We start from the raw sequence: 57671 nt of genomic DNA, 5'->3' as shown, positions 1-57671 counted from the left end.
AGATGGAAAATTAATTAATGCTGGCTTCCCTTCGGTTAAATCCTCTAGATCCATACTTAAATAACTATTTACAAACACTTTAGCTGTAGCAACATTGTCTGTAACACCCTGTGGGAAATAGTTATCCCGGCTATTTCTAAAGAGCAACTCATAAGCAACAACGTTTTTATTTCTATTCAGTATAGGCTGTCTTGCCATATAAAAGCGCATAGTTCACCTCTTCCCTTTGGGTCACTTAACTTTATAATCATTAGTGAATCAGTCCTTTAATTTTTCAGTCTAGACCTAGGTGCACCATCTTTCAACTGCACTTTTCTAGCCTAGACTATAAATTAGCAGAAGTAGTGATTAAATCCGGTTTAAATCTCAGATTTATGTTTAATTTAGGTGAATATTTAAAAAATTATCCTCAAGACATAAATACCTATTTTTAGGTATAACCATCTTGTTTATCCATAAAAATTAAGTATTAAATGAACCGCAATTCTAGTATTCCGCAACACAATAAAATGAATAAAAAGAACACTTAAAACTGAAAAAAACTATTATTAATCCTTTTAGACATAATGGACTTATTGGCTTATTGGCTTATTGCCAGTTAATGGCGTCATTACATAGCAGTGATACTAGATGAAGAACTTACCGCACTAGGGTTTGCTGGCGAGGATGTCACAACGATTTGACTGGATTTGATGCGAGGCTGAGCCCGTGTAGTGTCGTTATCCACATAAACGGGCAACATAAGCAGGTGATGAACACCATTTTGAGCTAGCTTAATAACAACACTAGTCGTGTCCCCAAGGTTTGGGTGGTAATGCTACTGGCTGGGTAAGATCAAAATCGACTTTAAAATTGCGTTGTTCTCGCGTGAGTTGGTAACTAAAAATCGTTGGCGTAATTTCCATGTGCCACACATTGGTAATCGACTGAGTGAGTCCATTCTTGACGAAGTTATCGATAGATTCCCTATCAATGGGAAATGACTGTTTCTGTACTGTCCCATCATTCATAGTGTCGCCGCCATACATGGTCACAGCATCTTCACTTCCATCCTGATGGCGATGGTCGTGCTTCAACTTAAGCCCTTGCTGCGTTTTAGTCAGCACCCAAGTACGCGAGTGGTCATCACCCACATGGAACGGGATCTTAAGCTCAGTGTCGCTACATTCACGCACGTGCATAATTAACGACTTGCCGCTAAAGGCCGAATCGGCACTGTCACCCGATACCACTTTTCCCGCAAAGGCTTGGCCACAATGGGCCGCAATTTGTGCGAAAAAAGTATTCTGCGTCTTGGTGGATAGCGACTCAACTTGAGCAGCGATGGATGGCAACGCGATAAAAGACAAACTGATGAGCCCGAGGCTCGGTATGGTAATGTTGGGATTCATTATGTTCTCCACTTTTTTAGATGAAAAACACCCTAACACTAGGAAATAAATTCAAACTGAATTTCACCTAGTGTTAGTGATGATAAGCCAAGTGATTACCAGCCGATATAAGTACGCGATCGATTACCCAGACGCTTTTTGATAAAGCGAGCCGTCATAATACTGCCTACCATCATGAAAATGAAAATCCCAGCGGAAAAGAGCACGCTAGTCACAGCAGAACCTGGTGGAAAGCGGAAACGCATTACGGTTGCAGCTGTGTTAAATAGCATATCGAAGAGTGGATGAATAAAGAAAATTGCAAAACTCATCTCAGCGACTTCGACTAACCAAGGCAAACGACTTCGTCCCGACAACCATTCACAGAAATTCAGTACTAATACACATAAACAAAGTTTCTGAATAAACTGCCAATCGATACCGTTGTAATCAAACGGTGCCTTATGATAGTTACCAATATGCTGCACTATGTAAGTTTGTTCGACTAAGCTCACCACTAAAAAAATCATCGCTAGTGCGGTGAAAATAGAGCCAAAGCGCGTCACAATATGTTCATCTTGCGAATATAAAATACCAATCAAGTAGAAAGGTACAAAATACACGACTGAGTGGATGAAATTGACGTTACCTATAGGTCTATGCAATAGAATCGCTACCACACAGCTCAGTACAAATAGTGTCCAACGCATCTGCTGCGAGCAACGGATAAACCATAAAAAAATCGGCGAGAATAAAAACACCGCCATGATGAAGGGAATGTACCAGTGCGGATACAGAATATAACCGTTACGCACAGTATAAAAAATACTCAGCAAGACATTATCGAGCGGCTGATGCTCCATAAATATCCAGCGCAAACACAAACAAAATAGACCAATCAATGACACAACTAAAAAAGGATAAAGTACGTTTTGTACTTTGTTCTTCATAAACTTGCTGTAGTCGAAATCCTTATAAAAAATGCGATGGAAAAAGTATCCCGAGATAAACACAAATAACGCCGTGCCACCACGCAATAGATTTTCCAGCAACAGCGGGAAACCTTCACCAGAGTTGTAAATACTGTGGCCAAGCACGATAAAGATAATCGCAATGCCACGCATGTAGGTAAATTCGAGCTGATTTTTTCTCATTATTAATTCATCGCACAGTAGAGGGTTCTTCCATCAACAACACTCGCAGAAACCCTAATAGTTCCATGGACTTCCGCTTCGTTGAATACCAGATACTGACCCTCACGCTGAAAGGGGAATGCTAAAGGTAACAGAGTTGCCGCCTCAATGCCCTCACAAAAATTTTGTACTGGAACATCGAGTAATGGACTGCCACTCACTGACAAGTTACTAAATTGCGCGCTCATCCCTAAATAAGCTTGAGTCATTTCCTCTTGATAGGGCACTACATAAAAGCCAGAACGTACGTCACCCACATCAATAAAACTGCTACTATCGCTCACGCTCGGCATAACCAATAACGGCACTTTTGGATCCTGCACATTCAACAACAATTGAGACAGTTTTGCTTGAGTGGCAGGGTAATACGCTAGCATCTCCTGCAGCTGTTTCTTTTGTTTAGTGTCTTTCTTGTCTAACGGGGATACTGGCTTTACGCGGTTCAGTAGTAAATCCACAGGCAACATACCCGACATGACCGACTCTTTCCATACATAAGGGTCTTGAGTGCTATCCAACAATATGCCCGCCAGAGCGCCAATATTTGCCGCCTCAGCCGTCCAACCAACCCACATCTTCTGCTGTTGATAATAGTCATACACATATTTTGTCAGTATTTGCTGATAACCAAGTAAAGTTTGATTTTGACTCAACACACGCGCACCAGCGGCCAATTCCACGTACTTAGCGCTGCCTTCAACAAGATCATTGATGTAACCGACTCGATCTTCATTCGGCGCAATTTGGCGCCATTGCTGCAACCAATAGGCTGCATAGCTAAGATGTAATGACTGTTGTTCAGGTTGTGCCAGCGCCGCCATTAAGGCATCAAATAACTGTAAACGATAATAGCGAGCATCGAAGTTGAGCGGAAAGACCTCACCCTCATAACGCTTACCGTCTTCTAATACTCGCCATTCGGATTGGGCATAAAAATGGAAGGCTTCATGCAAGCCATTGCTCGCCCAGATTAAAAAAGCTAAATCCGTTGGCTTAGTGTCGCGAGTAAATTGGATGTTCGGCACTTCGAGCTGGATCAATACGCCTGGCTGGCCATTATATTGCGGAAAGCCGAAACTCACCGATAGACCCGAGTGCAGATTGACCGACTCTAACACACTGTTATCTTGGATTATTTCGCCACCAGGCTGTCGAAGCCAGACATTACCACCATAACTAAAGAGGTGTACTTTATCTTCAAGGCGAAAACCGGGCCACAAAGCTTCGCTCTGGCGACTATTCTGTGCCATAAAATCGAGGTAAAGACGGGCGAGTTGTTCCGGAGAGGCCTCATCGGCAAACGCGGGGGTAGCGGCAGAGACACCTAAAAGCCATAGGATCACTACCATAATATTTTTCATTTATCTGCCTAAACAAACACAAGGGGTTTACAAAACAGCGCTAGCATATAGCGCAATCAAGCAATAGTGAAACATTTGCAAAAAAATATTTTTACCCCAGAAAATCTCAGTCAAAACCAAATCAACGACTCTTAATGAAATCATATTTTTAGCACAATTTTGCATCACTTAGGCAATTGCGTTCGCAATAGGTTTAAGTCTTAGGTTCGCTCGGCTTATCTCCAAACCACAGTGCGAGTTTATCCGCCGCAAGGGATTTCACTTCATCATCGATATATAAGGTCACCATAGTCAGGGCAGCGGCAAGGGCACCTAAATCATCGGTAAAGCCAACTAAAGGAGTCAGATCGGGAATCGCATCTAAAGGCAAAACAAAATACGCTAAAGCGCCGTAGATGACTGACTTAGCCCACTTAGGCGTATTGGGTTGTTGCGCTGCATAATAAAGCCATAGTGCCCGCTCGATGACCTCTCTACCTGCTTGACGGCTAAAGAGTTTGATCTTGTTCCAAAATCCGCTGTCAGTAAATTGCTCATCCGCCATCATATCTCTCCAGTACCCTAAAGTTGTTTGGGTATACACCCATGCCACTTCACAGTGTACGACGATAAGCCGCAGGGGTCAGGCCAAATTGTTGCTTAAAACGTAAGGAAAACTTTTCCGCAGATTGATAACCACAGGCCAAAGCCACTTGCAATACTGGCTCGCTCGAATTCTGCAACATGGCTAAACCATGACAAAGCCGCACTTCTGCCAGTAACTGCCTAAAACTGGTGTCTTCTAAGGCCAATTTACGCCTAAGGCTTGCCGTGCTCATGTGTAACTTGTCGGCAATATCCTCCTGCTGCCATGACGCCGAAGGACTCATACTCATCAAGGCCAAGGCCGCTTGAGTCACGCTGCGTTGGGTGTGTCCATACAACCAGTTCACACTGCGTTTATCCGGCAAACTTAACAGTAACGCGGCCAAATAATGTAGTTGAACAGGATCGGCCAGAGACAAGGTCAAACTCTGTAATAGCGCATTCCAAGCTAAGTCCACAGCGCGTGATATGTTTTGGACTGGCATAGGGTCACGCCAATCGGTAGCGCTTGATAAAATGCCTTGGGGTAAATCGTGGGGGAGTAATAACTGCACCGCCCGATAACGCCCAAGAAAAGGTCGATTAACAAAGCTAATATGCGAACCAGCAGGAATTAACAGTAACTGCCCTTGGCCTACTAAAACAGATTCATCTTGCCAGAGCAGAGACTTTTCACCATAGATAACCCGAATAATCGACGGCTGATGTACAGGGACTTGAGATAAAGATTGTGCCTGCTTCGAATCATATTCAAACATACGGATCATGACACCAGCCTAATTATCAATGGATTATCGATTATATACCGCAGTCAACTTGGCGTTGCCGAGCGCTTGTGCCCTGAGCATAAAGCCCAATAAGGCAGGGCTAGCATCCTTTGGCAATTCTAAAGCACTGGGTAATGCCCACACAGTAAATTCGTACCTGTGAACACCATGACCTTGGGGCGGGCATGCGCCACCAAAATTTGTAGTACCAAAATCGTTCTTCAAGGCAATGGCGCCTTTGGGCAGTGCATCAACATGCGAGCCCGCACCTTGTGCGAGCGAAGTTTGCGCTAAGGGTAAGTTATATACGGCCCAGTGCCACCAACCGCTGCCCGTTGGTGCATCAGGATCATAAGCTGTCACTGCAAATGCTTTAGTTCCTGTGGGCACGTCAGTCCAAGTCAGTTGCGGCGAAATATTTTCCCCTTGGCAACCAAAGCCATTAAACACTAATTGCGATGTCAGTTTATTGCCCTCGCTCATATCTTTGCTCGTTAATGTCATAGCACTTGCCTGTCCAACGAATAACCCAAGCACTAAACTCGCCCCTAACCACCCTTTATTCATGTCTATCTCCTATTCATGTTCGACCTGACTCACTTTACGTCAATCAAAAAAATAACATCTGCCCTAAAACGACAACTTTCTGCCCCAAATGCTCAAATGTGAGAAAAAAGTTATCACTTTTGCATTTTTCAAGCAGAAAGATGATTTTGTAACGAAAATATCTGCATAACAATGCAAATATGGAATGCGGTATAAATCAGAATGATGATTACAGCAGCCTTTAAATTAAGATTAGATATTTGAAATAAGATATTTTATGCAAATAATATTATTTAAATAATGCTGACAATATTTACTTTCATAATTTAGATAAAGATACTTAAGCATGATTGACTCCATTTAATATTGATAATTTAAGTTAAATTGACGTGCTAATTATTTAAAAATAAGACATAGGTCATGATTTTATTTATAACTCGCATATAAACTTCATTACGTAATAAAAACCTAACCATTTTCTCTAAGTCATAATGGAGTCGTATATGAAGAGGAAATCTAAAATTATGGCGCATATCAGGCGCACACGGCATATCATGATGCCTAGTCAACGAGACTATTTCGATCACTCCTTTATCTTCCTCCGCTAACCTTAGCGTAGGTAGTAGGCCAATTAACAGGTCTAAAGTGCTATTGCCCTAATAGGTGCAAACACTTATCGTACTGTTTTTATTTGGTTTATTATCTAACACCTTAATCAAAGCATTCTTTTATCAGTGCAGTTTTACTGCGGCTAAGCTATTCATACGCTCAATAAATATATTTCTACTTATATTTATTTCGTAACTTTGGCATAACCACATTTAATCTGCGCACGGAATAGCTATATCTAATTTTCATACCATTAATGTTTTTAATTAGGTATAGGCACACTTGTATCTATTTTTTATAAAGTAAAAGGGAAATTAACTATGAAATCATTAAAAGTAGCCGCTAGCTTATCTGTTAGATCTTGTTTCGATATCGACAGAGAAGTTGTCAATGTATTAACCACAGATTTTTGCGATGTGGGCGCGGCTGTCGTCTCTGTTGATGATGTTAGAAATGGTATTGTTGAAAAGATTAAAAACACCGGATTGAAACTGCCCATTTTCGTTTCAGTTTGCTGTGAAGAAACCTTCCCTGATGATGTTTGCTCATCGATTACAGGGGTATTTGAACTCTGCGGTGATAACACTGACTTCTACGGAAAACAGGTTGAGACTGCAATAAGTAAATATGAACAAGCGCTATTGCCACCTTTCTTCGGTACGTTAAAAAAATACGTCGAAATGGGTAACTCTACCTTTGCTTGTCCTGGTCACCAAGGCGGACAATTCTTCCGTAAACACCCTGTGGGTCGCCAATTCTTCGACTTTTTTGGCGAAACAATTTTCCGCGCGGATATGTGTAATGCCGACGTGAAACTGGGTGATTTACTGATCCATGAAGGCGCTCCACTGGAAGCACAGAAATACGCTGCCAAAGTTTTTAATGCCGATAAAACCTATTTCGTACTTAACGGCACTTCGTCATCAAATAAAGTCGCGACTAATGCACTGTTAGCGAAAGGCGACCTCGTGTTATTCGACCGCAATAACCACAAATCAAACCACCATGGCGCATTAATTCAAGCAGGTGCTACACCTGTTTATTTAGAAACGGCACGTAATCCCTTCGGATTTATTGGTGGCATTGATGCCCACTGTTTCCAAGAGTCCTATTTAAGAGAGCAAATTCGTGAAGTCGCGCCAGAAAGAGCCGATGAAAAACGCCCGTTCCGCTTGGCGATAATCCAACTCGGCACCTATGACGGCACTATCTACAATGCTCGACAAGTGATTGATAAAATTGGCCATCTTTGTGACTACGTCTTATTCGACTCGGCTTGGGTGGGTTATGAACAGTTCATCCCTATGATGAATGACTGCTCACCACTCTTGCTCGAACTGACTGCTGAAGATCCAGGCATTATCGTGACTCAGTCGGTGCATAAACAGCAGGCAGGTTTCTCACAAACCTCGCAAATCCATAAAAAAGATAAACATATCAAAGGCCAAGATAGATATTGCAACCATAAACGCTTCAACAACGCCTTTATGATGCATGCCTCTACCAGTCCCTTCTATCCTTTATTTGCGGCGCTAGATGTAAATGCGAAAATGCATGAAGGCGCAAGCGGTCGTTATCTGTGGCGCGAAGCGGTAAAGGCGGGTATCGAAGCACGTAAGCTATTGCTCAAAAAGTGTAAATATATCAAACCATTCGTGCCAACAATGATCGATGGCCGCCTATGGCAAGACTATGAAACCGAACAAATGGCCGATGACTTACGCTTCTTCGAATTCGAACCTGGTCAGAAATGGCACTCCTTCGAAGGTTATGAAAAAGGCCAATACTTTGTTGACCCTTGTAAGTTCTTATTAACAACACCGGGCATAGATGCTGAAACAGGCAAATATACCGAATTTGGTATTCCAGCGACTATTCTGGCTAACTTCTTACGGGAAAATAATATTATTCCAGAGAAGTGCGACTTGAATTCGATTTTATTCCTGATGACACCTGCGGAAGATATGGCCAAGATGCAACATCTGGTATCACAAATATCTCGTTTCGAGAAATTAGTCGATGAAGATGCGCCATTATCTGAAGTATTACCTAACGTTTATAACGCCAATAAAGCCCGTTATAAAGACTATTCTATCCGCCAACTCTGCCAAGAAATGCACAATCTTTATGTCAGCCATGACGTAAAACAACTGCAGAAAGAAATGTTCCGTAAAGCGCATTTTCCTACAAAAGTGATGGACCCGCAGGAAGCAAACCTAGAGTTTATTCGTGGCAAAGTAGAATTAGTCCCACTCTCGCAAATTGAAGGAAGAATTGCAGCAGAAGGCGCGCTCCCTTACCCACCAGGCGTGTTATGTATGGTGCCAGGTGAAATATGGGGCGGTTCTGTTCAGCGTTATTTCCTTGCCCTTGAAGAAGGTATCAACCTATTACCTGGATTCTCACCAGAACTGCAAGGTGTTTATCTCGAAAATACCGCAGACGGCAAAATTCAAGCAATGGGCTATGTACTAAATAAATAATGAAGACTGACTGCAGAGTTTATTAACCCCACTCTGCAGTCAAATTCATGCCTCCTATAATAAGTCACCTAAATTAGGTTATTAGTATGAGTAAATCAGAAAATAAAATTGGCGTCGTCCAATTAACTATTATCACCATAGTCAACATGATGGGTTCGGGCATTATTATGCTGCCAACCCAATTAGCTCAAGTCGGTACTATCTCCATTTTATCTTGGTTAGTAACAGCTGCAGGGTCAACGGCCCTCGCCTTCGCCTTTGCTAAGTGCGGTATGTTTAGTAAAAAATCCGGTGGTATGGGCGGTTATGCCGAGTATGCCTTCGGCCGTTCTGGCAACTTTATGGCCAACTACACCTATGCCGTCTCGCTGTTAATCGCCAACGTCGCGATTGCTATCTCTGCCGTGGGTTACGCTGCCGTGTTGCTCGAAGTTAACTTAAGCCCGATGGCAATTTGTCTTGCGACCATTGGCGTACTTTGGTTGGCAACCATTGCTAACTTCGGTGGTGCCCGCATCACGGGTCGCGTCAGTAGCGTGACTGTGTGGGGGATTATTCTGCCTGTGATTGGCGTATCTTTAATTGGTTGGTTCTGGTTTGACATCGACCTCTATAAAGGCGCATGGAACCCGCATGATATGCCATTCTTCAAAGCGTTAGGCGGTTCTATCGCTATGACTTTGTGGGCGTTCCTCGGTTTAGAATCGGCCTGTGCAAACTCAGAAGCCGTCGATAACCCAGAAAAAAACGTACCTATCGCCGTTATGGGCGGTACCTTAGGTGCAGCAGTGATTTATATCGTTTCCACTAACGTCATTGCCGGTATTGTGCCAAATGCCGAGCTTGCCATGTCGAATGCGCCATTCGGTTTAGCCTTTGCACAAATGTTTAATCCAGTAGTCGGTAAAATCGTGATGGCCTGCGCCATTATCTCCTGTACTGGATCACTCTTAGGTTGGCAGTTCACTATTGCCCAAGTGTTTAAAGCCTCTGCTGATGAAGGATTTTTTCCTAAAATATTCTCTAAAGTTAGTAAAGCCGATGCGCCAATTTGGGGCATGACTATTATCGTCTCGATCCAAACAGTATTATCTCTGATGACCATTAGCCCATCACTGAGTAAGCAGTTCGAAGCACTCGTTAACCTCGCCGTCGTCACCAACATTGTGCCTTATATCTTATCTATGGCCGCGCTTGGCATAATGCAAAGACAGCAAAAAGTGCCTATCAATAAAGCCCGCGTTGCCAACGTGATCGCCGTAATCGGTGCGTTGTATAGCTTCTATGCTCTGTACAGCTCTGGCGAAACCGCAGTGATGCTTGGCGCCATAGCCACCTTCTTCGGTTGGACTATTTTCGGCGTAATCTCAAACCAAGCGCCTGTTGCCGACACACGTCCAGCCTAAATACGGCTAACGCATGATCGGAAACAATTAATACCAACATCCACATCAAGACTAACGATAACTCTGGGATCATAGGCCAAGCCTATGATCCCCTGGAGAATACTTGCTCATTATCGGGGGATTTATGAATAAGACTTGTCTCGCTTTAGTGTTACCTATGCTATTAACGGCCACCAGCAGTCAGGCGGTTGAACTCTATAAAGATCAAAAAAACACATTAAATTTAACAGGTTGGTTAGGGTTTGCAGCATTAAATGACAGCCACGATACTTCAGTTATCGACGACTCGTCACGCCTAAGATTCAGCTTCGAACGGAGCGAGAAAAATGGCTGGACCGCTTTTGCTACCACAGAATGGGGGATCAACATGGTCTCCAGCGACGATGGGCTAGTGATGCAAGGGGGCAAACTCGCCGCCGAAAAAACCGATGATTTTCTCTATAACCGCTTAGGTTATGTTGGCATGTCCCATGATACATGGGGCAACCTGAGTTTCGGTAAACAATGGGGTGCCTATTACGATGTCGCAGGCACTACAGATTTACCGAACGTATTTGCAGGTTACAGCGTTGGCGCTTACACCTTCGGAGATGGCAGCCTCACAGGTACAGGTCGTGCCGATTCCGCCTTCATTTACCGTAATAATTTAGGCCCAGTACAAATCGCCCTGCAATATGCCGCCAAAACCAATGGTGATGTCAGCCTAAAAAACGATGACGGTAGCGAGATGACCAACTCAGAACTGAGTTTTGACAGCAGCTACGGCGCCAGTATCACTTATGCGATAACCGATAAATTTAAGCTACTCGCAGGTTTTAACCGCGGCGATTTTGAAGGCCACTTAGGCAATACTCAAGTCGATGAAACCAATGAAATTATCGGCATTGGTGCCATGTATGGTGACTACTATCACTATGCCGAAGGACGGGAGGCCAGCGGTCTCTATGTGGGTTTTAACGCTCACAAAAGTAAAAATAATGAACTGGTCAACGGCGATCTCTACAACGCCACTGGTGCCGAGTTGATGACGGCCTATCAATTCGACAACGGATTTGTGCCTATGGTTGTACTCAGTTATTTAGATTTAGACACAGATGCAGCTAGGCCCATCCAAGGTCAATGGACTCGCCAATTTACCATGCTGGGGCTGCATTATCGCTACAGTAATGACACTGTGATGTTTGCCGAGATGAAGCTAGATTTCAGTGATATGGATGATCCTGCACTCGAAGCACAGGAAGACAACAGCTTCGCAGTCGGGATTAATTACTTCTTTTAAGGCTCAAGGGGATATTAACCAAGGTTGCTAAAGCGCTCATTCAACTTTGGCATTCCTTAGTCGCATGAAGCAGGACGATTTTGAGTAACAGTCTTTAGTGACCGTTCTAATCACATGTTGAGTTAAATCATGTTTAGCAGGATAGGCAGCTCGCGTCATCGCTCATATGCGTGAGCTTATTTGAGACTGAGGTGCGGCGCACGTTCCGTCTACAAACGCTCGCCGTAACGCTCATTGGATGGTACCGCTGGCTTACCATTATCTCTACGCCACTCCAAGTTAGTTTCTGGAGTGGCTTTTTTTCTAAAAAATTGAGCGGTTTAAGCTGATGTGCATTACGACTTTGCGCTTGACTTCAATGGCCAACGTTGACCTTACCCTTCGCCATTTATCGCATTAATACAGCGTTGTACGACTTCTTCGAAAGTGCCGTCTATGCTCACTTGGATAACGTCAGCTTCATCATTCGCGGGCATTTCCAGCGTGTCGAACTGACTCTTGAGTAGCTCAATCGGCATGAAGTGGGCTGTTCTGGCAAACATGCGTGTTTTGACTAATTCAAAATCTCCGTATAGATGAATGAACACCAGCTTGCTATTGTTCTGACGGATTAAGTCACGATACTGGCGACGCAGTGCAGAGCAGACAATAACCCCCTCTTCACCCTTTTGCTCAATGCTATACACAGCATCGTTGATGCGCTCAAGCCAAGGAGCACGATCGCTATCGTTGAGCGGTGAGCCAGATTTCATCTTGATAATATTGGCTCTAGGATGCAGATCATCACCATCAATAAATTTCGTCTCTAACGCCTTTGCTACCGCGGCACCAATCGAAGATTTGCCACAACTAGAGACGCCCATGAACACATAGCTATTACCTTTTTTTCTCTCAGTCACTTTGTTAACCTCATGCCAATTCTCGAATTTAGTCACTTCCCACTCTATCATATTACGGGTAACATGTTACCGGTAACCTACAAAAATGTGGACAACTTAACTAACAAGGAAAAGTCCTCTTATGTCTGATATGTCATTGATTCTGACAGCACTGGGTTCAATTGCCCTGCTACTGTTCTTAGTGATGAAAGTGAGATTACATGCAGTAGTATCACTGATACTGGTGTCGATCATTGCCGGCCTTTTCTCTGGTATGAACCCAGCTGATATTACCAATACGATTCAACAAGGTATGGGGGGAACACTGGGCTTTGTGGCGGTAGTGGTCGCTTTGGGAGCCATGTTTGGCCGGGTAATGGAAGAGACTGGCGCGCTAGATCAGATAGCCCATACACTGCTGAATAAATTTGGTAACGACAAAGCTCACTGGGCCATGACCTTTACAGGCTTTATCTGTGCACTCCCCCTCTTCTTCGATGTTGCTGTGGTACTGCTGATTGGCATCGCCTTTGCCGTGGTTCGTAAAGGGGGCGGCAGTGTCGTTAAAATTGGTATTTCACTGCTCGCGGGTATTGCCACTTGTCAGGCATTTCTCATCCCTGCACCAGGGCCTATTTTGGTTGCTTCCCAGCTCAATGCCGACTTTGGCTACATGATAGTCTTCGGTTTATTGGCATCGATTCCGGCTATGATTCTAGGCGGCCCGCTCTTTGCCAGCCTCATCTCCCAAAAAGTCCATGTTGAGCTGCCTGCCCACGAGCAGCAGGAAAAAGGTGAACGAGAAGGCGGACCGATCCCCTCATTCGCGCTATCAATCAGTATTGTGGTGTTCCCACTGCTGCTTATCGGTTTAAAGACAGTGGTGTCACGCTTTATTGATGAAAAATCCGATCTGCATAATTGGCTCGCCTTGATAGGTCATCCCTTCACCGCCATTTTGCTAGCCTGTTTAATCGCATTCTATGTACTGGGCGTGAGACGCAATATTCCCAATGAGCGCATCATGGAAATCTGTAGCAGTGCGTTACAACCTGCTGGGATCATTATTCTCGTCACCGGTGCTGGCGGCGTGTTTAAGCAAGTGTTGATCGATTCGGGTGTCGGCGATGCATTGGGGAATATGTTGGCAGGTTCGGGATTACCGATTGTAATACTGGCATTTATTTTGTCGGCGTCGGTGCGCGTGATCCAAGGGTCGGCCACCGTGGCCATGTTAACGGCTTGCGGCCTTATCATCCCAATACTTGAACCACTAAACTTAGATGGGGCTCAATTGGCGGCAATTACGATTGCCATTGGCGGTGGTTCGATTGTGCTCTCGCACGTCAATGATTCAGGCTTCTGGCTCGCTAACCGTTTTCTTGGATTATCAGAAAAACAAACACTGCAAACTTGGACTGTAATGGAGACCATTATCGGCACGACGGGCGGCATAGTTGCAGTCATCATCTCTGCGTTTCTCTAACGATAACCTGTGATGACAAACATAAGTCGTTAAGCGAAAGAACGAGGGGAAGTCTACAGTGTTTCCCCTAAATCAATACGATAGCCCAGGTCGATAACCGATTCTGCTATCTCTTTGCCATTTAACCTGTCTAATAGCTCAGTAGCAGCAATTCGACCAATCTCTTTTCTCGGCGTAATAATGCTCGCCAATTTTGGCGTCATAGATTGGCCAATATCATGGCCATGAAACCCTGCAACGCCAATTTGTTCAGGGATCTTGATGCCTTGTCTTTGACACTCAAATATCACCCCCGCCGCTAAATCATCGTTGGTGCAGAAAAAACTATCCACATAAGGATATTTCGCTAATGTTTGTTGCAATAACGACGCCCCCAAGGAAAACGACGAGGCCTCATTTGTGGTCATCGCCAAAGATGTAAGCCGAGCTTGCTGCATCGCTAACTCGTAGCCTCGCATCTTAAGCTGAGTGCGAATATCCATGCGCGCGCCTAGGTAGGCTATGTGGCGATAGCCTTGTGCAATCATGGCCTTAACCATTTCGCATGCGGCCGCTGTGTTATCGAAACCCACACACTGTTGAATCGAAGGCGACACGCTATCCATCATTTCGATGACCGGAATGCCTGCCGTTTCAATCATTCGCACGGTACGCGGCGTGTGGTAACTTTCGGACAAGAGTAAGCCATCGATATTGTAAGAGAGCAGTGATGCCACCCGCTCTTCTTCTAATTCGGCCTGATACCCATAGTGAGCCAGCATGGTTTGATAACCGCGTTTGCCGGTCACATTCTCGATACCGCGCAGCACTTCAGCAAATACTTGGTTGGTTAACGAAGGCACTAACACGCCAATAGCGCGGCTGGTTGCTTGCGCTAAAATTTCCGGCGCGCGATTAGGAATATAACCTAAGGTTTCTAGTGCGACAGCAATCTTCTCTTGAGTGCTTTGCGCCACCCTTGTTGGATTTTTTAAATAGCGACTCACCGTCATTTTGGTGACCCCAACTTGATCGGCAACGTCTTGAAGACTGGGTCTACGCTTTTTATTCATAATATCTAATGTTAGTTAACGAACCGCGGATATGGGTGAGATGTATAGCTAAAATATCGAATATAAACAAATAGTAGACATAAACATCAGACAGGGATCTTATAATAGTTCGCCCAGCGATACCAGTTGAGGACTATTTTAGCGGAATGACCATGCTAGCTAGGCCACTCCAAACCATATCTGGAGCAGCCTTTAAACATTATTTGTGATGGCGAAAAGTGTTACTTAGCCTGTTGGCGACCCTGAGAGGGCTTTCCTGCAGATTTGCCACCCGTTTTTGATGGGCTTCCGCCTTTAGCACTGCTGTTCGCTTGAGCGCCGCCGGCCTTAAAACCAGACTGGCCGAAGGGCGCCTTCGCTCCCGGACGGCTCGAATGGACTCCACTGGGTTTAGATCCCGTTGGCTTAGCGCCATTCGCTGCTGGTTTTCCGCCTTTAGCAGCGGGTTTTGACTCAGCACCAGCCTGAGCTTGCGCGCCGCCTTTAGCTGCACTTTTAGATTTACCGTCGCCCTTGCGGTCATCAAACTGATTGCCCGAGAAGCGAGTAAAGGCTTTTTGGCCTTGGTTGGCATCTTTCATCCACTTAGGTCCGCGCTCATTTCGACCTTCTGGCGGCACTAACTGATGCGGACTATTACCGATCAAGTCTTCACGCCCCATGGCGGTTAAGCCTTCACGGATTAATGGCCAACCCGCAGGATCGTGATAACGGAGCAATGCTTTGTGCAAGCGACGTTGGCGCCCTTTCTTCGGCACCGATACCACTTCGCTGGTGTGCTTAACGTTTTTCAGCGAGTTTAACTCGGTATGATAAATCGTGGTCGCATTCGCCATCGGTGACGGATAAAAGTTCTGTACTTGGTCGAGCTTGAACTTACGCTCCTTCAACCACAACGCTAAGTTCACCATGTCTTCGTCGGTCGTGCCTGGATGCGCCGAAATAAAGTAAGGGATCAGGAACTGCTCTTTACCCGCTTCCTTAGAAAACTTGTCGAACAATTCTTTAAACTTATCGTAGGCGCCCATGCCGGGCTTCATCATCTTGCTGAGCGGACCTTCTTCGGTATGCTCAGGGGCGATTTTTAAGTAGCCGCCCACATGGTGCTGCACTAACTCTTTAACGTAGGCCGGATCTTCGATCGCCAAGTCGTAACGCACGCCAGAGGCAATCAATACTTTCTTGATGCCAGGTACGGCACGTGCCGCACGATATAGGTCGATAGTGTGTTTATGATCTGTGCCTAAGTGGCCGCAAATCGATGGAAACACACAAGAAAGACGACGACAGGTTTTTTCAGCCTTTTCGCTGGTACAACCTAAACGATACATGTTGGCGGTTGGGCCGCCTAAATCGGAAATCACCCCAGTAAAGCCTGGCACTTTTTCCTGAATATCTTTGATTTCTTTAACAATCGACTCTTGTGAGCGACTCTGAATGATTCGACCTTCATGCTCGGTAATCGAGCAGAAAGAACAGCCACCAAAGCAACCACGCATGATGTTGATAGACGTCTTGATCATGTCGTAGGCAGGGATTTTTTCCTTGCCATAGATAGGATGAGGAATGCGCTGATAGGGTAAATCGAATACCGCATCCATCTCATCGGTATTGAGCGGCCATGCGGGCGGATTCACCCAAACGGCGCGGTCGCCATGGGGTTGAAATAACGCACGGGCACAACCTGGGTTTTGCTCTTGGTGCAAAATCCGTGAAGCATGGGCATATAAATATTTGTCTTCAGAGACTTTTTCAAACGCTGGCAGCAGCACATAGGTTTTATCCCATGGCTTAGGTTTAGGCGGCTGAACGCTAATTGGCTTAGGGGCTTCGTTATCGAATATCTTCACATCCGACGGGCCGGACAAGTTAGCACAACCCACATCATCGGCGCCGTAAGGATTCGGCAGCGGCTCTATCTTGTGCAGTTGGTCAATCTTGCGCGAGTCCATACCGCGCCATTCGGGCAGTGGCTCTTTACGGATAACAGCTGTGCCACGCACATCATGCAACGAGCTTATCGGTTCACCGGCAGCTAAGCGGCGTGCCACTTCGACTAAAGGACGCTCGGCGTTGCCGTACATCAAAATGTCGGCCTTGGCATCGAAAATCACACTGCGACGCACTTTGTCCGACCAATAATCGTAATGGGCGATGCGGCGTAAACTAGCTTCGATACCACCAATAATCACAGGCACATCTTTAAAGGCTTCTTTACAACGCTGGGTGTACACAGTCACGGCGCGATCTGGGCGCTTACCACCAATATCCCCCGCAGTATAAGCATCGTCGGAGCGTAAACGACGGTCGGCAGTGTAACGGTTGATCATCGAATCCATGTTACCGGCGGTGACGCCAAAAAACAGATTCGGGCGGCCCAATTGCATAAAGGCGTCTTTGCTCGACCAATCTGGCTGGGAAATAATCCCAACTCGGTAACCCTGAGCCTCTAACATACGGCCGATCACCGCCATGCCAAAGCTTGGGTGATCCACATAAGCGTCGCCTGTGACTATGATGATGTCACAGCTATCCCAACCAAGCTTATCCATCTCCTTGCGAGACATAGGTAAGAAAGGCGCAGTGCTGTCGCCCGTGGCCCAATACTTGGGATGACTAAAGAGTGTGGATTCAACTTGCATGGATTGTGACCCGAAAACGTAATGTCGAATAAAGGCGCCACGAAAATAAGTTACGCCAATTTAGGGACGCGGAGTATAGCAGGGAATGGAGGATAGATGCGATTAAAAAAACACCAATCGAGGCATTTTCAGGGGTATTTGAGCCAGAAGCGTAATACCCCTAAATCCGCTATGGATATGGCTTAGGGCGGAATTGACCGCCCAAACCTGCGAGCCTAGAGACCCTTTCCTAAACCTTGAGCAAAATGCAACAAATTCACCAACGCCAAACTGATAATCACTAGCCAAGTGAGCAATACGCCCCAAAAACGACCAAAATGGTAACCACCTTGGCCTTGAGTTAAGCCAATAGCATGGAGTAAGCGCGCCACTATCCACACGGTCCCAAAACAGTGTAAATAAAATGCAGGCAAGCCACCCGCTTCGGCCACCAGCATTAAAATCAATACGATAGGCGCATTTTCGATCAGGTTAACATGCACTCGATTAGCCAAAGCTAAGGTGCTGTTACCACCATCGCCTAGGCCGATTTTCTGACCTCGCCTTAATTTCACTACTCGATAAGCCAAAGCGACAATTAATAGCCCTGTGAGGCTAGCGTAAAGACCCGTTACCATCAAAGACATGCCTATTTCCCCTTATCAAAAAGCTGACTATAGCCCGAGCTGCAAAAAATCAGCAATTTATTTGTATTAAGGTTAAAAGCCATTAACCTTTTATAGACAAGATAGGTTAATATGCGCGCGTCATTCCCTACAACTTTTTATACAGTGAATACCCCGATTGGATAACGACGAGTTTATCGAAAAACGCAGATTTATCATAAAGCTAGGCAAAGCCTTGCATAAGTTTGGCACACCCGCTTATCGTCTAGAAACCCACTTACAAACCGTTGCTCGCACCTTAGGTATCGAAGGCTATTTCCTTATTTCTCCGACGTCGATGACCTTCGTTTTGCAACATGATACTGATCAAGAATATAACCATGCCGCTCGCGTTAAGCCCGGTGAACTCGATTTGGGCTCACTCGCCCGCACCGATGAATTGGTCGATGAGTTAACCTCAGGTAAACGCACTTTGGCCGAGGCCTTAGATCGCTTAGAAGAAATTGCCAATAAACCCAATCCCTATGGCCCTGTATTAACTTGCTTTTCTTTTGGAACTTCTGCCGCCGCTTTCGCTATGCTGATGGGCACGGGTTGGAACGATGTATTTTGGTCAGGATTATTAGGCTTATTCGTCTATGGCTTGGTATATCGTGCAGAACGCTCTGCCCGCATGGCAGAAGTGCTCGAACCCTTCGCCACTATCCTTTGCGCTATCGCAGCCTGTGGCATAGCGCGTATCGATCCAAATATTAATATCCCAGTAGTGATCCTCTCCTCCATTATTATTTTTATTCCCGGCTTAGCCTTAACCTTAGGTTTAGCCGAACTCGCCGCACGGGATTTAATTTCTGGCACGGCGCGCATCATGGATGCGAGCATGCAATTATTTAAGCTGTACTTTGGCGCAGTGCTCGGCATGGCAATCGGTAAAGCTATGTTCGGCGAAGCGATTCACATAGAACCTGAAGGTTTACCTCGCTGGGCGATATGGTCGGCGGTTCCGATTCTATCTATGGCGCTGGTTTTTATCTTCAAAGCAAGGATGCAAGATTCGCCTTGGGGCGTATTGGCTGGGATAGTGGCGTTTTTCTCAGCCATGCTCGGCGGACATTATTTTGGTGATTCGGTGGGGATCTTCTTTGGTGCCTTGGCAGTAGGAATTTATTCTAATCTCTTCGCCCGCTGGATGAAGGCGCCAGCCTCCATCGCCCTGTTGCAGGGAATAGTGATCTTAGTCCCCGGCAGTAAAACCTATATCGGACTCAATGCACTGATCTCAGGTGAGACCATGCTCAATCAGTCGCACATAGGCTCGCAAATCTTTTTGATTTTTATGTCGCTAATTGCGGGGCTCATCTTTGCTAACGTCGCTGTCCCACCTAGGCGTACACTGTAACAATCGCTAATCCGGCTGGAGCCCGCGCCCAGCCGCCACCTCAAGATAATCTTAAGCTAACCTTAAGTAAAATAAGAAACTTATTAAAATGTTTCCTTGACTAACACTCGTTTTCCATGTGTTATTAAATTGTGAATTGCAACGTGAAATTGTTTTCGCTGCAGTCGTCGATTTCATGGGAGTGGCCTTTTATGCAGAAATTTTTTCAGTATGCATGCATCCTATCTTGTTGTGTTGGCAACCTAATCAGGGTTGCCCAAGCAGAAGAGGCTAAGCTCGCCGATCCCGCAAACCAAGATCAAACAAAACAAAAAGTCAGCAAGATTGTGGTGGTCAACAACCCCATTTTTGATGAGTCAGATCCCGATGCTTTTTTCATTCACCGCTGGGCTAACGCCCTGCATATCAATACCAAAGAATATGTGGTTCTCGATAATCTAACCTTCAGCGAAAATGATACTGTTACACAAAAAGATCTCGACGAATCCCAACGACTTTTACGGGCAATGCCTTATATTCGCGATGCGAAAATTTATATCGCAGAAAAAGATCCCCAAGCCGATGTCGATCCATCCGTTGAGTCCGTGGTGGTGGAAACCTGGGATAATTGGTCATTATTACCGACAGCGAGTTTGAGTAGTTCAGGTGGCGACACACGTTACTCCTTCGGGCTCAAAGAAGACAACTTGCTTGGAACGGGGATCCGCACTCGACTTAAATATCAATCCAATGAATCTCGGAATGGCTATAAATTTGCTTTCGAAGCGCCGCTCAGCATTATTGAACACGGCACAGTTGCCGCTGAGTTCTACGACAATAGCGACGGCCAAGCTAAACACGTTTATGTGAGTAAGCCCTTCTATTCCCTCAATACGAGTACCATGTATTCGGCGGAGTTTTTAGACGATAACCGTACAGATACCCTCAGACAAAATGGGCAAGAGGTGAATGAGTTCACACACACAGTCGACTATCTCAATCTGCAATATGGCTGGTTAATTAATAAAAACAGTCAGCACCTTTCTCGCTTTATTACCGGTGTCACCCAAGACAAGCACGAGTTTGTCCATTCTGAGCGCTATCCTACTTCCATGCTCCCTCAAGACAGGGACTTTATGTACCCTTGGGTCGCCTACGAGTTTATCGAAGATGATTTTCACGTACTGAATAATGTTCACCTGATCACCAACAATGAAGACTTTAACTTAGGTTGGCATCACTATGTACAATTCGGCATAGAAACCAATGATATAGGTGATAATAATCCCTTAGGCTACCACGTTAACTGGCAAAGCACTGGCGGGTATAAGTTTAACGATCAACTGTGGCTGTTAGAAATGGGGGGAACAAGCACTATCGGTACCACCCAAAAAGATACTTATAAGGTCGATGTTCAAGCCGAATACTTCTATCAAATTCATCCTAAGTGGACGGCTTATGGCAAAGCTTGGGCTAGCCTTTCACAGAACACTTATCTGGATCTAACAAAAGGATTAGGGGATGAAACTGGCGTGCGCGGTTATCCAAACGAATACCAACAAGGGGATAATCAGTGGTTACTGACCGCCGAGATACGCAACTACCCCAATATCAACTTATACCAACTGGCTGAATTAGGCTGGGCAGTCTTTGCCGATCTGGGTCAAGCTTCCGGCGGCCAACTCGCCGAGAATAACGAAGTCAGCGGACCACTGGGTAGCATAGGCATAGGCGCGCGGATTTATTCCTCTCGATCTAGCTATGGCAACGTAGCCCATATCGATTTTTCACTCCCTTATACGGGCGGCGAGTCAGTAAACAGCTGGGAATGGCGATTCCTAGTGAAAAGCAGTTTTTAAACCTAAGGTACATAATAATCGTATGAACTATGTACTTTTTAAGACAATCCTTGGCGCCTTGTGACCTAAAATAATCCTGACGCTATCAGCCTAACCTCCTGTTCAACCCTCTGTACCAAAAGAGCATCAGCCAATATAGGTGAGCCACAATTAAAGGGAGGTTTAGGATCATATTCAAACAATAACTGCAGTGTTTTAGCCTGTTGTTCACCCTCTATATTGGCAATGAGTGCCAAAGCAAAATCAAGCCCTGCAGTAATACCGCCGCCACTGATCCGATTACGGTCAATCACAATACGTTTATTTTCAAAGGTAATTTGAGGATATTGTGCCAACACTGAAGCATAAGCCCAGTGAGTGGTCGTACGATAACCATTAAGTAAACCTGTTGCCGCAAGAATCAAGGCACCAGTGCATACAGATGTAATGTATTGTGCTTGCTCCCCCTTGCATTTTAAGAAAGAAATGACTTTCTCATCCTGTATTTGCGCCAAAGGATTTGCGCTCCCAGGCACTAAAAGGATATCTATCGGCGGACAATTATCGAAATCGTAATTAGGCTGTAAGTTAACGCCCGCATCACAGGGTAATAGCGTGCTGGTTTTCGCAAAAGTGAAGGTTTCAAATGATGGCACAAAGGCTAAAAACTGTAGTGGCCCATAGGCATCGAGCATCGTCATGCCGGGATAAAGGAAAATACCTACTCTTAATTTGTGCTTGATTGGATTATTTGTTTGGTCACTTTGAGCCGCTTCAATATTTTCACTCATCATAGATTCTCCATCGGTAGTGACAATTTCAGGTAACACTGTCGTTGCAGTTAACCCTATGACCGTCACTATAAAGCCCATTATTCCCAACCATCAGGCACAAACTCGCCCGAATGTTTCAAATGGTACACCTGAACCTATCTGTTCCACTTAAGCAAAAATCACAACACAAGAGCCATTGAGGCTAATGTATAATCAAACGCCTGAATTGAATTTGGAGCAAAATCCAGTATGCACACCAAGCCCCACATGCGCATAGAACAAAGCCCACGAGCGATGCTCAAGGTTCTCCACGTTTTCAAGGAAATGCTTAAACAACAAGATTATCGTGATATTGCAGTGGCAGATATTGCGCACAAAGCCGATGTCGGGCGCACGACGTTTTATCGCTACTTCAAACGCAAGCTGGATATTCTTATTGCACTACATCAAAATATTTTTGAAAATATCTTTGAAGATCTACGGTCAACCGAAGACTGGCTTTCAACCAACACACCACCCTCATTGGAAAAACTGCTTATTACTTTTAGCCGAAACAGCATGTTTCGCCGTTCCATGTCATTTAGACTAGGTAGCGACCTCGATGCAGCAACTAAACAATTACAAACTAAACTTGTGCAACATATTGAAAATAAATTGATCAACACCTTCAACACTGACGAATTTATTATTCCAAGCTACACATTAGCCCATAGCATAGCAGCTCTTTATTTAAGCCAAATTCAACAACTTATCGCCAGTCCCACACCTTGTCCTATACAACAAGCAAAATACTTACACTTACTGACTCGAGGCATGATTGTAGCAGCATTGACGACAACTAATAGCAGCGAAACCCATACCAATGGAAATCATTAAGGTAGAAATCACGGCATTTACATCATTCTCAAGCGATGAGTTTGGTAATCCAACGCAAGCCAAAAGTGCTACGCAGTAGTTTAACAGTGCTGTTGTGGCGCATTTGAAACAGGCAGCCAAGGCTAAAACTGACGATTAAACCTGGTGTCGACCCTATAAAATCACGACTGCTTTGCGCTAATTGTCGTTTCCTCATCAGTAACAAATCATGCTGCAACTGGCCTTGTTCCGTCAGCACAGTCAGCTTCAACTGCTGTTTTTTAAGTAACTGTTGAATTAGCATAGTCGCGCCTCCTATTTTTGATGTTCCGACTCTCGAGTCGAGAGCAAAAGCTGTAATTGCTGCCAAGTCTTCGAAAAGCCAGTTTGTGACAGCACATAGCCAAGGCTACGCCAACACCAAAGCAATAAAACAAACTGTAGCACCACCAAAGCGATCACCGAGGCCAATAACGAACCGCTCAATTGAAACAGCATATAGCCCAACAGCAATAAAATACTGCCCCAGAATAACGTAATGCCAGTACCAAAACAGACGACTAAAGCCGCAGCGATAATCAGGCTACGCCCTGTTAACTGCCATTCTGCCGTTGCTATTTTCCCGGCCAACTTCAACTGCTCGAGATAGGCTTGCTTCACTGAACTGCTAAGAACAGCTATTTCAGCCAGTTGCTCCATTGCCTGATCAATAACTTTATGCTGGGCAGCAGCTGATGCTGTCTGCCCAGTTTTGGCGGTTTGCGCACTATGCTGGACGGGCCTTTGTTCTGGCGCCTCTGACCTTGCACGGTTTTGCATAAATCCACCTTAGCGACGGCGCAATAAAGCCGTTAATACCACGCCAGCGGCAAAGGCAATCCCAGCAGTAGCCAATGGATTTTGCGCTGCCAACTCACGGGTTTTGCTATAAGAACTTTGCAGTTGTAATTTGATTTCCTCCTGCTTGAGCGCCAGAGTTTCCTGTGAGCTAGCTGCCGTTTTACGCAAAGTGTCTTCTGCAACTGCGGCTTTCTCTGCTACTACATCAACAGCATGGTGCGTCACTTCAGTTGCTTTCGCTGTTGTGGGTGAATTTAAAGCACCGCTATCTTTACTGTTAGTTTGTTCTGCTACGCTTTTTGAACTGGCCATAGAAAGCCTCCTTGGTGAACACTGTGCAATGCAACAAGATGCTGCACTTTGCGTACAAACCAATGCAATGGCTATACCAAACAATATAAATGCATAAAAACAAAAGGTTATAACTACTTTATTTCTATTAACTCTCTCAGTTAACGGTAGATGTTACCTGCATTGAGTAATTTTTACCTGCGACGAAGAAGGACTAAAAATAGCTATAATGGCGGCTAAACTGAAAGCTAAATAAGCGATAGACTGAAGGGACGGGAGAACGAGATAACTCTGATTTTTTAATGAGTTAATCAAATAAAATTTATCATTACTGTATAAATTAAAAAACAAAAAGCCCGTTTGTCATTACGACAAACGGGCTTTTTGTTGAATGAGGTGAGTTGGCCGATAAGCCGGGTCCTGTCTTGGACAGTCATTCATCTAGGCCTGCAATCGCTCACAGGCTCAAGCGACCTACCCGGTTCCAACGCGAGCCACGCCATACGGAACCCTATTTGGTCTTGCTCCGGGTGGAGTTTACCTTGCTACGAACTATTGCTAGCCGCACGGTGCGCTCTTACCGCACCCTTTCACCCTTACCGACCTGATAAATCAGGCAGGCGGTCTACTCTCTGTTGCACTTGTCGTCGGTTCGCACCGCCCAGGCGTTACCTGGCACCCCGCTCTTTGGAGCCCGGACTTTCCTCCCCGTTCTTGCGAACGCGGCGACTGTCTGGCCAACTCGGCGCGGATTATAGCCTAAGCCCCCCTGATGCACCACAGATAATCCGCTCGTAACCGTTTTAGCGCTTATAAATCAGACTCTAGGCCGTATTTGTACAGAGCGTTCTTTTTAAGTCCATGAATTTGCGCGGCAATTGCTGCAGCTTTCTTCAATGGCAATTCCTCACATAAGAGTTTGAGCGTATTAATGGCGACGGTGGGAATTGCTTCGTCATCACTCAAATGGTAGCCATGCACCATAAGCACGATTTCACCCTTCTGCTGATTCGGGTCAGTACTTACGGTGGCAAGCACCTCTGAGACAGGACCAGATAAAAAAGTTTCGAAGGTTTTGGTTACTTCACGCGCCATGACGACATGGCGTTCGCCACCAAGTACTTCAACCATAGTCGTTAGACTGTGCTCGATGCGATGGGGTGATTCATAAAATATCAGCGTGCGCGGATCTTCTTTCAGTGCCAATAACTTATCAGCGCGGGCTTTTTCTTTAGAGGGCAGAAAACCTTCGAAAGAAAAACGGTCCGATGGCAAACCCGAGGCGCTCAGGGCGGTAATTGCCGCGCAAGGGCCGGGCAAGGGGATCACATTAAACCCAGATTGGCGCACATGGGAGACCAAGTGATAACCCGGATCGGAAATCAACGGGGTACCCGCATCTGAAATTAATGCAATTGACAACCCAGCTGCAAGCTGATCAACAATCCACTGGGCACGAGCACGCTCGTTATGATCATGCAGCGCCGTAGTTTTTGTAGTAATACCAAAGTGGCTCAATAACTTACCGCTGTGGCGAGTATCTTCACAGGCGATCAATGAAACCTGATTCAGCACCTCTATTGCCCGTGAGCTCATATCGCCCAAATTACCTATGGGAGTAGGAACTATGTAGAGTGCGACGCTTTGGTCCATATATACCTCTGTAATGACAGTGCCAAGACTTTCGTCAAGCGCGAGAGAAGGTTAAACTAGAGGCTGCATCTTACCAGAGTGAAGCCCAGTGTTAAAAAGCCTGAATACAACTAAGTTCGTTTCCGTGGCCATTTTATCGGTAATCTTGGCGGGTTGTGGCACTTCAACGCCCACCTCGACCGGAACTGCACCCACAGTGGCCACCTCTTTAGCATCTGCACCTTTGTCGGCCAATGTGTATTTGGCACAAGCCGCCAATAGCAAAGATCCGCAGCAGCGCGATACTAATCTGCTGCTCGCAGCCCATGCCTACATCAATGCCAACGACTACGCAGCTGCGCAGAAGCTACTAAAATCGATACAGCCAAGCTTGAATCAGAGCCCAACATTTCTGGCCGAACATAAATACTTGACCGCGCGCGTGCTTGAACACACGTCCACCTATAGTGATGCACTTAAAGTTCTGAATTATCCAAGCAATTGGAGTTTGCCAAGCTGGCAGATGACGGCTTATCACCAATTCAAGGCGCATTTATATCAATTGAATAAACAGCCTATTGAGCAAGTGCGTGAACTGAGTTTACTGACGACTTACTTGCCCCCCGCCCAAGCCAACGAGGTGAATAACGCGATTTGGCAAGTTCTGCAACCAATGCACGAACAAACCTTAAAAGCCTTTACCCAAGATGCTAAGACTCCTGTGTTTACGGGTTGGTTGCAATTGGCTTATATCGCGAAACATTATGCTGTCGATCCGACACAGTTAGTACGCTACTTAGGCGAATGGCAGAAACAAAATCCTTATCATCCTGCAGCGGCTAAGCTGCCCGCCGATCTTGACAGAGCCTTAAACGCTAAGCCATTTACGCCAAAAAACATTGCTGTGCTGTTGCCGCTGACGGGTCCAAGAGCTAACGCTGCCAATGCAATTCGCCAAGGCATATTAGCCAGTTACATGGCCAAGCAAAATGACCAAGTCGCAGTCAACTTTTATGACACGGCAAACGATGCTGCCAGCGCTTACCAACAGGCGCTAACTGCGGGAGCCGAATTTATTATTGGCCCATTATTGCCTACTGAAATTGAACAACTGCAAGTGATCAATGCGGCAAACACAGCCGTCACTAATACGGTGACTAATACTGCTAACCCAGACAAAACGGCCAATACAGCAACAGCACCTGCTGCGCCTGTACCACAACTATTCTTAAATCAAGTTGATAAGTTCACCCCCGATCCGAATAGGTTCTACTTTGCATTATCTCCCGCACAAGAGGCGGCCGATGCGGCGGAGCATTTATATCAAGATGGCGTAACTATGCCGTTACTGCTCGCCAGTAACGATGCCCTTGGCAAACGCATGGCCGAAAGCTTTATTCAAGCATGGAAAAAGAAGAGCGATAACCCTGTCGAAGTTCACTACTTCGATGGCGGTGATAAAATGCGCACCACAGTACAAGATGCCCTTGGCGTGCGCGATAGCCAAGAGCGGATCGCCCGTATTAAAGAGCTGTTAGGCAATTCAGTACAAGCCGACTTCCGTTCACGCCAAGATATTGATGCCATTTATATGATTTCAACGCCACAGGATCTAACCCTGCTCAAGGCCTTTATCGACGTCAACTTTAGCGTTTTCACACAACCTGTGCCTTTATATACCTCAAGCCGCAGCCGAGTTGAAAATGAAAGCACACAAACGGCGCAGGATTTAAATAACCTGACCCTAAGCGACGCACCTTGGCTAATGCAAAACGGCGAAGAAAATCTGATGGTCAACACACTATTTTCGGGCTGGAATAACAGTCAGAAACGTTTGTTTGTTATGGGTTATGATGCAATGGATTTGATCGGCCGTTTGGCGCAAATGCGCTCATTCACGGGTTATCAATTCAATGGTCGCAGTGGTGCTTTATCTGTCAGTCCAGATGGCATAGTCAACCGCCAATTAAGCTGGGGACGTTATGAAAGAGGTAGCTTCCGCCAGTTATGACACTCGGACAGCAGGCAGAATCGCACGCCCAACGTTACCTTGAACAACAAGGCTTAACTTTTGTCGAACGTAATGTCCGCTATCCGTTTGGGGAAATTGATTTAATCATGCGCCATAAAAACCATTGGGTATTTGTCGAAGTGAAGTATCGTTCGGCAAATCAATATGGCGGCGCATTACAGGCCTTAAGCAGCGCGCAGATTTCGCGAATTCGCAAAGCGGCTAGCCACTATTTACAACTCAATAGACTCGATGTGCCCTGTCGTTTCGATGTCATCGCCATGGAAGCCGATCAAATTCATTGGCTGGTCGATGCCTTTTAAGCGCCAATAGTGAAAGAGTGACTACACAAATTATTTTAACGTCTGTGCCTCAACACGCTTGTGGAAATATGGCATGATAGCAACACTTTATCCTGAAAGGATTTATCCATGTTAGAACGCATTAAAGACAGCTTTACTGAATCTATCCAGACAAAAATCGATGCAGCCGAAGCACTGCCAGAATCCATCGCCAAAGCGGCCGAGATGATGGTGCACTGTCTTTTGGGTGGCAATAAAATCCTTGCTTGCGGTAACGGCGGCAGTGCTGGTGATGCGCAACATTTCTCAGCAGAACTGCTAAACCGCTACGAGATTGAGCGTCCACCCTTACCAGCCATCGCTCTGTCTACCGATACTTCAACCATCACAGCTATCGCCAACGACTATAGCTATGATGAGATTTTCTCAAAACAGATTTTTGCCTTAGGTCAACCGGGCGACATTCTGCTAGCAATCTCGACCAGTGGTAACTCAGGTAACGTGATTAAAGCCATTGAAGCCGCATTAAGCCGCGACATGACTATCGTAGCGCTAACAGGTAAAGATGGCGGCGCTATGGCTGGCCTACTGAGCGTGAACGATGTGGAAATCCGCGTACCTTCAAATGTCACTGCACGTATCCAAGAAGTGCACCTACTGGTGATCCATTGCCTGTGTGACAATATTGACCGCACCCTCTTCCCACAGGACGAGCAGCAATGAGACACGCTGCCCCGCTGTTAATGGTTTGCTTGCTGCTTCAAGGCTGCGCCGGTGCCGTTATGGTGGGCGCAGTCAGTGGCGCTATGATGGCCAACGACGAACGTACTGTTAAGACTCAGCTTGATGATACCAATACCGATTTTAAGATCACCAGCGCACTGCTAGAGCAAGAAGATCTTAAAAAACAAACGAATATCACAGGTGTATCCGTCAATGGCAATGTACTTATGATAGGCCAAGCCCCTAACTCTACGTTAAGGGATAAAGCCATCAAGGTCGTACAAGATCTTAAGCTCGGCGGCAAAATACATAATCAAATCCGCATTGGCAATCCAACCTCTTTCACCACCCGCAGCAATGACACTTGGGTTACAACCAAAGTGAAGGGCCGCATGCTGAACGAAAAAGATTTGGATGTGACTCGCATTAAAGTCATCACTGAAAATGGTGAAGTCTTCCTGCTGGGGGTTATTCATCGCTCACAAGCAGACTTAGCTGTTGATATCGCCCGTAATACTGCTGGCGTGCGTAAAGTGGTGAAAGTATTTGAGTATGCTAAGTAATTTTGCAGTTTACCTATTTAAAACTTGAGCCTAAGTGGTGAGCTAACTCGCCCACTTAGGCTTTAACCCTCGCGGTTATTTTCCCGTGAGTGTATCTGCTATCTTAGGTGCCGATTTTGATAGGAGCGATCCTAGCCAAGGTAAAAACAACGAAGGCAATACGATTAAGGCGGCACCGAGCCAACTTAAGTTATCCAACCATTCATCGAACAACAACCAGCCTAAAAAGACAATAAACAACAAGCCTGTGTATTCCGCAATCGCGATATCACTCGCCTGGGCCTTGCGGTAAGCCAACACACAAAACCAGTGATAAACCAATAAAAATGCGTTGCTCAGCAAGGCCACGCCCACAAGCTCCCAACTCAAACCCTCAATCCCCTGAAACGCTGCAATCACTAACGTTGCCGGAATACCCAGCAAGTTATATAGCATTAGCGTTAGCACGGGATGCTCAGCATGGGGTACTTTTTTAAGTGCTAACTGATTCACTGCAAAGGTAAAAGCAGAAAACAGCACAGCAATGCCGTACCAGTTCATTTCACTCGGTCGCAGGATAATCAAGATGCCGACAAAACCTAAGCCAGTACAGATTGTCTGAGCAGCGGTGATCCTCTCGCTCAGGAAGAAATACCCCATCAAAATAATCATTAGCGGTGCGGAGTAAAACAATGAGCTAACTGTCGCGAGCGGTAATGCCATTAAGCCAATAATTAAAAAAAGCGCGCCAACTGAGCCAATGTTGGCACGCCAAAGGTGAACTGAGATATGTGTCGTCATCGGACGCTGCGAATACAGCCACACTGGCAACAACATAAATACTGAAGAGATTTGCCTGACAAGGAGGAAAGTCGAGGCACTCGCATCGTCCGGTAACCACTTGATCGACACATCATAGAAGGCACTGAATAGGTTACCTACTATCAATAAAATCAAACCAATAACTACTGGGCGTTGCATTTTTTAACATCCATAAATCTCAATGGCGGCATGATAATCCTCGCAAAACTTAAGCTGAAATGATGCTTTCTCATGCTAGATGAATTAAATTCATACTAAAGCCTTTAGATATTGAAAATCATGAGAAAGCTCCCGCCATTACGCGCTCTACAAGTGTTTGAAGCTGCCGCCAGACAGCAGCATTTTTCTAAGGCCGCCGATGAACTGTGCATCACCCAAAGTGCAGTGTCGCACCAAGTGCGAGTATTAGAAGAGTATTTTGGCGAGCAACTGTTCGACCGTCAGGGGCGTAAACTGCAGTTAACGCCTAAGGGGCACGGACTATTTCTAGAGTTAGAGCGGATATTCAACGAGTTAAGCGACCTCAACTTGAAAGTACGCGATACGCCAAATCAACAACTCTGCCTGGCCGTTTACAGCTCATTTTCAGTAAAATGGTTGATCCCAAGACTCGCCGATTTTCGCCGCCAATATCCGAGCGTGAAAATCCGCCTCGAGATGATCACCCAAGATCCTGATCTAAGCACCAGCACCGCGGATATCTTCATCGCCGGTAAGCTAAATCAACGTGGTTATTGGCAACAGTTACTGCACAAAGAGCGTTTAATTCCTGTATGCAGCCCCAGTTTTTACCTTAAATGGCGCGATATAAGCCTGAGTAATTTCCAGCAACAAGCTCTGCTGGTGGTTGATGAAGGACCATTAGGGCTCGACTGGCACAAGTGGTCATCGGCGCACCAAATACCACTCGATAACGAACAACAGCATGTGTTTAGTCATATTGTGATGGCGATTGAAGCGGCGATTGCTGGCCAAGGCTTAGCCCTAGCGCCGGACTTTATGGTGGCTGGCGATATCACAACGGGGCGTTTAGTCACCTTGAATCTGCCCGATGTACATACCGGATTTGAATTTACCTTCTTTTGTAAGCAACGCCGTTTATCAGAACCTGCGATTGCCGCTTTCTCATCTTGGCTAAAATCACAGGCTTAGGATGAATTTACAGGCACAAAAAAGCCGACGCGAACGTCGGCTTAATTTATCGATCGATTGATTACACTAACAAACCAATCTTCTCATACACTTTCTTCAGGGTCACTTCGGCGCGCGCCTGCGCACTCTGTGCACCAGCTTTCATCACTTGGTCTAAGTAAGCGCGATCGCTACGAATCGCGCGGTAACACTCTTGCAGTGGCTCTAACATGCTCACAACCGCTTCACCTGCTGCACCTTTCAAATGACCATACATCTTGCCTTCAAACTCGGCTTCTAGGCTCGCAATGCTTTGCCCTGTCACACCCGACATGAGACTCAGCAGGTTAGAAACACCCGGTTTATTATCCACATCAAAACGCACGACTGGCGGCTCATCACTGTCTGTCATGGCTTTTTTCAGCTTCTTCAGCACTGATTTCGGATCTTCTAGCAGGCCGATAACGTTATTACGGTTATCGTCTGACTTAGACATCTTCTTTAGCGGCTCCTGCAGCGACATGACTTTAGCGCCAAGTTCAGGAATAAACGGCTCAGGAATGGTGAAAGTATCACCATAGGCATTGTTAAAGCGAGTAGCGATATCACGCGTTAACTCAAGGTGTTGCTTCTGATCTTGGCCAACGGGGATTTCGTTCGCTTGATAAATCAGAATATCCGCCGCCATCAACACTGGGTAGCCAAATAAACCCACGTTGATGTTGTTGGCGTGCTTTTGTGATTTATCTTTAAACTGAGTCATGCGGCTCAACTCACCCATTTGGGTATAGCAGTTTAATGCCCAACCCAATTGCGTATGTTGTGGCACCTGTGACTGGATAAACACTGTACTCTTTTTAGGATCGACGCCACAGGCCAAATACAGGGCTAAGGTATCTAAACACGCTTCGCGCAACGCTTTAGGATCTTGGCGCACAGTAATGGCATGCAAATCAACTACACAATACAGGCAGTCGTGGCTATCTTGCATCGCAACCCATTGACGCAATGCACCCATGTAGTTACCTATGGTTAATTCGCCGGACGGCTGTGCACCGCTGAGTACTATGGGTTTGGTCATTACGTCATTGCTCCACTATCTATATATAAAAAGACTAAAAAAATCGACTAAAAAACAGGTAACCCCCATTACTTGGTAGGTTTTACCCAGTTCAGAATCTCACTAAATTGCTCACATACGGCATCTGGGCCACTGAGCCCAATATCTTCACCGTAGTTGTAGCCGTAGGTCAAGCCGATTGACGCTATCCCAGCCGCTTTCGCCGCTAAAATGTCGTTTTTAGAATCGCCGACCATCAATAACTCAGTTTTCTCCAATTGCCACTCATGCAATAAATGCTGCAGCGGCAAAGGGTCGGGCTTCATCTTAGCTAAGGTATCGCCACCTAACACTAAGCTGAAAAAGTCGTTAATCCCAAAAGCATTGAGTAATGGCATGGTAAAACGATAGGGTTTATTGGTGACAACCGCTAACTTAAAGCCTGCATCAAACAAAGTTTGCAGCACTTGATGCACGTCGCTATACAGCGCACTGTGCTTTTCAAGATTTTCTTGATAATGATGCATAAAAATCGGCATAGCCGCATCAAGGGTTGTTTGCTCAACATCCGTACCCAAAGTATGACTCATAGCACGGCGCATCAACATCTCTGCACCGTTACCGACCCAAGTACGAACTTGCGCCTCAGAGCAGCTCTTCAAACCTAACTCGGCTAAGGCTTCCTGCGTAGCAACGGTTAGGTCAGGCACACTGTCGATCAGCGTGCCATCAAGATCAAACGCTATCGCTTTAATCTTATCCCACATGGCTATGCCCCAACTTTAGCAAGTTCGGCACGCATCTCATCAACAACGGCCTTATAATCGGGCTTGCCGAAAATAGCCGAGCCCGCAACAAACATGTCCGCACCCGCCGCAGCGATTTCGGCGATATTGTCGACCTTAACGCCGCCATCGACTTCTAAACGAATATCAAAACCACTGACATCAATACGCGCACGCACTTGGCGCAGCTTATCTAAGGTTGATGGAATAAAGGATTGACCACCAAAACCAGGGTTCACTGACATCAATAGGATCACGTCGAGTTTATCCATCACATGGTCAAGATAATGCAGTGGTGTCGCAGGGTTAAACACGAGACCCGCCTTACAACCGCACTCTTTGATGAGCTGAAGTGTGCGATCGACGTGCTCAGAGGCTTCTGGGTGGAAAGTAATAATAGACGCGCCCGCTTTAGCAAAATCAGGCACGATACGGTCAACCGGCTTGACCATCAAATGCACATCAATATCAGCGGTAATCCCATAGTTACGCAGTGCTTGGCACACCATAGGGCCAATCGTTAAGTTAGGAACATAGTGATTATCCATCACATCAAAATGTACTACGTCGGTTCCCGCATCTAACACAGCTTTTACATCGTCACCCAAACGGGCAAAATCGGCAGATAAAATTGATGGAGCAATCAAGAATGGACGCATAAAACACTCGCTGCTATTTGGATAAAAAGTGCCTTATTTTACCCTGAGCCAAGCTAAGCCTCTATAGCTAAAGCCACATTTCTGGCAATTGATCCGCTGTGCCTATGTCAGCAAAGCAGCACACTCTGCAGCTATCGCAGTAAATTGGGGCTTAGATTCGGTAAAATAAGCTAATATTTCCGAGCATTTTGGCTGGAATTGATAATTTTTTGTTCATAAACTAAGCGAGTTTGTTATACTCGAGGCGCAGTGCTGGTTCATTCCAAAGGAAGCGTTATGATGGAGCGGTTTAGTCAGTTTTCACACTATGTTAGGTCGGTGACATTTAAGTCATCTATGATGTTGGCATTTACTGCAGTTGTAGTGGCCACGCTAGCTTTTGGCGTTGAAAAACTTACGGAAAATACCGAAACTGCATCTTGCGCTTGTAGCAATGACACTCGTTACAACAATGCACTGCCCAGTAGCCACCCTAATAATCGCTGCGCCGATCAAGCACAAACCTTAAGCTGGAAAACGTGGCTTACAGGTAAAAACCGTTCGAGTCAGTTCCACTTTGTCGATCTACTTGAACTATTACATGGTCATCAAGATAAACCTATGGATGATCTCAAGCCCACTACGTCGCATCTCGCCTATTAATGCTTAGCCGCATTTGGCAAGTATTCCACAGTACCGTTGCCGCTTTTTTCGGGGTACAAACTAGCGAAAATCGTAAAAAAGATTTTCAAACCAGTTCCCCATTGCCCTACATAGTGATGGGCATAGTGTTAGCTGTCATCTTAGTGGCAAGTCTGATGTTTCTCGTAGGACAAGTGCTTAGCTAAACGTTATTTATGTTGAAACTAGTCGTCTTTTGGATCGTAGTTTTCATCATATAACGCCATCAACTCATCCACTTTGTTACGACCACTGCCGTTTTGGCTAATGTTGCGTTGCACTTGAATTTTCGCTAAATGCGCGCCGCGATATAACTCGCGAGTTAATGGAATATCGTGATTACTAATCAATACCGGAATACCACGCTCTAACGCGGTATGGCGCGAATGACGAGCCAGCAGTGCTTGATCGTCTAAACTAAAACCGGCACCAACATATGTCGTGAAACTGGATGTAGTAGATAACGGTGCGTAAGGTGGATCGCAATAGATAACATCGCCACTGCGTGTCTGCTCAAAGGCTTTTTCGTAACCAATGCATTTAAACTCAGCACGTTGCGCTTTTTCAGAAAAGGCCCAGATTTCCTTTTCGGGGAAATAAGGTTTTTTATAGGAACCAAAGGGCACATTGAAGCCACCCTTACGGTTATAACGGCATAAGCCATTAAAACCATGGCGATTTAAATAAAGAAAATACACAGAACGCTGGAAAGGGTCGCGACATTTATTAAAATCGGTCCGCACCTGATAGTAAGCTTCCTTTTGGTTCATCTCATCGACAAACAATGCTTTAGCTGCGGCAATGTATGCTTCTGGTTGATGCTTCACTATCTGATATAACTCGATCAAGTCTTGATTAATGTCACAGAGCAGGTAGCTAGGATAATCCGTATTCAAGAAAACGGATCCTGCACCCACAAACGGCTCGACCAAACGGTCTCCTGCGGGTAAATAACTGGCTAAATCATCCACCAATTTAAATTTACCGCCAGCCCACTTAAGGAAGGCTCTGTGTTTTTTTATCATTTAACTTGATGAATGCCGACAAAAATAAAGGCCATGATTGTACTCTGTTTATTCTGAAATTTCACGATTTGAGAGACTTTCTTCTACTTGATAATCTTTCAAATCGGCCCATTTTCTGACCCAAGGTTGCTCAAAACGATACTCCTTAACCAATTGCGCCGCCGCATTCGAAGCCAATTTGCTACTGCTGTAGTGACCAACGAGGACAACCCATCGCTGTTTATACTTTGCGACTCGAACGCCCTCGACATTCTCAAGACTCTTTAATGTCGAACGCAGGGTATCTAGCTGAGCAACACTCGCTATTTGTACTGTATAACCTTTGAGTGGCTTTTGCGGTTCCAAAACTGTTTTATCAACCTTTGCAGCCTCTGGCGCTGGAGACTGGACATCTACTGTTTTAGATTGAAGCTCTGCATCCACAGTTGGCTCATCACCACCAAAAGACTTGCTACTCACTTCACCAACGATCACTAAGGCTGCATCATCAGGCTCAGGATGTGGTGCCTCACCATGGAATTCACTTAATGGATCGACAGCCGGTTCTGTTTTGGCTTTGGATGTATCTAGTTCGTTAACTGTCACGGGTACGGCGGCAAACTTTAATTGATCAGCGCGCAGAGCAAAATAGGGGGCTAAGATTTTTTGCCCATAGGACAAGAAAACGGGGGAATCTATCGCAGGAAAAGTCGCAGCCTCTAGGGCTTGCTTTTCAGAAAATGGTTGAGTAACACCAAGCCAAATACCTAGCGCTAACAACATGCTCACAGCTGTCACCACCACAGCTTTATATTTCACCCAAGAAGATGTTTTCTCTTGCGGACTATGCAAGGCTTTATCTAACAGATTGACCACTTCTTGCGGCGTACCCGTTTGCTTCTCAAGCTGACTGCGTACGATTTCCCTTGGCGTAAAAGGGTTTTGATCGCTGTATCTCAGCAATGTTTGATACAAAGCTTCACGCTCTGGCATGGTTAACGGCTCAATACTGATAGGCAATATTTGCCGCCGCAATTGCTCGGGTAATTGTGGCAATAGGTCCGCTAAGAATGCCGGTGGAACCGTGAGCGTGACGGCAATATTCTTACCCGCACACTGGATCTGATTGAGAATAATACACTCAGCCCAGAGCGCCTTAGGTAATAAATGCGCATCATCGATAATAATATGTAAAGGTTTAGTTTGCGTGCTCGCAAGCCGCAACAGAGTATCGGCGAGGGGAATGTCGTCGTCAAAAATAGGGGATGAAATTAGCTGGACTAGAATTTTGCGGCGTATCTCAGCGTTATCGGCATGCATAGGACAAATCACAAATGCCGCATTTGACTCGTCAAAATCGGTCGCTAATCCGGTAACTAAGGTCGTTTTTCCTGAACCGCTGACACCAGAAAGCACCAGCAGCTGATCGCTATAACTGGCAACATGATGCATTCTTTGTATGAGGGCTTCCTGAGAAGGAAGCAAGACAGAACCCTGAAACGTCACTCGCCCACCACACAGTTTTTATGCGCAGCGAATAACCTGTTCAAGGGTAGATTCTGTGACTTGACTAAACACATCCGCGCGGCCTATTGCCGTTGGGAGCACCAGTCGAATCTGACCGCCTAAAACTTTTTTATCGCGTCGCATATGTTGAATGAAACTGTCGAAATCCATAGATTCCGGCGCACTCACTGGAAGATCAAAAGCTTGCAGTAACTGTATGATACGACAAACTATTGACTCATCGATAAGCCCCAGTGCCTTAGCTGTTTTAGCAGCAAGGACTGTGCCAGCTGACACGGCTTCACCATGCAGCCAATTACCGTAGCCCATTTCGGCTTCAATCGCGTGACCAAAGGTATGACCCAGATTCAACAAAGCACGCACGCCCTGCTCAGTTTCATCTTGGCTAACCACATCGGCTTTAATCTCACAGCAACGAGAGATAGCATAACCTAATGCTTCGGCATCTAAGGTTTTTAGCGCCGTTACATTATCTTCAAGCCATTGAAAAAAATCAGCATCCCACATGATGCCATACTTGATGACTTCCGCCATTCCCGCCGCAAACTCGCGCGCTGGAAGCGTATGTAAACATAAAGTATCGATAAGCACGATTTGTGGCTGATAAAAGGCCCCAATCATGTTTTTACCAAGAGGATGGTTAACAGCCGTTTTACCGCCGACGGAAGAATCCACCTGCGACAATAAAGTTGTCGGAATTTGAATAAAATCGATCCCACGTTGATAACATGCCGCGGCAAAGCCCGTCATATCACCAATCACGCCGCCCCCCAAAGCCACCAGCACAGAATCTCGACCATAGTTTTGCTGCAGCAATGCAGTAAAAATAGTATCTAGATGTGCTAAGTCTTTGAATTGTTCGCCATCGGGAAGGATAACACTCTCTACCTCACCAAACGAAGCCATCGTCTCTTGTATCTGTTTAAGATACAAAGGCGCGACAGTTTCATTGGTGACGATAAGAATACGTTTTTTAAGCAGGTAGCGAGACAAAGTCTCGCCATCACTCATCAAATTCTGGCCAATGTAAATGGGATAACTACGTACACCTAAATCAACCTGAATTTGCTTCATAAATTCTGCCTAAAAACCTAATTGCTCAATGATCTGATTTGCGACGATCTTTGCGCTTTGATCATCGGTTTTGACAATCACATCGGCAATTTCTTCGTACAATGGATTACGGATCTCTGCAAGATTCTCCAACACTTCTCGAGGATCATCCACTTGCAATAATGGGCGTCGCTTGTCTCTTTGAGTACGAGCAACCTGTTTGTCGATAGTGGTTTCCAGGTAAACCACAATGCCACGAGCAGACAGATGATTACGGATATCTTTGCTTTGTACTGAACCACCACCGGTGGCAAGGACGATACCTTGTTTCTCAGACAAATCAGCAATAACCTGAGCTTCACGACGACGGAAGCCTTCTTCACCTTCGACGTCAAACACCCAAGCAATATCAGCGCCTGTGCGTTGTTCAATCTCTTGATCCGAATCGTGGAATTCTAAATGCAGCATTTGCGCCAGATGGCGACCAATTGTGCTTTTACCTGCGCCCATAGGGCCTACCAGAAAAATATTACGTTTTTCAGCCATTTCTTGTACGTCTGAATCTTATTGAAAAGTATGCCTATATCGACTCAACATCAAGCCGACCTATATGTTACCTTGCTCTTATGAGACTTGACCGAGGATTATCTCAGCTTAGGGTCTACTATGGCAAGCCATGTGCGCTATTTATGCAAAGAATTGTATTCCAGTAATAATAAAGCCAGCAATCACTGCTGGCTTTAGTCGATACATAGCAAGTGCTTAGATCTTCTCACCGACTATTTTGGGGGTTACGAAAATAAGTAGCTCTTGACGCTCATTTTTGTCTGTTGTGTTCCTAAACAGGAAACCGACTAAGGGAATGTCACCGAGAATAGGGACTTTACTCACCCGGCTGATCAAGTTTTGCTGATAAATACCACCAAGGACTATGGTTTCACCGTTATCAACTAGCACTTGAGTGCCAATACGTTGGGTATCGATGGCGACTGCGGGACCCGTTGGTGTGTCAACCGTCTTGCCCTGAGAGTCTTGGGTGATTTCCAAATCTAAAATAACGCGGTTATCAGGTGTAATTTGTGGAGTAACACGCAAGGACAACACGGCTTTCTTAAAAGTGACCGAGGTTGCACCACTTGAAGTCGACTGCACATAAGGGATCTCCACACCCTGCTCAATATAAGCCGCCTTTTGGTTAGAGGTAGTAATACGAGGGCTGGCGATAATTTCACCTTTATTTTCTTGCTCTAACGCACTCAATTCCAAATCAAGAATAGTACCATCTGCCAACTTAGCAACGTGGAATGCGATACTTGTTGGATTGGTCACTGCCGCAGGCAAATTAACGTTCAAACGCTGGTCAGGAGTTGGAATGATGCCGTTGGCAATACTCTGAGCACCTTCTAATGTACCAGAGGTTCCCTTACTGCCCTGCTGATCCGTTACGCCCCAACGTATGCCTAAGTCTTCAGAGACATCATCTTTGACTGTTACCATACGTGACTCGATCAGCACTTGACGAATAGGGATATCGAGTACTTCGACTAAACGATGGATGTTCTCAATCGTTTCTGCCGTATCTTTCACAAGTACAGTGTTGGTACGTTCATCGACCGCGACTGAGCCGCGTGGCGAGAGTAAACTAGAATCTGCGCTTTTAAGCAGCTCAGCAATATCGATCGCTTTGGCATAGTTAATTTGCAAGTACTCAGAATACAAAGGTGCTAGCTCTTTAACTTCTTGCCTATTTTTGAGATTTTGGCTTTCACGAATAGCCAACTCTTCGCTCGGTGCCACCATTAAGATGTTGCCTTCGATACGCTTATCTAGGCCTTTGGTTTGTAGAATCAAATCTAATGCTTGGTCCCAGGGCACATCATCCAATCTCAAGGTGATGTTGCCTTCAACAGTATCACTCGTGACTAAGTTAAAATTGTTATAGTCAGCAATGATCTGCAAAACAGTACGTACAGGGATATTTTGAAAGTTAAGCGACAAAGTACGGCCATTGTATTTTTTAACATCTTTCTTGGCGGCAACTCTCTCAACTTTATTCATCGAGAGTCTAAAGAGATTATCCTCTTGCTTGTAACTGAACTCATATTCCCCAGCAATATCAACTAAAATGCGCGTTGTTAGATCTTCTTTAAATGTCTCGAAGCTTTTTACTGGTGTTGAAAAATCTTTCACATCCATAACATAAAGCAGATCACTATTAATATCAGTGTTATATAACTTAACTTCGAGTTTAGCGCCCACTTGCTCAACGTTAACGGCAACCGAGCGGTTATTCAAATAGACTAATAACTCACCGCCACCATTTTCATTACGACGAAAATCGATATTTTTAATGCTGTTAACGAAGGGATTTTCTGCCTGAGTCTGAGCGCCTGCAACCTCATCATTAATAGTGAGTCGATATGAGTTGCCCATGACTGAACCTTGGTAAGGTTTCACTTTGGACATACCTAAGGTGACTTTAAGACGAGTATCTTGCTGCTCAGTCATCATGTCAGTTACACCGACTTGATTAATGGGTAAGCGATCCTTAGATAAACCAGAAATACTATTATCAAAGGTTAATACGAGCTCTGCAGGCGATGCATTAGAGTCAATAACTGGCGGAGTGACCGCTTCTTCAAATACCAACTCTAGCTCTAACTGATGGTCAACCAAGGCATGGTACTTAACATCCATTAATCGGTTTGCAGCATAACTCGATGGCAAAATTCCAAATACCAATGCGATCCCAATAACAGACTTGATTAAGCCTGAAGAAATTAACGGGACTTTTATCGCGGCAGAAGATTTCATTATTCCCTCATCCTTCGCTCGTTATTCTCCAGAAAGTTCTAAATTGCTCGTCCTTTCGGACCAACAACCTGAACCATCTGGAATTAATTCTACTACTTCGACATTTTGTGAAGTAACTTTAGAAATGCGTCCATTAAACAGACCTAAATACTCACCAACGCCCATCCGATAAACACTGCCGTCATTTGTTTCAACTAACGCCCAAGTTGTATCGGCTTCACTTAAGGTGCCACGCATTTTTAAATTATCTAAAGGATAAGTTTCTAATCGTCCTTTTCGACGCTTTAAGTCCGGTTGTAAACAATCTTTGCTGGTATCAACAACTTCTTCCGTTAACTCACGCGAAGGTGGTACAAAAGGGCTTCGCATTAACTCGGCTTGATAGGCAAAGTGCTCAAATCTTGGCGGCTCTTTCAAGGGCGGGATATGAGCAACGTGTTGCGCTTTGGTTGTAGTAACAAATAGCTCTAAATCACTACGATCGCCAACACAACCCATTAAAAAAAGACTCAAGGCTAACAAAGGTAAGAATTTCATTATTTCTTCCCCTTATTAGCAGGTTTTTCAGGCGGTAATTCAGCCCCTTCTTTAAAGCGGTATGTCTTGGCTAAGATATCCATTGCTAAGTTGCCGGCTTCGTCTCGCTTAATGGTGAAATCATGGAGGCTAACGATACGCGGCAGCTTAGCGACACCACTCACCATACTACCTAGCTGATGGTAATCTCCCGTCACAGACATTTTAATTGGAAACTCAATATAGAAATCCCGCTGAATTTCGGCCTCCCAATTCAAACTATTAATTTTGAGTCCTGCATCCGTAGCGACAAAAGTTAAATCGTCTAGCAAACCTGGCATTTCATTTTCAGAGGGCAGCATCTTCAGTAACTCTGCAAACTGCACTTCCATCGTCGCTAGCTGATCTCGGTAGAGTTTTAAATTTGCCGCAAGTTGATACTTATTCTTGAAATCATCTCTGAGCTGCACTTCTTTATCTTGCTCTGCGGTATAAATATCTACCGAATCGGAGACGACCAAGAAATATCCCGCAGCAAAAACACAGAGTGCTAAAAGGATCGCGAAAAAGGTTTTAACTTGATTTGGCCAACCACCAATATTTTCAAAGTCGATATCATTAAATTGACTTAGATCGAGTTTCATTTACTCGCTCCTTTTGTCATTTTCTCAGGCTCATCTACACTCGCGCCTTTAATAGTGACTCTCAAACTAAAACGCTGTAATTGCCGTAACTCTTCATTTTGGGTCACGATCGATTGCATATTAGGATCGGTTAACCATTCGGAAGTTTTCACTTTTCGCATCATGTTGGCGACGTTATTGTTCGATTCACTACGCCCTTCAATCAGCAACAAACTGCCCTTTTTCTCTAGGCTAGACAGATATATTCCTGGAGGTACAATTCGAACAAGCTCATCTAACACGTGAGTAGGCAAATTACGGGATTGCTGTAGATTAAGAATAATTTCTGTACGCCGCTCAATGTCTTTCTTACGTTCAGTAATTTTCTTGATCTCAGAAATTTGCGTTTCAAGCAGACTTATTTCCGATTGCAAATAAGCGTTACGTGCTTTTTGCTCATCTGTCATAACATCTAATAAAGATACTGCGACATAGACTAAAATCGCCGACGCTAAAAATACTGCCGCTAAAATACCAATATAGTCGCGCTTTTGTTTTTCTCTCGCCTCTTCTCGCCAGGGGAGTAGGTTTATGTTCGCCATTGACCGTAACTCCTCAATGCTAAGCCACAAGCAACCATATATTTGCTGATTGTAGGTTGCAGCGCACTTTTAACCGACTCATCGGCATGCAAACACCCTTGAAAAGGATCGGCGATAATAGTGTGAACACCCAATTCATTCGTCAGTAAATTAGCCATACCTTCTAATTTAGATGTTCCACCGCATAATACGAGGTAGTCGACTTTATCTTTACCGCTGGAAGTGCAATAAATCTGCAGCGTACGTTTTATTTGTTGTAATAGCTGAGTTTGAAAAGGTGACAAAACTTCAAACATATAATTTCGTGGTAAGTCGCCTTCAATCTTTGCTTTCTCAGCTTGATCATAAGACATGCCATAGAAGGATAATATTGACTGAGTAAATTGCTCACCACCGAAAGCTTGCTCACGAATAAAAGTCGTCTCACCCGATTCAACCACAGAGAAAGTCGTCATATTCGCGCCGATATCAACCATAGCGACGGCTTTATGTTTCGCTCCTTCTGGAAGCTGAGCCAGAATTAACTCGGCAGCTCGACCTAAAGCGTAACCTTCAACATCCACCACTTTAGCCTCAAGTTCCACGCTATCCAGCGCATCGACTCTGACATCAATATTATCAGTGCGGCATGCGCTCAACAGCACATCAACTTTAGTAGGATCGGTACTGTTTACGTTTAGCGTTTCAAAATCTATGCTGACTTCATCGAGTGAATACGGAATAAGGTTATCGGCTTCAATTTCTATCTGTGCTTCCATTTCTTCCTCACTAAGGGAGGCATCCATGTAGATCACTTTCGTCATCACAGCAGAACCCGAAACAGAAACAGCGGCATATTTAACGGATTTAGGTAGGCTACGTTTTATTTGCTTAAGGCATTCAACAACGGCATCAGCATCACGAATATCATGATCGTTAACGGCCCCCTTCTTAATGGGTACCGCGGCATGACTCAATATTTTGTATCCGTCAGCAGTCTTACTCAACAAAATGGCCTTAACTTCATGGGAACCGATATCGATTCCCACCATCTGCGGAGCCTGACGCTTCCATAAATTTGAAAGCATATCCATTGTCACTTTTTTATTTATATTTCAGTAAAAGAGATTAGCACAAAATCAACTTGTTATACTTACTTGTATCGAATGTTTCATCATTTTACAAATGCTATTTTGTGAGTCTCACGTTTTTACTTCACCAAGACGTGTGCGCCTTATATACTGTCGCACTTAACAGAACATTAGGATAAATTTTGGTGAAGTGGTTAAAACGTATTGTTATAGCACTATTCAGTCTAGCCCTTTTGGGCGTAGGCGCCATTGTGGCAGCATACTTTTATGTTTTGCCGGATTTACCGGATGTTTCAACACTAAAAAATGTGCAACTTCAAACACCTTTACGTATTTACAGTAGTGACGGCAAACTTATTTCTCAATTCGGTGAGAAACGTCGCATTCCACTAACGTTAGACGAAGTGCCAAAACCTCTACTACAGGCGTTTATCGCAACCGAAGATGCCCGCTTTTATGAACATGGTGGTATAGACCCTGTTGGCGTGCTTCGCGCCGCATTAGTGATGTTGACCACTGGTGAGAAAAAGCAAGGTGCGAGTACGATTACCATGCAGGTCGCACGTAACTTCTTCTTAACCCGAGATAAGACTATTATTCGTAAAGTGAAGGAGATTTTTATCTCCTATCATATTGAAGAGTTACTCACCAAAGATGAAATTTTAGAGCTCTACGTAAACCGCATTTACTTAGGCCAACGGGCCTACGGTGTTGGGGCTGCTGCGCAAGTGTATTTCGGTAAAAACGTGCAGGAACTCAGCTTATCTGAACTGGCCGTTATTGCAGGCCTACCCAAGGCGCCCTCTACACTCAATCCAATCACGTCACCTTCGCGTGCATTGGCTCGCCGTAATGTCGTCCTCATGCGGATGAATGAAGTCGGCTACATCAGCCAAACCGAATACCAAGCGGCACTACAAGAGCCATTGATGGCCAGATATCATGGCGCTGAAATTGATCTCTATGCCCCTTATATTTCTGAAATGGCTCGGGATTACATGGTACAGAAGTACGGTGAAGAAGAGGCCTATACCAATGGCTACAACGTCTATACGACTATCTCATCGGATCTACAACTTAAAGCGCAACAGGCACTGCGTAATAACGTCTATGCCTATGATGAACGCCATGGCTACCGTGGTCCTGCTGCCGTGTTGTGGACGGACGAAAAACCTGAATCTGCTCAAATCAAAACTGAACTAGCCAAGATTGCTTCAGTACAAGAATTGCAACCCGCCGCAGTCATCAGCATTGCAGATCAGCAAGCCAGTATAATGACCGCCAAGGGCGAAACTAAAGTTATTACTTGGGATGGATTGAAGTGGGCACGTAAGTTTATTACTGATAAGCGTCAAGGTAGTGTACCGAAATCAGCTTCTGACATACTCAAGGTCGGCGAGCGTATTTGGATCCGTGATAACGGCCAATATTTGCAACTATCGCAAGTACCAGAAGTCGCCAGCGCAACAGTATCACTCGACCCCAAAAATGGTGCTATTCGCACTTTAGTTGGTGGTTATAGCTTTAGCCAAAGCCAATACAACCGAGTGACTCAAGCGAAGCGTCAATTAGGTTCGAATATTAAACCTTTCATCTATGCCGCAGCATTAGAGAAAGGCTTTACCTTAGCGACCCTCATAGATAATGCGCCAATTAATAAACCCGATATCAGCCAAGGCACTGCATGGCGCCCTAAAAACTCACCCGATATCTATGGTGGCCCAACTCGTTTACGTGTGGGTTTAGCGCAATCTATTAACGTTATGTCTGTGCGTGCAATGCGCCATGTCGGACTCGACGAAACCATTGCTCAACTCGTTGAATTTGGTTTTGATCCTAACGACTTACCTCGCAACGAATCGATTGCATTAGGTTCGTCTTCAGTCACGCCATTGCAAGTAGTTACTGCATTTAACGTATTTGCTAATGGCGGTTTCTTACTCGAACCTTTCTATATTGATCGCGTAGAAGATGCTTACGGCAATGTTATCGAAAAAGCGAACCCTACATTGGCCTGTAAGCCTAGCCAAAGTCTTAGCCAACCAGTTACACCGAGCGATCCTATGGCGTTCAGCATAAGTGGAGACTCTAGTGCAGAACCTAGTGCACCTGTTGCGCAGTGTTTCGAACAAACTGGTCGCTACGCTCCGCAAATTATTTCAGAGCAAACGGCATTCCTCATTACCGAAGCACTGAAGAGCGTGATCTGGGGCGGCGGCGATTGGAGTAAAGGCACGGGTTGGCAGGGTACGGCTTGGCGCGCGGCAAAATTGATTAAGCGCCATGATATTGCAGGTAAAACGGGTACAACCAACGAATCGCGCGACACTTGGTTCAGTGGTTTTAGCCCTGTCATCACTAGCACCTTCTGGGTCGGTTTCGACGATCACGGTCGCCAACTGGGCAGAACCGCATGGAATGCAAACGGCGAAAAAGATCAGATAACTGGCGCCGAAGCGGGTGCGAAAACAGCAGGTCCGGGCTGGAACGAGTTTATGAACAGTGTCTTACAAGGCACACCTGAAACAACCTCGATTCCACCAGAAGGCATAGTTTCGGTACGCATCGATTTAGCGACGGGTAAACTGACCCGTAAAACCGACTATACCAGTGCGTTCGAGTACTTTATTTCAGGTACAGAGCCGAAGGAATACATCAGCGAAACTCAGGATGAAAACAATTTATTCATCGATGCACCAACTGATGATTTATTCCAATAAACAAATGCTAAAAAGTCATTACCACTAATTGTGGCCCAATAAAAAACGCGACCTAATGTCGCGTTTTTTATTGGCTTGAATTGTGGATTTGAATAACTCGCTAACGTACTTTCTTGGCCGCAATCGCCTTCTGAATTTGAGGCAATGCAGTACCACCAAGCACGTCACGTTTCGCTAAACAAGCTTCAATAGTCAGGTTTGGATAGACATCATCTTCAATGATAGCGGCAAAAGTTTTTAATTCGGCCAAGGAGAAATCCTCGAGCGGAATTTGCTTCGCTATCGCAGCAACCACGACTTCACCCACAACATGGTGCGCCTCACGGAAAGGCATACCTTTAGACACGAGATAATCCGCAAGCTCAGTAGAATTTGCATAACCTTGCTGTGCGGCTAACAGTGCATTAGGACGATTGACCTTCAAACCTGACAACACTAACGCCACCATATCGAGGCAAATTGCCCAGCTATCAACTACGTCAAACAGGCCTTCTTTATCTTCCTGCATATCTTTGTTGTACGCCAAAGGCAGTGCTTTCATCGTCGTGAGAATGCCCACTAAGCTGCCATACACCCGGCCGGTTTTGCCACGGATAAGCTCTAATGCGTCTGGATTTTTCTTCTGTGGCATCAGGGATGAACCCGAGGTCACTTCATCACTCAGGGAGATAAAGTTCGCTTCACCTGAGTTAAAGAAAATCAAATCTTCAGCCATACGGCTTAAGTGCATCATGCTGATCGATGCGGTTGAACAAAGCTCTACCACGTGATCTCTGTCTGATACACTATCTAAGCTATTCAGCGTTGGCGAGGCAAAATTCAGCGCCGCGGCCAGAGCATGTCGATCCATCTTATAAGCTGTGCCTGCTAATGCTCCAGAACCTAAAGGACAGGTATTAGCGCGGGTTAACGCATCGCTTAAACGGCTGATATCCCGCTCAGTCATTTCCACATACGCTAAACACCAGTGGCCAAATGTCACAGGTTGCGCGCGCTGCAAGTGAGTATAACCCGGCATTACCGCATCAAATTCACGCTCAGCCAACGCCAGTAATTCAGCATGTAAACCTTGAAGGCGCGCGAGTAATGCTTTGCCTTCGGATTGACACCAAAGCTTTAAATCGGTGGCAACTTGATCGTTACGGCTACGACCGGTGTGCAATTTCTTACCGAGATCGCCCACTTTGGCAATCAAGGCCGACTCGACGAAACTGTGAATATCTTCAGCGCCCGAGGCGAGAATAATAGCCGGATCGCCCTGTACTTCCACCAGTAAGTCATTAAGCGCTTTTTTCAAGTCGCGGCATTCAGTTACCGAGATAATTCCCACGCTGGCAATCGCATCCGCCCAAGCAATGGAGCCAACCACATCCTGTTCGAACAAGCGATAATCCACAGGCAACGAATCGTTGAATAATTTGAATAGCGCGCTCGTTTCGCCCTGAAATCTTCCACCCCATAAAGCCATGCTAACTCCCCTTACTCACTGCTTATTTGAAATCGACTCATCTGAATCAAAAACTAAATCAAAACCTAAAAACAAAAAAGGGCGCTAGGCGCCCTTTGAAACGACCTATTACTTAGACTTTACATCGTTAGCGTTGAGTGCGCGGATGCGGCTCGCCAATGAGTACAGGCGGATAAAGCCTTCGGCATGTTTTTGATCGTAAACTTGATCTTCACCGAAGGTGGCAAACGCTTCAGAGTACAAGCTGTTAGGTGAACGTTTCTTCACTGCGCTCGCTTGGCCTTTGTAGAGTTTTACCACAACTTCACCGTTAACTGATTCAGCCAGTGATTCAGATGCTGCCAGCAGTGACTTACACAGTGGCGTGAACCAACGGCCGTCATACACTAAATGCGCCATTTGTGCGGCAACTTGCTCACGCCAGTTACGGCTAGTCTTGTCGAGTACGAGCTCTTCAATCGCACGTAGTGCTGCGAACATCACAGTGCCGCCGGGTGTTTCGTAACAACCGCGAGACTTCATACCCACTAAACGGTTTTCGGTAATGTCGATACGGCCCACACCGTGTGGCGCAGCAATGGCGTTTAATGTCATCAGTGCAGCATAAGGCGTTAGGGCTTCACCATTCACTTTAGTGATACGGCCATGTTCTACTTCTAGCGACACATATTCAGGCTTGTTCGGTGCATCTTCAGGATCGGCAGTCAGTGTCCATACGCCTTTGCTTGGCTCGTTCCATGGATCTTCTAACTCACCACCTTCATGGGAAATATGGAAAGCGTTGGCATCACGGCTATAGATTTTAGTCGCTGACGCTGACGTCTTGATGTCACGTTCAGCTAAATAGGCCAGTAGATCTTCACGGCTCTGCATAGTCCATTCACGCCATGGGGCAATCACTTTTAAATCAGGTGCTAATGCGGCGAAGCAACCTTCGAAACGCACTTGGTCGTTACCTTTGCCGGTACAACCGTGACACAGAGCATCGGCGCCCACTTTACGAGCCACTTCAACCTGCGCTTTGGCAATAATAGGACGCGCCATTGACGTACCGAGTAAATAAGTGCCTTCGTAAATCGCACCGCTCGCAATCGTTGGGTAGATATAGTCTTTAACGAATTCTTCTTTTAGATCGACGATATGGCATTCAGAAGCACCTGAAGCTAAAGCTTTTTCAGTCAAGCCAACCAGCTCTTCTTCGCCTTGGCCAACGTCGGCGCAGAATGCGATGATTTCACAGTTATCGTAGTTTTCTTTTAACCAAGGAATAATGGCCGAGGTATCTAGACCACCTGAATAGGCTAAAACCACTTTTTTCACGCCAGTATTTTTTATCTCGATAGACATCTTAAATTCCTATGACTCGTTTCTCTCAGGGAGAAAACAGGCTGCTAAACAGGGTTAATTTAACTAAATAAGGTTACCAGTACCGCATTTTGGGCATGCATCCGATTTTCGGCTTGTTGCAGAATTAAGGATCCTGCACCGTCCATCACTTCATCTGTTACTTCTACACCACGGTGGGCGGGCAAACAATGCATAAAGAAGTTAGCGCCCGCTTTCGCCATCAAAGCTTTGTTTACTTGGTATGGTGCAAACTTCGCTTTGATATCCGACAAAGGCGTTGGATCGCCCATTGAAATCCAAGTATCAGTATAAATAGCGTCGTGACCTTCAATCGCATCGATATCTGAAGTCAGCACTATTTTGCCGCCATATCGTTTGGCGAGCTCTTGCACTTCTGCCACTACGTAGCCATCAGGAAAGTGACCCGCTGGGCAGATCACTGTCATGGTGGCACCGAGAATAGCCGCACAGTACATCAGCGAGTTAGTGACATTATTACCATCACCAACATAAGCTAATTTAGCTTTACTGACATCCTCAAACTGCTCTGCCAGTGTTAAAAAGTCAGCTAAGGCTTGGCAAGGATGATAAAGATCCGACAGCGCATTAATCACGGGCACTGAGCCGAACTCGGCTAATTGTTCGATAGTGGTGTGTGAATAGGTTCTCGCCACAATTGCGTCGGCCCAACATGACAGGTTAGAAGCAAAGTCAGCAACCGATTCCCGTTTTCCCAGTTCACCATTTTGCTGGTCTAGGTATAAACAGTGGCCACCGAGCTTATTAATACCGATATCAAAGCTAACGCGTGTTCTGAGTGAGGGCTTTTCAAATAACATCACCACACTCTTGCCATCCAGCGCATGACGATACTCAGCCGGATTGGCTTTGATCGTTTTTGCCAAGGCAATTAGATCCTGTAACTGCTGCTGGGTTAAGTCTTTTATCGATAGTAAATGCTTCATAACCTACTCCACTTATGGTTGGATTTGTGTTCCTACGGCTTCACCTTTTGCTAATGCGATTAATTGGCTTGCATCACGCCACGAGGCAACTTGTACCGCCTGCCCCATCCACTGTGCTACTTCGAGCGCAGCTTCAACTTTGACCTTCATTCCTTTTTCGATCACACCTTGCTTAACAAGGTCTGCTATCTGCTTGCCATTTAAACTGTGGATGAGTTGGCCTTTACCATCGAGCACACCAGACACATCCGACAGCAGCACTAACTTGCCGCCCACTAATTTAGCTAATGCCGTCGCCGCTTGGTCAGCATTGACGTTAAGCATTTGGCCATCGTCCATCATGGCGATGGAGCTACAAATCGGCATCCAACCTTGGGCAAGGATAAACTTAAGATAAGTGCCATCGTTTGGCGTGACTTCTCCCACTAGACCTAAACGTTCATCTTTAATCTTAGCCGAAACAGTATTGCCATCGGCGAGGCTCATGCCCACACTCACAATGCCAGCCTTAGTCGCTGCGCCTTGCAGAATTTTGTTCGAAGTGCCCGCAAGTGCACCGGCAATAATCGGCATTTGCTCAGGCGGAGTCACACGCAAACCTTCTAACTTGACGGTTTCCATACCGTTTGCTGCTAACTGCTCATCCACCAGACAGCCGCCGCCATGTACCATCAACACTTGCTGACCATTGGCTAACATAGCCGCAGCCGTATCCATCAATCGCGCCATCCCCATTTCACATTGCAGCAGCGCGCCGCCCACTTTAAGCACTAATACTGAGTTGTTTGTAGACATCTTGACGACTCTCTTAAATAAGGATGAACAATTAAAGGTTAAAATGAATCTTTATGCATTGCAGCGCTTGGCTGGCAGCACCTTTCATCAAGTTATCGATGGCACTGGCTACCACTAAGTAACCGCTATTCTCATCAAACTTCCAACCTAAGTGGCAGTTAGGTGTCAGCACCACGTCATCCACTTTCGGAAACTGATTGTGCTTCACGGTGACCAATGGCGCCTGGTCATACACGCTATAGGCCGCTGCCACATCGGCAGTCGTAGTGTCTGGTTTTAGCTGCACGGTAATGGTCGCTAAAATGCCACGCTTGAAGTTGCCAAGGTGCGGGGTAAATATCACTTCTTGACCAAGCTGAGTGGCGATCTCGGGTTGATGTCTGTGGCCTAATACGCCGTAGGGTGTCAGGCTCACTTCACAAAAACTGGTGTGTAACTGCGCTTTACGGCCCGCACCTGTTACGCCGCTCACAGCATTGATTACCGGATAAGCCGATGTCAGTAAACTCGCTAGCGGTTTTAACGCTGTCAATGATGCGGTCGGGTAACAACCTGGCACGGCAATCATCTTAGTCGCAGCGATTTCTTTAGCATTCCATTCGGCAAGGCCATACACGGCTTTGGCTAAAACTTCAGGATATTCATGCTCAAAGCCATACCACTTCGGATATTGCGCCACATCACTGAAACGATAGGCACCGCTTAAATCGAATACCGCTAACCCTTGGCTATAAAACCAAGCCGCTAAATGCAGGCTCACCGAGTGCTCAGTCGCTAACACCACGGCATCCGCTTCGGCAACGATTTTTGCCTTAGCTTCATCGGACAATGGCGACAGCGTTAATGCGATATGGCTGTAGCTAGGATACAAATCCGCTAAAGGTTTACCTTTATCTAAACTGTTTTCAGAAACATACAAACCCTGAATCGTCAGATCTGCTTCTGCATGGATTAAAGCGGTCAGTTGCGCGCCTGTGTAACCACTGGCACCAATAATGGCGATATTTTTCATGTTTTTTGTCTTATTAACCGAATCAAAGAAACTTAAAGAGTAGATGAATAGCTTACACGCAACCGCGCATATCTATGATGACAAGACTATCGTCGCAGGAAATCGTAATAGGTTGTTATTTTATTCACTGTCAGGCTAATACTGTGCATCATGATATTCACTCTACAGGTCACAAGAGGTGACTCATCTCAACTGATGGCTAGACTACCACAAAGATCTACTTATGCAATATATGTGAATATATATTTTTAATTTATTTTCATCTTTTAAGCTCAAATTAGGATATCGAAGACACAGTTCCCATTCAGCTAACTCGTTAATAACACAGTTATCCAGGGTCAACATGAGTCAAAATCAGTCCTTTTCATTAACAGCTAAGATACATGTCTGCAAAGCATAAAATGATGCACTTCATATTCACTTGCACTAATCATCAAAAAATATTGCGTGACTTCGCATTTCTATTGAATATTCTTCATCAAATACCGTGATTGGTTGCATATCGGATAAGCCAGTCGTATAAGTTATAAGTTCTGCTGTTGACCATAGCCCCAAGTGATAGGTATTGTGCTAACGGGCTAAATGCACAGCGGAATTTTCATGTTTTTCTATTCGGAGTAACTATGTCAGTAACCATGGCAGACAATATGACAGATATGTATGCGTCATTAAGATCGAACGTGAGTATGTTAGGCCAAATCCTTGGCGATACTATGCGTACCCATCTTGGGGACTCTTTTCTTGAGAAGGTAGAACAGATCCGTAAGCTTGCCAAAGACTCACGCCGAGGCGACCAAGCCGCCAGAGAGCAAATGCTCGAGTTACTGACAGCTTTGCCAGACGAAGAGTTAGTCCCTTTTGCAAAAGCTTTTAACCAATTTCTTAACTTAGCTAACTTATCCGAGCAATTTCATACTATCAGTCGTAATTGCGACGAACTTGTCTGCGTGCCAGACCCAGTGGAACAACTCCTAGGACGCATGCTCAATGGTCGTGTCGACCAAGCTAAAATGCTCGACTGTCTAAAAACACTGGATATCGATCTGGTGCTAACAGCGCACCCCACTGAAATTTCCCGTCGCACCCTGATCCAAAAATACGCCGCCATTGTCGACTGCTTAACAGAGCAAGAAAACGACCAACTGTCGGATAGAGAACGTCAACAGATCAATCTGCGCCTACGCCAATTAATCGCACAAATATGGCACACCAATGAGATCCGCCGCGAGCGTCCAACTCCAGTAGATGAGGCTCGCTGGGGATTATCCACCATTGAAGAGTCACTCTGGCATGCGGTGCCTGACTTCTTAAGACAACTTAACGATCGAGTGCAGCAACGTACAGGACAACAATTACCGATTGATATCGCGCCAGTGCGCTTTTCAAGCTGGATGGGCGGCGATCGCGATGGCAACCCGTTTGTTACCGCAAAAGTCACCCAAGAGGTGCTCGATCGTAACCGCCATGCTGCCGCCAGATTATTCTTAAAAGATATCGTCCTGCTGGTTGGCGAACTGTCGATGGAAGAAGCCAATGATGAGTTAAAGGCTTATACCAATAACAGCTGCGAACCTTACCGCCACGTGTTGCGCTCCATTCGTCAAAGACTGCGTGACACCATAGATTATTTAAATGCGCGCATCGAAGGCCACAATCCTGAAGTCGATAAGTCGAGCCTGATTTGGCAAGAAAGCGATCTCAAAGCACCGTTAGAAATGCTCTATAAGAGTTTGACCGACTGCGGTATGCGCTTAATTGCCAACGGTTTATTGCTCGACATTCTCCGCCGTCTCGCCTGCTTTGGCATTCATATGCTCAGGCTCGACATTCGCCAAGACGCCAGCCGTCACAGCGATGTGCTCGCCGAGTTAACTCGCTATCTCGGCATGGGTGATTTCAACCATTGGGATGAAACCGAGAAGCAAGCCTTCTTATTACGCGAACTCAGCAACCGTCGGCCACTGATCCCAAGTAACTGGCAACCCTCGGCCGATGTGGCCGAAGTGCTTAATACCTGTCGTTTGATTGCTAAACATCCGGCAAAAGCACTCGGATCCTATGTGATTTCGATGGCGGGTAAACCATCGGATGTCTTAACGGTTTTACTGTTACTCAAAGAAACGGGCTGTTCGCACCCAATGCGCGTGGTACCGCTGTTTGAAACCTTAAGCGACTTAAACAACGCCGCGGCCTGTATTACCGATTTGCTCGATATCGACTGGTATCGTGGCTATACCAAAGGCATGCAAGAGGTCATGATTGGTTACTCTGACTCTGCCAAAGATGCTGGTGTCATGGCGGCGGCTTGGGCTCAGTATCACGCCCAAGAGCAGTTAGTGGCTGTCTGTAAACAAGCGGGCGTCAAGCTCACATTATTCCATGGCCGTGGTGGCAGCATTGGTCGCGGGGGTGGTCCTGCACACAAAGCGATTCTATCGCAACCACCAGGTTCGGTAGATGGCCGTATTCGTGTCACTGAGCAGGGCGAAATGATCCGCTTCAAGTTTGGCTTGCCAAAACTCGCGGTTCAAAGCTTAGCCTTGTATACCTCTGCCGTATTGGAAGCAACCCTACTACCACCGCCAGAGCCGAAGCAAGAATGGCGCAATTGCATGCAACGTATCGCAGAAGAATCAGTGGGTGCTTACCGTGGCATAGTGCGTGATGAACCTGATTTTGTGGCTTATTTCCGCGCGGCAACGCCAGAAGTAGAATTAGGAAAACTACCACTCGGCAGCCGCCCAGCTAAACGTCGTGTCGATGGCGGGATTGAAAGCCTACGGGCAATTCCGTGGATTTTTGCTTGGTCGCAAAACCGCTTGATGTTACCTGCATGGCTTGGCGCCGGTGAAGCACTTCAAGCCGCCTGTGAACGCGGTGAAATGGGCTTACTGCAAGAGATGGAACGGGAATGGCCTTTCTTCAGCACTCGCATTTCAATGCTGGAAATGGTCTACGCCAAGGCGGAACCTAATTTAGCCCGCTACTACGAAACCTGTTTAGTACCGAAAGACTTGCATCACTTAGGCGAAACCTTGCGCCAACGCTTGGATCTGGGTATTAAAGTCGTGCTTGAACTGACAAAATCAGATAGCTTAATGGCGCATACGCCGTGGAATCGCGAGTCAGTAAAACTGCGAAATCCGTATATCGATCCATTAAACTTCTTACAAACCGAGCTATTAGCGCGGACACGTAAGGAAACAACCGAAACTCCTGCGTCTGAACATGTGCAATTAGCGCTAATGCTGACTATTGCAGGTGTGGCAGCGGGTATGAGAAACACTGGTTAATGAAAAAACTTTCCCGCACGATTTGCTTGGGACTGACTGTACTGCTTGGTGGCTGCGTCTCGCAGTACAGTATCAGCGAGCACGAAATGGAGCAGTACCTCAGTAAAGAGATCCATTTTGAGATTAAACAAGGCAATCAATTAGTTGGCGCAGAAGTGCGCATTAACGACATCAGTGTCAAGCTAGGTGTAAAACCTGACACTATGAGCGTAAGTGCCGCAACTCAAGTATCAATTAAGAATCCGATCTTTCCATTGAGTGCCAAACTCACTACGACTTTCGAAGCCAAGCCTTGGTATGACAGCGCAACGCACAGTGTCTATCTGCGCCAGCTCGAATTAGTCAAAGTGGAATCAACGCCAAAGGATATTGAAAAGGCGATTAGCAGTGCCACACCGCAGGTGATGAGTTATCTAAGGCAATTCTTAGAAAACCAGCCTGTGTATGTACTAGATACCAAGGACAGTAACCAAGCACTGATGGCAAAAATGACCGAAAGCATTCAAGTTGCCCCAGGCAAATTAGTGCTTAAGTTCACTAAATAATCGGCCATTTTTGTATCTCTGTAGAAGTTAAAATGCTCCCTCGGGAGCATTTTTGTTGGCGGGCATAAACGGATATATACCCGTATAAGAGTTACTTACTGAATCGCCCAATCGACTGATAATCGACGATCACAGCTTCAGCTAAAAGCTCACGTCTTAGCATATCGTAAGCCACAGCAGCACTTAAACTGCGTACCAGATCCCGTGAACGTCTCGGTAGTTTAATCATCTGACTATAAACACCGCCGCGAGTTGCTAAAGCGATCGCCACAGTCCCCACAGGTTTCTCATCTGTGCAACCATCGGGCCCCGCAATTCCACTGGTTGCCAGTGCATAGTCACTATCTAAAATTTGCCTTGCCCCCTTAGCCATTTCTTCCACAGTCGCAATAGAGACAGCACCATGATCATCTAAGGTTGAAGGATTAACACCTAACACGCGCACTTTAGATTCATTACTGTAAGTCACTAATCCGTGCTGTAAGTAAGATGAACTGCCAGGGAAATCAACTAACTGACTGGTGATCATGCCGCCAGTGCAAGACTCGGCAACGCTTAAGGTCAAGCCTGAGTTAAGCAGCTTATAATGAATTTCTTCGGCAAGGGTGGCTTTATCTTCCGCCACAACCGCAGTACCCAGCACCATTTTGATGTGCCCAGCGACGCGAGGTAATACCGCAATCGCCTTCTCGCCACGGGCGAAAATCTTAATCTCAATATGCGGCATGGAAGAGCGGTAACCAATAGTAATGCCTTCTGGCAGCTCTAGCGGTTCTAACTTATCTGCCAAAGCGGACTCACCTTGGCCTATGGTCAATAGTTTCTTTAAGGCAACCTTAGCATCAAGGTTAAACTCTTCGCGAATAAAGGGAACAAACTGCTCTGTAACCATGTGCTTAAGCTCAAAAGGCACACCAGGCGTGAAGAATAACCAAGCGCGATTAAGTTTAACTCTAAAGCCACAAGCGGTTCCCACTGGGTTATCAACAATCACAGCTGAGGCTGGAAGCATAGCTTGCTTGAGATTACTTAAAGGCATTTCACGGTTATTACGGGTAAACCACTCCTCTAAACGCTCACGCCACTCCGCATTCTCAACCAATGGTTCGCCCTTCGCCTTCGCCATCGCTAAAGCAGACATATCATCACTCGTCGGCCCGAGACCACCATTAACGAGAATCACATCGGCATGTAAGCTACGTTCTTGGAAAACTGCAATCAAATCCTCGAGGCGATCACCTACGGTTACTCGACGCTGGATCTCGACACCATGCTCCATCATAGTACTGGCAAACCAAGCGGCGTTGGTATCAACAATCTGTCCCGCCAACACTTCTTCCCCAGTACAAATCATCTCTAACTTCATCTCAGATCCTTATCTACCCCAATAAATTAAAACATAAGGTAAGTAACCGCTTAACTAATAGCAATAGCTAGGCTCGATCGAGAACTAAGATCGCTGTAGCAAAATCGGAGCATTGACAAAATAATCGAACAAATAATCGACAACTATTACTTATTATTGATGTCATGAAGAGTGAAAGAGAGTGTTAAGGAGAGAAAAATAGGAGGCAAACTGACTAATTAAATAGACACTAGGCTGGATTTAACAAATTATAGACGAAAAAAAGCCAGCTTATTTAGCTGGCTTCGTTGCATCTCAATGAGATAATTAGGCGCTTGGCGATGACCTACTCTCACATGGGGAGACCCCACACTACCATCGGCGCGTTTGCGTTTCACTTCTGAGTTC

The 57671-nt window shown here is 45.7% G+C and carries 52 protein-coding genes and 1 other RNA gene (1 of these 53 running past the window's edge); 17 read left to right on the top strand and 36 right to left on the bottom strand.

Translation table 11 applies throughout. The features are described from left to right. From KO537_RS15710 to KO537_RS15680, 7 genes are all read right to left on the bottom strand, one after another. A protein-coding gene (locus KO537_RS15710) for an HDOD domain-containing protein (RefSeq protein ID WP_219234843.1) crosses the window boundary here: on the bottom strand, nt 1-210 show its start. It extends 1011 nt beyond the left edge of the window; the window shows 210 of its 1221 coding nt (coding positions 1-210); it begins with the start codon at nt 208-210; its stop codon lies beyond the left edge, outside the window. A 575-nt stretch (nt 211-785) separates the two neighbouring features. Continuing rightward, nucleotides 786-1391 carry a hypothetical protein gene (locus KO537_RS15705; protein WP_105250502.1) on the bottom strand — a complete coding sequence of 202 codons (606 nt, stop codon included), beginning with the start codon at nt 1389-1391 and terminating at the stop codon, nt 786-788. Nucleotides 1392-1486: 95 nt separating this feature from the next. After that, nucleotides 1487-2524: an acyltransferase gene (locus KO537_RS15700; protein ID WP_105250503.1), complete on the bottom strand. Its 1038-nt coding sequence runs from the start codon at nt 2522-2524 to the stop codon at nt 1487-1489. Between the two features lie 2 nt (nt 2525-2526). Continuing rightward, nucleotides 2527-3924 carry a hypothetical protein gene (locus tag KO537_RS15695; RefSeq protein ID WP_105250504.1) on the bottom strand — a complete coding sequence of 466 codons (1398 nt, stop codon included), beginning with the start codon at nt 3922-3924 and terminating at the stop codon, nt 2527-2529. A 193-nt stretch (nt 3925-4117) separates the two neighbouring features. After that, nucleotides 4118-4468 (bottom strand): YkvA family protein, encoded by a 351-nt coding sequence (locus KO537_RS15690; RefSeq protein ID WP_168826089.1) that lies wholly within the window; start codon nt 4466-4468, stop codon nt 4118-4120. A gap of 49 nt (nt 4469-4517) precedes the next feature. Continuing rightward, on the bottom strand, nt 4518-5276 hold the full coding sequence (locus KO537_RS15685) for an AraC family transcriptional regulator (RefSeq protein WP_173248072.1): 759 nt from the start codon (nt 5274-5276) through the stop codon (nt 4518-4520). 24 nt (nt 5277-5300) lie between these two features. Continuing rightward, complete coding sequence (locus KO537_RS15680) at nt 5301-5843, bottom strand: YbhB/YbcL family Raf kinase inhibitor-like protein (RefSeq protein ID WP_173248074.1); 543 nt, start codon at nt 5841-5843, stop codon at nt 5301-5303. 908 nt (nt 5844-6751) lie between these two features. Here KO537_RS15680 and speF point away from each other — a divergent pair. From speF to KO537_RS15660, 3 genes are all read left to right on the top strand, one after another. Continuing rightward, entirely contained in the window at nt 6752-8914 is a 2163-nt protein-coding gene (speF, locus tag KO537_RS15670) for an ornithine decarboxylase SpeF (protein ID WP_105250508.1), read from the top strand. An 86-nt stretch (nt 8915-9000) separates the two neighbouring features. After that, nucleotides 9001-10320: a putrescine-ornithine antiporter gene (gene potE, locus KO537_RS15665; protein WP_173248076.1), complete on the top strand. Its 1320-nt coding sequence runs from the start codon at nt 9001-9003 to the stop codon at nt 10318-10320. 124 nt (nt 10321-10444) lie between these two features. Then, a complete protein-coding gene (locus tag KO537_RS15660) occupies nt 10445-11599 on the top strand; it encodes a porin (RefSeq protein WP_219234841.1) in 1155 nt (384 codons plus the stop codon). A 374-nt stretch (nt 11600-11973) separates the two neighbouring features. Here KO537_RS15660 and KO537_RS15655 read toward each other — a convergent pair whose 3' ends face one another. Continuing rightward, complete coding sequence (locus KO537_RS15655; RefSeq protein ID WP_173496141.1) at nt 11974-12534, bottom strand: gluconokinase; 561 nt, start codon at nt 12532-12534, stop codon at nt 11974-11976. An 85-nt stretch (nt 12535-12619) separates the two neighbouring features. Here KO537_RS15655 and gntU point away from each other — a divergent pair, with 85 nt between their 5' ends. Further along, nucleotides 12620-13963, top strand: coding sequence for a gluconate transporter (gene gntU, locus KO537_RS15650; RefSeq protein ID WP_105250511.1), 1344 nt, complete (start codon nt 12620-12622; stop codon nt 13961-13963). 53 nt (nt 13964-14016) lie between these two features. On the opposite strand, the gene gntR is transcribed toward gntU, so the two are convergent. The 3 genes from gntR to KO537_RS15635 all read right to left on the bottom strand — a co-directional run bounded on the left by gntR (nt 14017) and on the right by KO537_RS15635 (nt 18283). Next, nucleotides 14017-15015, bottom strand: coding sequence for a gluconate operon transcriptional repressor GntR (gene gntR, locus KO537_RS15645; RefSeq protein WP_173496140.1), 999 nt, complete (start codon nt 15013-15015; stop codon nt 14017-14019). A gap of 221 nt (nt 15016-15236) precedes the next feature. Next, nucleotides 15237-17657 carry a YgiQ family radical SAM protein gene (locus tag KO537_RS15640; protein WP_173496139.1) on the bottom strand — a complete coding sequence of 807 codons (2421 nt, stop codon included), beginning with the start codon at nt 17655-17657 and terminating at the stop codon, nt 15237-15239. A gap of 215 nt (nt 17658-17872) precedes the next feature. Next, complete coding sequence (locus KO537_RS15635) at nt 17873-18283, bottom strand: MAPEG family protein (protein WP_113941441.1); 411 nt, start codon at nt 18281-18283, stop codon at nt 17873-17875. 157 nt (nt 18284-18440) lie between these two features. On the opposite strand from KO537_RS15635, the gene KO537_RS15630 reads away from it, so the two are divergent. Both KO537_RS15630 and KO537_RS15625 read left to right on the top strand, forming a co-directional pair. Beyond that, complete coding sequence (locus tag KO537_RS15630; protein ID WP_105250515.1) at nt 18441-19661, top strand: threonine/serine exporter family protein; 1221 nt, start codon at nt 18441-18443, stop codon at nt 19659-19661. Nucleotides 19662-19852: 191 nt separating this feature from the next. After that, nucleotides 19853-21499 carry a hypothetical protein gene (locus KO537_RS15625; RefSeq protein ID WP_219234838.1) on the top strand — a complete coding sequence of 549 codons (1647 nt, stop codon included), beginning with the start codon at nt 19853-19855 and terminating at the stop codon, nt 21497-21499. Between the two features lie 65 nt (nt 21500-21564). Here KO537_RS15625 and KO537_RS15620 read toward each other — a convergent pair whose 3' ends face one another. Continuing rightward, nucleotides 21565-22350: a DJ-1/PfpI family protein gene (locus tag KO537_RS15620; protein ID WP_251071126.1), complete on the bottom strand. Its 786-nt coding sequence runs from the start codon at nt 22348-22350 to the stop codon at nt 21565-21567. Between the two features lie 150 nt (nt 22351-22500). Here KO537_RS15620 and KO537_RS15615 point away from each other — a divergent pair, with 150 nt between their 5' ends. Further along, nucleotides 22501-23127 carry a TetR/AcrR family transcriptional regulator gene (locus tag KO537_RS15615; protein WP_219234835.1) on the top strand — a complete coding sequence of 209 codons (627 nt, stop codon included), beginning with the start codon at nt 22501-22503 and terminating at the stop codon, nt 23125-23127. Between the two features lie 28 nt (nt 23128-23155). Here KO537_RS15615 and KO537_RS15610 read toward each other — a convergent pair whose 3' ends face one another. The 5 genes from KO537_RS15610 to rsmI all read right to left on the bottom strand — a co-directional run bounded on the left by KO537_RS15610 (nt 23156) and on the right by rsmI (nt 25890). Further along, complete coding sequence (locus tag KO537_RS15610) at nt 23156-23410, bottom strand: hypothetical protein (RefSeq protein ID WP_113941445.1); 255 nt, start codon at nt 23408-23410, stop codon at nt 23156-23158. A gap of 11 nt (nt 23411-23421) precedes the next feature. Next, nucleotides 23422-23925: a hypothetical protein gene (locus KO537_RS15605; RefSeq protein WP_219234833.1), complete on the bottom strand. Its 504-nt coding sequence runs from the start codon at nt 23923-23925 to the stop codon at nt 23422-23424. Nucleotides 23926-23934: 9 nt separating this feature from the next. Continuing rightward, complete coding sequence (locus KO537_RS15600) at nt 23935-24258, bottom strand: DUF883 C-terminal domain-containing protein (protein ID WP_105250521.1); 324 nt, start codon at nt 24256-24258, stop codon at nt 23935-23937. Between the two features lie 372 nt (nt 24259-24630). Beyond that, an RNA gene (gene rnpB, locus KO537_RS15595) (RNase P RNA component class A) lies at nt 24631-24982 on the bottom strand. Nucleotides 24983-25047: 65 nt separating this feature from the next. Continuing rightward, nucleotides 25048-25890, bottom strand: coding sequence for a 16S rRNA (cytidine(1402)-2'-O)-methyltransferase (gene rsmI, locus KO537_RS15590; protein ID WP_105250522.1), 843 nt, complete (start codon nt 25888-25890; stop codon nt 25048-25050). Nucleotides 25891-25978: 88 nt separating this feature from the next. Between rsmI and KO537_RS15585 the strand changes: the two genes are divergently transcribed. From KO537_RS15585 to dolP, 4 genes are all read left to right on the top strand, one after another. Further along, on the top strand, nt 25979-27880 hold the full coding sequence (locus tag KO537_RS15585) for a penicillin-binding protein activator (protein ID WP_219234831.1): 1902 nt from the start codon (nt 25979-25981) through the stop codon (nt 27878-27880). Then, nucleotides 27877-28203, top strand: coding sequence for a YraN family protein (locus KO537_RS15580; protein ID WP_105250524.1), 327 nt, complete (start codon nt 27877-27879; stop codon nt 28201-28203). The genes KO537_RS15585 and KO537_RS15580 overlap by 4 nt, the downstream gene beginning before the upstream one ends. 108 nt (nt 28204-28311) lie before the next feature. Further along, on the top strand, nt 28312-28905 hold the full coding sequence (locus KO537_RS15575) for a phosphoheptose isomerase (protein WP_105250525.1): 594 nt from the start codon (nt 28312-28314) through the stop codon (nt 28903-28905). Continuing rightward, nucleotides 28902-29468: a division/outer membrane stress-associated lipid-binding lipoprotein gene (dolP, locus tag KO537_RS15570; RefSeq protein WP_105250526.1), complete on the top strand. Its 567-nt coding sequence runs from the start codon at nt 28902-28904 to the stop codon at nt 29466-29468. The genes KO537_RS15575 and dolP overlap by 4 nt, the downstream gene beginning before the upstream one ends. Before the next feature lie 75 nt (nt 29469-29543). Here dolP and KO537_RS15565 read toward each other — a convergent pair whose 3' ends face one another. Further along, nucleotides 29544-30428 carry a DMT family transporter gene (locus tag KO537_RS15565; protein ID WP_131525400.1) on the bottom strand — a complete coding sequence of 295 codons (885 nt, stop codon included), beginning with the start codon at nt 30426-30428 and terminating at the stop codon, nt 29544-29546. 120 nt (nt 30429-30548) lie between these two features. Between KO537_RS15565 and KO537_RS15560 the strand changes: the two genes are divergently transcribed. Further along, nucleotides 30549-31421 (top strand): LysR substrate-binding domain-containing protein, encoded by an 873-nt coding sequence (locus KO537_RS15560; protein ID WP_219234829.1) that lies wholly within the window; start codon nt 30549-30551, stop codon nt 31419-31421. Nucleotides 31422-31482: 61 nt separating this feature from the next. Here KO537_RS15560 and trpS read toward each other — a convergent pair whose 3' ends face one another. The 3 genes from trpS to rpe form a co-directional block, all read right to left on the bottom strand. Then, nucleotides 31483-32481, bottom strand: coding sequence for a tryptophan--tRNA ligase (trpS, locus tag KO537_RS15555; RefSeq protein ID WP_219234827.1), 999 nt, complete (start codon nt 32479-32481; stop codon nt 31483-31485). A 68-nt stretch (nt 32482-32549) separates the two neighbouring features. Then, nucleotides 32550-33227 (bottom strand): phosphoglycolate phosphatase, encoded by a 678-nt coding sequence (locus KO537_RS15550; RefSeq protein ID WP_173248102.1) that lies wholly within the window; start codon nt 33225-33227, stop codon nt 32550-32552. A gap of 2 nt (nt 33228-33229) precedes the next feature. Continuing rightward, the gene (rpe, locus tag KO537_RS15545) at nt 33230-33904 is read right to left on the bottom strand and encodes a ribulose-phosphate 3-epimerase (protein WP_219234824.1); all 675 of its coding nucleotides are present in this window, start codon (nt 33902-33904) and stop codon (nt 33230-33232) included. Nucleotides 33905-34180: 276 nt separating this feature from the next. Here rpe and KO537_RS15540 point away from each other — a divergent pair, with 276 nt between their 5' ends. Both KO537_RS15540 and KO537_RS15535 read left to right on the top strand, forming a co-directional pair. Next, nucleotides 34181-34546 (top strand): hypothetical protein, encoded by a 366-nt coding sequence (locus tag KO537_RS15540; RefSeq protein WP_105250531.1) that lies wholly within the window; start codon nt 34181-34183, stop codon nt 34544-34546. After that, nucleotides 34546-34731, top strand: coding sequence for a DUF2970 domain-containing protein (locus tag KO537_RS15535; RefSeq protein WP_105250532.1), 186 nt, complete (start codon nt 34546-34548; stop codon nt 34729-34731). Before KO537_RS15540 ends, KO537_RS15535 begins: the two co-directional genes overlap by 1 nt. An 18-nt stretch (nt 34732-34749) precedes the next feature. Here KO537_RS15535 and KO537_RS15530 read toward each other — a convergent pair whose 3' ends face one another. From KO537_RS15530 to KO537_RS15490, 9 genes are all read right to left on the bottom strand, one after another. Next, nucleotides 34750-35589, bottom strand: a complete 840-nt coding sequence (locus KO537_RS15530; RefSeq protein WP_131525404.1) for a Dam family site-specific DNA-(adenine-N6)-methyltransferase — start codon at nt 35587-35589, stop codon at nt 34750-34752. A 48-nt stretch (nt 35590-35637) separates the two neighbouring features. Further along, entirely contained in the window at nt 35638-37074 is a 1437-nt protein-coding gene (locus KO537_RS15525) for an AAA family ATPase (RefSeq protein ID WP_219234823.1), read from the bottom strand. An 18-nt stretch (nt 37075-37092) separates the two neighbouring features. Next, on the bottom strand, nt 37093-38169 hold the full coding sequence (gene aroB / locus KO537_RS15520) for a 3-dehydroquinate synthase (protein WP_219234821.1): 1077 nt from the start codon (nt 38167-38169) through the stop codon (nt 37093-37095). Nucleotides 38170-38178: 9 nt separating this feature from the next. Next, nucleotides 38179-38694, bottom strand: coding sequence for a shikimate kinase AroK (gene aroK / locus KO537_RS15515; RefSeq protein ID WP_006083542.1), 516 nt, complete (start codon nt 38692-38694; stop codon nt 38179-38181). Nucleotides 38695-38910: 216 nt separating this feature from the next. After that, nucleotides 38911-40962 carry a type IV pilus secretin PilQ family protein gene (locus tag KO537_RS15510; protein ID WP_113941458.1) on the bottom strand — a complete coding sequence of 684 codons (2052 nt, stop codon included), beginning with the start codon at nt 40960-40962 and terminating at the stop codon, nt 38911-38913. Nucleotides 40963-40983: 21 nt separating this feature from the next. Continuing rightward, nucleotides 40984-41499 carry a pilus assembly protein PilP gene (locus KO537_RS15505; protein ID WP_105250537.1) on the bottom strand — a complete coding sequence of 172 codons (516 nt, stop codon included), beginning with the start codon at nt 41497-41499 and terminating at the stop codon, nt 40984-40986. Then, on the bottom strand, nt 41499-42122 hold the full coding sequence (locus KO537_RS15500; protein ID WP_105250538.1) for a type 4a pilus biogenesis protein PilO: 624 nt from the start codon (nt 42120-42122) through the stop codon (nt 41499-41501). The genes KO537_RS15505 and KO537_RS15500 overlap by 1 nt, the downstream gene beginning before the upstream one ends. Continuing rightward, a complete protein-coding gene (locus KO537_RS15495; RefSeq protein ID WP_105250539.1) occupies nt 42119-42703 on the bottom strand; it encodes a PilN domain-containing protein in 585 nt (194 codons plus the stop codon). The genes KO537_RS15500 and KO537_RS15495 overlap by 4 nt, the downstream gene beginning before the upstream one ends. After that, nucleotides 42691-43770 (bottom strand): pilus assembly protein PilM, encoded by a 1080-nt coding sequence (locus tag KO537_RS15490; protein WP_105253014.1) that lies wholly within the window; start codon nt 43768-43770, stop codon nt 42691-42693. The genes KO537_RS15495 and KO537_RS15490 overlap by 13 nt, the downstream gene beginning before the upstream one ends. A 188-nt stretch (nt 43771-43958) precedes the next feature. Between KO537_RS15490 and KO537_RS15485 the strand changes: the two genes are divergently transcribed. Further along, nucleotides 43959-46493, top strand: coding sequence for a PBP1A family penicillin-binding protein (locus tag KO537_RS15485; protein ID WP_219234818.1), 2535 nt, complete (start codon nt 43959-43961; stop codon nt 46491-46493). Nucleotides 46494-46593: 100 nt separating this feature from the next. Here the strand turns inward: KO537_RS15485 and argH are convergent, their stop codons facing one another. From argH to argC, 5 genes are all read right to left on the bottom strand, one after another. After that, nucleotides 46594-47961, bottom strand: a complete 1368-nt coding sequence (gene argH / locus KO537_RS15480; RefSeq protein ID WP_219234816.1) for an argininosuccinate lyase — start codon at nt 47959-47961, stop codon at nt 46594-46596. Between the two features lie 108 nt (nt 47962-48069). Continuing rightward, a complete protein-coding gene (locus tag KO537_RS15475) occupies nt 48070-49308 on the bottom strand; it encodes an argininosuccinate synthase (protein ID WP_173248114.1) in 1239 nt (412 codons plus the stop codon). A 59-nt stretch (nt 49309-49367) separates the two neighbouring features. Continuing rightward, nucleotides 49368-50273, bottom strand: a complete 906-nt coding sequence (locus tag KO537_RS15470; RefSeq protein ID WP_105250543.1) for an ornithine carbamoyltransferase — start codon at nt 50271-50273, stop codon at nt 49368-49370. 12 nt (nt 50274-50285) lie between these two features. Further along, the gene (gene argB / locus KO537_RS15465; RefSeq protein ID WP_106649098.1) at nt 50286-51068 is read right to left on the bottom strand and encodes an acetylglutamate kinase; all 783 of its coding nucleotides are present in this window, start codon (nt 51066-51068) and stop codon (nt 50286-50288) included. A gap of 31 nt (nt 51069-51099) precedes the next feature. Next, the gene (argC, locus tag KO537_RS15460) at nt 51100-52080 is read right to left on the bottom strand and encodes an N-acetyl-gamma-glutamyl-phosphate reductase (RefSeq protein WP_219234814.1); all 981 of its coding nucleotides are present in this window, start codon (nt 52078-52080) and stop codon (nt 51100-51102) included. A 623-nt stretch (nt 52081-52703) separates the two neighbouring features. On the opposite strand from argC, the gene ppc reads away from it, so the two are divergent. Both ppc and KO537_RS15450 read left to right on the top strand, forming a co-directional pair. Beyond that, entirely contained in the window at nt 52704-55373 is a 2670-nt protein-coding gene (gene ppc / locus KO537_RS15455) for a phosphoenolpyruvate carboxylase (protein WP_219234812.1), read from the top strand. Then, nucleotides 55373-55918, top strand: a complete 546-nt coding sequence (locus tag KO537_RS15450; protein ID WP_219234809.1) for a DUF1439 domain-containing protein — start codon at nt 55373-55375, stop codon at nt 55916-55918. Before ppc ends, KO537_RS15450 begins: the two co-directional genes overlap by 1 nt. Before the next feature lie 91 nt (nt 55919-56009). Here KO537_RS15450 and KO537_RS15445 read toward each other — a convergent pair whose 3' ends face one another. Beyond that, nucleotides 56010-57284 carry a CinA family nicotinamide mononucleotide deamidase-related protein gene (locus tag KO537_RS15445; RefSeq protein WP_219234807.1) on the bottom strand — a complete coding sequence of 425 codons (1275 nt, stop codon included), beginning with the start codon at nt 57282-57284 and terminating at the stop codon, nt 56010-56012. Nucleotides 57285-57671: the final 387 nt, after the last annotated feature.

It is taken from the genome of Shewanella sp. NKUCC01_JLK (assembly GCF_019345615.1).
In the GTDB taxonomy this organism is placed as follows: domain Bacteria; phylum Pseudomonadota; class Gammaproteobacteria; order Enterobacterales; family Shewanellaceae; genus Shewanella; species Shewanella oncorhynchi.
Note: the sequence above shows the minus strand (reverse complement) of the source record. Positions and strands in the feature narration are given on the sequence as shown.

What these genes read in the sequence shown, in the direction of transcription:
- KO537_RS15705 (WP_105250502.1), bottom strand. Translation starts at nt 1,391, where the DNA reads ATGAATCCCAACATTACCATACCGAGCCTCGGGCTCATCAGTTTGTCT.
- KO537_RS15700 (WP_105250503.1), bottom strand. Translation starts at nt 2,524, where the DNA reads ATGAGAAAAAATCAGCTCGAATTTACCTACATGCGTGGCATTGCGATT.
- KO537_RS15695 (WP_105250504.1), bottom strand. Translation starts at nt 3,924, where the DNA reads ATGAAAAATATTATGGTAGTGATCCTATGGCTTTTAGGTGTCTCTGCC.
- KO537_RS15690 (WP_168826089.1), bottom strand. Translation starts at nt 4,468, where the DNA reads ATGGCGGATGAGCAATTTACTGACAGCGGATTTTGGAACAAGATCAAA.
- KO537_RS15685 (WP_173248072.1), bottom strand. Translation starts at nt 5,276, where the DNA reads ATGATCCGTATGTTTGAATATGATTCGAAGCAGGCACAATCTTTATCT.
- KO537_RS15680 (WP_173248074.1), bottom strand. Translation starts at nt 5,843, where the DNA reads ATGAATAAAGGGTGGTTAGGGGCGAGTTTAGTGCTTGGGTTATTCGTT.
- speF (WP_105250508.1), top strand. Translation starts at nt 6,752, where the DNA reads ATGAAATCATTAAAAGTAGCCGCTAGCTTATCTGTTAGATCTTGTTTC.
- potE (WP_173248076.1), top strand. Translation starts at nt 9,001, where the DNA reads ATGAGTAAATCAGAAAATAAAATTGGCGTCGTCCAATTAACTATTATC.
- KO537_RS15660 (WP_219234841.1), top strand. Translation starts at nt 10,445, where the DNA reads ATGAATAAGACTTGTCTCGCTTTAGTGTTACCTATGCTATTAACGGCC.
- gntU (WP_105250511.1), top strand. Translation starts at nt 12,620, where the DNA reads ATGTCTGATATGTCATTGATTCTGACAGCACTGGGTTCAATTGCCCTG.
- gntR (WP_173496140.1), bottom strand. Translation starts at nt 15,015, where the DNA reads ATGAATAAAAAGCGTAGACCCAGTCTTCAAGACGTTGCCGATCAAGTT.
- KO537_RS15640 (WP_173496139.1), bottom strand. Translation starts at nt 17,657, where the DNA reads ATGCAAGTTGAATCCACACTCTTTAGTCATCCCAAGTATTGGGCCACG.
- KO537_RS15635 (WP_113941441.1), bottom strand. Translation starts at nt 18,283, where the DNA reads ATGTCTTTGATGGTAACGGGTCTTTACGCTAGCCTCACAGGGCTATTA.
- KO537_RS15625 (WP_219234838.1), top strand. Translation starts at nt 19,853, where the DNA reads ATGCAGAAATTTTTTCAGTATGCATGCATCCTATCTTGTTGTGTTGGC.
- KO537_RS15620 (WP_251071126.1), bottom strand. Translation starts at nt 22,350, where the DNA reads ATGGGCTTTATAGTGACGGTCATAGGGTTAACTGCAACGACAGTGTTA.
- KO537_RS15615 (WP_219234835.1), top strand. Translation starts at nt 22,501, where the DNA reads ATGCACACCAAGCCCCACATGCGCATAGAACAAAGCCCACGAGCGATG.
- KO537_RS15610 (WP_113941445.1), bottom strand. Translation starts at nt 23,410, where the DNA reads ATGCTAATTCAACAGTTACTTAAAAAACAGCAGTTGAAGCTGACTGTG.
- KO537_RS15605 (WP_219234833.1), bottom strand. Translation starts at nt 23,925, where the DNA reads ATGCAAAACCGTGCAAGGTCAGAGGCGCCAGAACAAAGGCCCGTCCAG.
- KO537_RS15600 (WP_105250521.1), bottom strand. Translation starts at nt 24,258, where the DNA reads ATGGCCAGTTCAAAAAGCGTAGCAGAACAAACTAACAGTAAAGATAGC.
- rsmI (WP_105250522.1), bottom strand. Translation starts at nt 25,890, where the DNA reads ATGGACCAAAGCGTCGCACTCTACATAGTTCCTACTCCCATAGGTAAT.
- KO537_RS15580 (WP_105250524.1), top strand. Translation starts at nt 27,877, where the DNA reads ATGACACTCGGACAGCAGGCAGAATCGCACGCCCAACGTTACCTTGAA.
- KO537_RS15575 (WP_105250525.1), top strand. Translation starts at nt 28,312, where the DNA reads ATGTTAGAACGCATTAAAGACAGCTTTACTGAATCTATCCAGACAAAA.
- dolP (WP_105250526.1), top strand. Translation starts at nt 28,902, where the DNA reads ATGAGACACGCTGCCCCGCTGTTAATGGTTTGCTTGCTGCTTCAAGGC.
- KO537_RS15565 (WP_131525400.1), bottom strand. Translation starts at nt 30,428, where the DNA reads ATGCAACGCCCAGTAGTTATTGGTTTGATTTTATTGATAGTAGGTAAC.
- KO537_RS15560 (WP_219234829.1), top strand. Translation starts at nt 30,549, where the DNA reads ATGAGAAAGCTCCCGCCATTACGCGCTCTACAAGTGTTTGAAGCTGCC.
- trpS (WP_219234827.1), bottom strand. Translation starts at nt 32,481, where the DNA reads ATGACCAAACCCATAGTACTCAGCGGTGCACAGCCGTCCGGCGAATTA.
- KO537_RS15550 (WP_173248102.1), bottom strand. Translation starts at nt 33,227, where the DNA reads ATGTGGGATAAGATTAAAGCGATAGCGTTTGATCTTGATGGCACGCTG.
- rpe (WP_219234824.1), bottom strand. Translation starts at nt 33,904, where the DNA reads ATGCGTCCATTCTTGATTGCTCCATCAATTTTATCTGCCGATTTTGCC.
- KO537_RS15540 (WP_105250531.1), top strand. Translation starts at nt 34,181, where the DNA reads ATGATGGAGCGGTTTAGTCAGTTTTCACACTATGTTAGGTCGGTGACA.
- KO537_RS15535 (WP_105250532.1), top strand. Translation starts at nt 34,546, where the DNA reads ATGCTTAGCCGCATTTGGCAAGTATTCCACAGTACCGTTGCCGCTTTT.
- KO537_RS15530 (WP_131525404.1), bottom strand. Translation starts at nt 35,589, where the DNA reads ATGATAAAAAAACACAGAGCCTTCCTTAAGTGGGCTGGCGGTAAATTT.
- aroB (WP_219234821.1), bottom strand. Translation starts at nt 38,169, where the DNA reads ATGAAGCAAATTCAGGTTGATTTAGGTGTACGTAGTTATCCCATTTAC.
- aroK (WP_006083542.1), bottom strand. Translation starts at nt 38,694, where the DNA reads ATGGCTGAAAAACGTAATATTTTTCTGGTAGGCCCTATGGGCGCAGGT.
- KO537_RS15510 (WP_113941458.1), bottom strand. Translation starts at nt 40,962, where the DNA reads ATGAAATCTTCTGCCGCGATAAAAGTCCCGTTAATTTCTTCAGGCTTA.
- KO537_RS15505 (WP_105250537.1), bottom strand. Translation starts at nt 41,499, where the DNA reads ATGAAATTCTTACCTTTGTTAGCCTTGAGTCTTTTTTTAATGGGTTGT.
- KO537_RS15500 (WP_105250538.1), bottom strand. Translation starts at nt 42,122, where the DNA reads ATGAAACTCGATCTAAGTCAATTTAATGATATCGACTTTGAAAATATT.
- KO537_RS15495 (WP_105250539.1), bottom strand. Translation starts at nt 42,703, where the DNA reads ATGGCGAACATAAACCTACTCCCCTGGCGAGAAGAGGCGAGAGAAAAA.
- KO537_RS15490 (WP_105253014.1), bottom strand. Translation starts at nt 43,770, where the DNA reads ATGCTTTCAAATTTATGGAAGCGTCAGGCTCCGCAGATGGTGGGAATC.
- argH (WP_219234816.1), bottom strand. Translation starts at nt 47,961, where the DNA reads ATGGCTTTATGGGGTGGAAGATTTCAGGGCGAAACGAGCGCGCTATTC.
- KO537_RS15475 (WP_173248114.1), bottom strand. Translation starts at nt 49,308, where the DNA reads ATGTCTATCGAGATAAAAAATACTGGCGTGAAAAAAGTGGTTTTAGCC.
- KO537_RS15470 (WP_105250543.1), bottom strand. Translation starts at nt 50,273, where the DNA reads ATGAAGCATTTACTATCGATAAAAGACTTAACCCAGCAGCAGTTACAG.
- argB (WP_106649098.1), bottom strand. Translation starts at nt 51,068, where the DNA reads ATGTCTACAAACAACTCAGTATTAGTGCTTAAAGTGGGCGGCGCGCTG.
- argC (WP_219234814.1), bottom strand. Translation starts at nt 52,080, where the DNA reads ATGAAAAATATCGCCATTATTGGTGCCAGTGGTTACACAGGCGCGCAA.
- ppc (WP_219234812.1), top strand. Translation starts at nt 52,704, where the DNA reads ATGTCAGTAACCATGGCAGACAATATGACAGATATGTATGCGTCATTA.
- KO537_RS15450 (WP_219234809.1), top strand. Translation starts at nt 55,373, where the DNA reads ATGAAAAAACTTTCCCGCACGATTTGCTTGGGACTGACTGTACTGCTT.
- KO537_RS15445 (WP_219234807.1), bottom strand. Translation starts at nt 57,284, where the DNA reads ATGAAGTTAGAGATGATTTGTACTGGGGAAGAAGTGTTGGCGGGACAG.